The sequence below is a fragment of the Mycoplana azooxidifex genome (assembly GCF_014196765.1).
Lineage (GTDB): Bacteria > Pseudomonadota > Alphaproteobacteria > Rhizobiales > Rhizobiaceae > Mycoplana > Mycoplana azooxidifex.
The window spans coordinates 1-57671 of record NZ_JACIEE010000011.1 but is presented as its reverse complement, the minus strand read 5'-3'; the positions used below and the strand labels follow the sequence as shown (position 1 = coordinate 57671).

The window sequence follows — 57671 nt, the reverse complement described above, 5'->3', positions numbered from 1 at the left end:
GCGGCAGATACGCCTTTGAAAAGGTGATCCATGCAACTCAGCTTTCGCAGCCGAATTCGAGACCTGACGCCCCAGCGTTCAAATCTGAAGTCGGACTTCGTCGCCGGCCTTACGTTCGCAATCGTAAGCGTGCCGCAAGCGATGGCCCATGCGCTGCTGACGGCGGTCAATCCCGTGTTGGGCATTTATACCTTGATCGTTGCGGTGCCGGTGGCCGCGATCTTCACCAGCTCGGTATTCATGAACGTCTCCACCACGGCCGCGCTTTCGGTCGTCGCCGGTGACGAACTCGCGGCGGTTCCCCCCGCCAGCAGGATTGCGGCTCTGTCGTCGCTGGTGGTTCTCGTTGGGCTGTTCCAGATCGCGGCTGGACTTCTGCGACTGGGCTTTGTCCTGCGCTTCGTCTCCGATGCCGTCATGACCGGTTTCCTGAATGGTGTCGCCGTGCTCATCGTTCTCGGCCAGCTGGGTGCATTGACCGGATACCAAAGCCCTTTCTCCAATAACGTGGCCCGGGCGCTGGACCTGTTCCTCCGACTTGGCCAGATCGACCTCGCGACCACCCTGATCGGCGGGCTGACGATGGCCCTGATCGTCGTGCTGCTCAGAACGCACTTTCGCAAGTTCGCCTTCGTGCTGGCGATCGCCCTGGCTACACTGCTGTTGGCGGTTCTGTCCCTCCCGACCTTGGGCCTGGGAGCCAAATGGCACACGGTCAAGATCGTGCGCGATATCGCCGGCATTCCGAACGATCTGCCTCAACTGACGCTGCCGACCCCAGATTATCTGGTCCCATTGTTGCTGCCGGCTCTGTCGGTCGCGATCATCGGCCTGGTCCAGGGGGCAGGCGTCGGCCAGGCCTATCCCAATCCGGACGGCAAGTACCCCGATGTCTCCGGCGACTTTCTCGGCCAGGGCGTCGGTAACATCGCCACGAGCCTGGTCGGCGGCCTGCCGGCAGGCGGGTCGATCTCGGGGACCGTGCTGGTCATCGGCGCCGGCGCGCGATCGCGCTGGACAAATATCTTTGGGGGTTTCTGCGTCGTTCTCGTGGTTCTGCTTGCGGCTCCGCTGGCCGAACTCGTGCCGATGCCGGCTCTCGCCGCACTCCTCATCGTGGCGGGCTACCAGGGATTGCGGACCCAGCAGGCCCAGATGATCTGGAACACAAGCAGGATTTCGGCCGCGGCGATGGTCCTGACCTTTCTCGCGACCTTGTTCATGCCGTTGCATTACGCCGTCTTCCTGGGTGTGGTGTTCAGCCTCCTGCTTTACGTGATCGGACAGGCTAATCAGATCAAGATCGTGCATCTGGCCCTCGTTCCGGGAGGCTTCCCTGAAGAGCGCCCGGCGCCCCCCGCCTTGCCGAGCGATCGTTTCACGGTTCTGCACATCTCCGGCAGTCTGTTCTTCGCAGCCGCCAAGACCCTGGAGAAGACGCTGCCGTCGGCAGACGACACACGCAATGCAGTCGTCGCCCTGATCCTGCGCGGCCAGCCGGAGGTTGGAAGTACGTTTCTCAACGTCCTCAGTCGCTATGTCGAGGCGCTGCGCGCACACGACAGCAAGCTGATGCTGGTGGGAGTCGACCCTGCAGTGCGGGACCAGTTGGCACGTACCGGCATGCTTCAGAAGATCGGCGAGGAGAACGTCTTCCTGGCCACTCCGCAGATCGGCGCGGCCATGAACACCGCCGCGGCCGCGGCGCAGGAGTGGCTCGGCCAATCTACGGCACCCAAGTGAGATCGGCGAACCGCTGCAACCCCTTCAATCAGGAGAGACGACGATGGCAACGAAGCACAGCAGTCAGGAAGGGACAACACCCATGGCCCAAAATCCGAAGCCGGCGACGACCTTCACGGCCGACGTCAACAAGGCGGCGCTGGCGAAGTACGCGATGCAGGACCGGGCCGACTTCCACGACGTGGACCGCGGTTTCATCGCCGGTTTCGGAGATCGTCTCGTCAGCGACGACGGCACGTTGATCTACGACGGTACCCCCCTCGCGTACATCGCTGACGACGCCCCGGCCCCCGACTCGGTCAACCCGAGCCTGTGGCGCCAGTCCCAACTCATCAAGCGAGCCGGGCTGTACGAGGTCGTCCCCGGCCTCTACCAGGTGCGGCTCAGCGCCGCTCTGACCATCGTCGATGCTCCGGACGGCCTCGTGATCATCGACACCAGCACCAGCGTCCGGCTGGCCAAAGCCGGTCTCGAACTGTTCCGCCGCGAGATGAAGAACGACAAGCCCGTCGTCGCGGTGATCTACACGCACACCCACTTCGACCACTATGCCGGCGTGAAGGGGGTCGTCGAGGAAGCCGACGTCGTCGCCGGCAGGATCCCGATCATCGCGCCCGGCACCATCGAGTCGTTCGACCGGTTGGCGATCGGCGAGAACGTGGTCACCGGCCACGCCATGTCACGGCGCATGGCCTACACGTTCGGGCTCCTCCTGCCCCCCAGCGACCGCGGGCGTGTGACCATTGGCCTGAGCGGCGGCTTCGACCTGATGAACACCCAGATGAGCTACATCTCCCCCACCGACGGCATCACCAGGACCGGTGAAGTCCGCACGCTCGGTGGCTGGACATTCGAATTCCTCTACGCCCCCGACACCGAGGCGCCCGAGGAATTCCACATCTGGATCCCCGAGATCAAGGCGCTCACCTGCGCCGAGAACGCCAACCATACCATGCACAACATTCAGACCCTTCGCGGGGCCCGCACCCGCGATGCCCGCAACTTCGCCCGCTACATCGACGAGACCCTCGTTCGCTGGGGTGACGAGGCCGAGGTCCACTGGGGCTCGCACACCTGGCCGGTATGGGGCAATGCGAACGTCGTCACGTTCCTCGAGTCCCAGCGCGACATGTACAAGTACATCCACGACCAGGCCCTCCGGCAGGCCAACCAGGGCCTCACGCCGCTCGAAGCCGCGGAGATCGTCGAGCTCCCCGACGCCCTTGGAAAGAAGTGGTACAACCGCTTTTACCACGGCGGCCTTCACCACAACGTGCGCGCCGTGTTCAGCAAGGAGCTCGGATTCTGGGACGGCGACCCGGCCAGCATCCTGCCGCTCCTTCCCGAGGAGCATGCCAAACGCCACGTAGCGCTCATCGGTCGCGACAAGATCCTCGCCGAAGGCAGCAAGGCGTTCGATGCTGGCGACTACCGGTGGGCCGTGCAGATCCTGCACCACCTCGTGTTCGCCGACCCCGGCGACGTCGAAGCCAAGCAACTCCAGGCCGACGCCTACGAACAGCTCGGGTACCAACAGGAGGTCCCCCAATACCGCGCGATCTTCCTGACGGCGGCCAAGGAGCTGCGCGAAGGCGTCGCGACCAAAGGCAAGATCAGCACCGACACCCAGGACACCATCCTCGCGATGCCGATCCATCTGCTGTTCGACTTCGCCGGCGTCCACCTCATCGGCGAGCGAGCAAATGACCTCGACGTGCGCGTCAACTTCACCTTCAGCGACTTCGGCGACGAATGGACCATGTGGGTCCGCAACGGCGTGCTCAACGCTCGTAAAGGTCACGTCGACAACGCCCAGCTCACTGTCGCTGGTCCGAAGGTCGTGCTCGCGGCGTTGCTCCTGCAACCCTCGCGCGCGAACGAGATCATCGAACAAGCGCACCTCTCGACAGAGGGCGACCTCGGTGTCCTCGACACCTTCGCGTCGGTGATGGACACCTTCGAACCCGACTTCAACATCGTCACGCCGTGACCGCGGTCGTGATTGCTGGCCAACGCCGCGAGCATCCCGGCGCAGCCCCGACCTTGGCCGATTGAAGACCGGGAGCATGTTCCGCAAAATCAAAGCCCGGGCGCGAATCTGAAGGATCGCGGCGCGCCTTAGATCAATGCATCCGATGGAATCGTGATGCGACAGATAACCCCTGATGGGTCAAAATCGAACTCTGCGCCTCCACCGGAATACCGTAGGCTACGCGTGATGACCGCGTGTCCGAACCCCTTTCGTTCGGGGGGGGGTGACGCGCGGCCCACCAGACTCGCGCCATTCAAGGACGAATGCACCATTTTTTCCATCATCGCGGCCAACCGCGCGCACAGTGATGTGCCCGCCCTGTTGTGAGAGCGCGCCGTATTTCACCGCGTTGGTCGCAAGCTCATGCACGATCAGGCCAAAGGAAATCGCAGTTTGAGGCGTGATCGCAACGTTCAAACCCTCGATCGTAACCTGATCAGCGGTTGCCTCGATAAATGGTGTTAGCTCGGACATGACGATACTGCGCAGTTCAAGGGATGACCAAGATTTCTCCAGGAGCAAGGTATGGGTTGCTGCCAACGCCTCGATGCGACCGGAAAATGCCTTCTGGAAGGCCTGCAGCGTATCTGTATTGGAAGCTGTCCGGGCGCTGATAGATACGACCAAGGCAAGGATGTTCTTTACACGATGGTCGAATTCGCGCGTCAGAAGGTTCTGCTGTTTTTCGGCGGCCATGCGCTCAGAAAGATCGACCATGGTGACAACGGCACCGCTGATGCGATCCCCGGCAATCCGCAAGGGGGCGGCACTGATCAGATAGTCCTTCACCTTCGGAGCCTTCGATGCGGTGGCTTCAATTCCTCGCAAAGGGGTACCGGCGATCACCTTCGCAAGCATGTCGTCTGCCTGGAGGAACCCAGTGGAATCGCGGAACCGGAGCGGAATGATATCGGCGAAGACCTGCCCGATCGGGTTTCCGTCATAGACAATCCTGGCCGCAGCGTTGGCGTGGGTAATGACGCCGTCGCGATCGCATACCAGAACGGCCTCGTTGGCCGAGGCAATGACCGCGCGAGCGGCGTGTTCGCTCTGCTCGACGCCCTCGTTGAGAACCCGCTCGGTCACGTCGGCAAAGGTCACGGCATGCCCTGAAGTCGTGCCGAACTGCAATGGACTCGCCATTACGATGAAGTGACGATCGACCTCTTCGCCCCGAGGAAATCGAACTTCGCGACTTTGTCGGGTCGTATGTGCTTCGCCGAGCAACTGCCCGATTTCCTTCCCGGTATCGGCCGCCAAAGCGTCCGCCAGCACCTTTCCCTGCAATTGGGCCAGCGACGTGCCGAGCAGCCGTGTGAGCGTGCTGTTGGCGTAGAGCACGCGCCCGGAACCGTCGAGCGCAGCCGCGCCCGGTTCCATGACTTCCATGAATGTCCTGTAGGAATCGGGGTCGCCCCCGATCGTGAATATCTCCTCAGCCTGAGAACCACGCATGACCAGGGCGTCGACCTCGTTATCCCGGATTGCTCGCAGCGTTTCCTCGGCCTCGGCGAGCCTGTGACGAAGGTCGGCGATCAGGAGATCATTGTCCAAAGACGAAGCAGACGTCATGCGCCGTCGCCGAGCTTGAGATTCGTCAGCACCTTATGGGTGTCGGAAAGATCACCGATGAGCTTGCGCAGCGGGATCGGCAGCTCCCGCACGAGAGTCGGGATCGCCACGATGCCGTGCTCGCGCGCGAGCTTTGGATCCTGTCTCAAATCGATCACCTCCACGGCGTATTGCCCAGGGAGGTCTTCGGCGCATATCCTTTCCAGGTTGGCGATTGCGGCAAGGGATTTCGGCGTCTGTCCGGCCACATACAGGATAAGTTTTCGAGGAGGCTTTGCGAGCGTCATTGGCATTTCCTTCGGAGCAATTACCAGCCGCTAAGATTTGCGACTTTTCCCCATTTCGAGCTGGTCGTTTTCTGCCTGGCGTAAATACTCGTCTTCGTTCTGTGTCATCGCGTTGAGCTCTATCTCGTCCGCATCGAGCTCTGCCTGCAACGCTTCCATCTGGGCCTTGGCACGCCGCCGCTTTTGCTGAATCTGCAGTTGGGCTTTCGCCAATTCCGCTCGGCGCCGCATTTCCGCGCGCCGGGATTTGCCTTCTTCGCTCTTTCGCGCGGAACCGGTGAGGGCACCATGCTCGCCGAGATACGGAGGAACGAGCTTGATCCCCTCGCCGCTCATGATGAATTCGCGGACCTGATTGGAGTGCGCCAGGCCCCGCGCCTTGAGCAGATAGAGTTCGCGATTGAATTCGCCGTTGACTTCACGGTTGAGCAGGAGAATCCAGGCATCCATGATGGATGACAGGCCGGCGTCGGTCTGCACCTGCCTCTCCTGGCCGTGCATGAGATGCGTGAGGACGGCAGTCACGCCACGGCTCTTCAGAAAATCGACCACACGCAGCAGCATCGACTGGATTTCCATGCGGTCGCCGCTTTCCAGGAAGGAGGAGATCGGATCGAGGACGACAAGGCCGGGGTTGAACTTGTTCACCTCGCGCAACATCACGGCCAGGTGCATCTCGATGCTGTAAAATGTCGGCCTCGTGGCGATGAAGCGAAGCTTGTCTGATTTGATCCACCGGCCGAGATCGATCCCGAGGGAGTTCATGTTCCTGACGAATTGATCGGCCGATTCCTCGAAGGAAAAGACGAGCGCACGTTCGCCGGCGGTGCAGGCAGCGTCCGCAAAGCTTGCGGCGACCGACGATTTGCCGGAACCGGCGACGCCGGAGACGAGGATGCTGGACGCCCGGTGGAAACCGCCTCCCGTCAGCATGTCGTCGAGGTCCGCAATCCCGGACGAGACACGCTCCTCGGAAACCTTGTGATCCAGACCAAGCGAAGACACAGGCAGCACACTGAATCCGTCCTGGTCGATGAGGAACGGATACTCGTTCGTGCCATGTGCGGTGCCGCGATACTTCACGACACGGAGGCGTCGCGTCGAAATCTGGTTCTGCACGCGATGGTCAAGCAAGATCACGCAGTCGGAGACATACTCCTCCAGCCCTTGCCGCGTGAGCGAGCCATCACCCCGCTCCGCGGTGATGACCGTCGTCATCCCTTTGTCTTTCAGCCAGTCGAACAACCGGCGGATTTCGGCGCGCAGGATCGCCTCATTGGAGAAGACCGAGAACAGACTTTCGATGGTGTCCAGCACGACCCGCTTGGCACCGACTGAATCTATCGCCGCCTCCAGCCGGAGGAAGAGACCTTCCAGATCAAAGTCGCCGGCCTCCTCAAGCTCCGAACTGTCCAATGCGATGTATTCGAAAACGATCTTTTGGTCGTCGACCAACCTGTCGAGCGCGAATCCCAGAGAGGCGACATTGCTGACGATATCGCCCGGACGCTCCTCGAAGGTGACGAAAACGCCAGGCTCGTCCAGGTCGCGCGCGCCGTGGACCAGGAACGTCGTCGCAAAAAGCGTCTTGCCGCAACCGGCTGAACCGCAGACGAGCGTCGGGCGACCGGTCGGGACGCCCCCGAGCGTCAGCTCATCGAAACCGTCAACACCGGTGGAGGATTTTGAAATGGCTTGGGAAAAGGACATTGCGCACTCACAGAAGTTGAGATTGCCACCGATACCTCAAATTGGGACGCGGCGCGACTCGGCATAGGTAACGGCTGTATCGAACCTCCATTAACGTCGCCTCAAGCCCTCGCGGCCAACTATGACCCAAGCATGCAAAAAGTCATCTATCTGAATCGACTTGAGATCGGCTATCCCCGTCGTTCAAATCAACCGCTTACCAGCGCGAGCCTTGCGGTTGTTTTCCGAATGCGTCGATCGCACGATCGACAATCCAGGCGCCCATCGCGTGTTTTGCAGGTCCCTGGGCGTTCCCCGATGGAACTTCTGCCCGGCCCGGAAATTACTCCCTATTCCGACAATGGGAGGCGGGCCATGCCACGCAAGAACTCCAAGCAGGCGAACGACCTTGCAACGATCCACGACCAGAAGCTTCATCGGGGAAAGGGGGGCGAACTTCACCAGTTTGCCGAGGACGGACACGACGTCCTGACGACCGCACAGGGCGCGCCGGTCGACGATGACCAGAACACGCTGCGCGTCGGTGCGCGCGGGCCGGCGCTGATCGAAGACTTCCACTTCCGCGAGAAGATCTTTCATTTCGATCATGAGCGCATTCCCGAGCGGGTCGTGCACGCGCGCGGCTACGGCGCCCACGGCTTCTTCGAAACCTATGAACCGCTTGCGCGCTACACGAAGGCCGATTTCCTTCAGCGGGCCGGCGAGAAGACCCCGGCGTTCGTGCGCTTTTCCACGGTCGCCGGCAGCAAGGGATCCGTCGACCTTGCCCGCGACGTCCGCGGCTTCGCCGTCAAGCTCTACACCAGGGAGGGCAACTGGGATCTCGTGGGAAACAATATCCCGGTCTTCTTCATTCAGGACGCAATCAAGTTTCCGGACGTCATCCATGCGGTGAAACCGGAGCCCGACCGCGGCTTCCCGCAGGCCCAGTCGGCGCACGACAACTTCTGGGACTTCATCAGCCTGACGCCCGAAAGCATGCACATGGTCATGTGGGTGATGTCGGACGGCGCCATTCCGCGATCCTTCCGTTTCATGGAGGGCTTCGGCGTCCATACGTTCCGCTTCGTCAACGCAAAGGACGAATCCACCTTCGTCAAGTTTCACTGGAAGCCGAAGCTCGGCCTTCAGTCGGTCGTCTGGAACGAGGCCGTGAAGATCAACGGGGCGGACCCCGACTTTCACCGACGCGACCTCTGGCAGGCGATCCAGTCAGGCAACTTCCCGGAATGGGAGCTGTGTGTGCAACTGTTCGATGAGGATTTCGCCGACAGCTTCGATTTCGACGTCCTCGATCCCACCAAGATCGTCCCGGAAGAGATCCTGCCCGTGCAGCCGATCGGCCGGCTCGTCCTGGACCGCATGCCGGAAAACTTCTTCGCCGAAACCGAACAGGTAGCGTTCATGACGCAGAACGTTCCTCCCGGCATCGGCTTCAGCAACGATCCGCTGCTGCAGGGCCGTAACTTCTCCTATCTCGACACGCAGTTGAAACGCCTCGGCAGCACCAATTTCACCCACTTGCCCATCAATGCCCCGAAGTGTCCCTTCCACACCTTCCAGCAGGACGGGCACATGGCGATGAGGAACCCGGCCGGCCGGGTCAACTATCAGCCGAACTCCTGGGGCGAAGGACCACGCGAATCGCCGGTGTCGGGATATCGTCACTTCCCGTCGGACGAAGCCGGCCAGAAGGTGCGGCTGCGCCCCGAAAGTTTCGCCGATCACTACAGCCAGGCCCGGCAGTTCTTCATCAGCCAGACCCCTCCCGAGCAGCGCCACATCGCCATGGCGCTGACGTTCGAGCTGAGCAAGGTCGAGACGCCGGCAATCCGCGAACGGATGGTGTCGCATCTCTTGAATATCGACGAAACCCTTGCAGACAAGGTCGCCTCAGCCCTCGGCCTTGCGAAGATGCCGAAACCTGCGGACGCCGCTGTCGGCCCGCGGCAGGATCTCAAGCCCTCGCCGGCGCTCAGCATCATGGAAAATGGCCCGAAGCGCTTCGAAGGCAGGAAGCTCGGCATCCTTGTCACCGATGGAAGCGATGCAGCCCTGGTGCAGGCCGTCGCATCGGCGATCGAAGGCGAGAAGGGTGCCGTCGAATTGATCGCACCCAAGGTCGGCGGCGTCACGCTTTCGGACGGGACGTTGCTGCCGGCCCAGCAGATGATCGACGGCGCCCCGTCGGTGCTCTACGACGCGGTTGCCTTGCTGCCCGGCACGGATTTCGTGCCCGCCCTGCTGAAGGAAGCTACGGTGCGGGACTTCGTCGCCGACGCCTTCGCCCACTGCAAGTTCATCGGATATGTCGCCGCCGCCCTGCCATTGTTTGAGAAGGCCGGCGTCGAGGACATGGACGAAGGCATGGTCGAACTCGATGGCAGCAAGGCCGTCAACGCTTTCGTGGGCAAACTCGGCAAGCTTCGGTTCTGGGCCAGGGAGCCGGCGACGAAGCTGCAGTAGGCACGGATCGCAAGAGTTCGGCGGCCGCGACTGGCTATCGTCGCGGCCACGGAAGGCGCTGCGCGTCCTCGGCCTCAGCAGGCAATTGCAGGGACGGTATCGTAGCTGTAACCATTCCGTCCGAATGATTTCGGAGGAGGCGAACATGGACCGGTTCACCGGCGGCTGCCTGTGCGGCAATGTCCGATTTGTGGCGTCGGGCACCCCGTATCGGGTCGGCCTTTGCCACTGCCTCGACTGCCGCAAGCATCACGGCGCGCTCTTTCACGCCTCGGCGATCTTCCCGCAGGAGGCGGTGACGATCGAGGGCGAAACGCGCGACTACGCCGGGCGGTTCTTCTGTCCCCGCTGCGGGTCGCCCGTTTTCGGGCATACCGCGGACGAGATCGAGGTGAACCTCGGATCACTCGATGCCCCCGACCAACTGCGGCCGACCTACGAACTCTGGACCGTCCGCCGCGAAGCCTGGCTGCCACCGTTTCCGGTCGCCCGACAATACGACCGCGATCGCGACAGCACGGGTCGCTCCGAAGAATAGGTCGCCCGAACGCTGCGAAAATGCCCGGACGAACTGGCGCGCGCGCCTGACTGAAGCCGTATGCGACATGTCGCAGATCTTGCGACCCATCCAAGCGTTGTGCACAGTACCAATTTATACTGGAGGATACATGGGCGGCTTCGGTACACCAATGTCACGGGAAATATTAAACCTCTACGTGAAAATATTCTAACGATCGGTGTTCCGCAAAAGGTCACAACTGCGTGGCTAAACGATCGGATACACTTCCAGTAACGACAAATTCTTGATCGAGGTATTAAATTCGTCGGCCTGATCGAAAGCGCTGGGACACTTACTCCCGTCTGGAGTGTTTTTCGGGGCGCTCGCCATAAAGCAGTTCTTGGAAAGACGATCATAAATGGCTATGCCGAGTTGTATGCTATCTATCCTGACGCCCACTCGCGATTAAACACCGATATCGGGCACGTCTTCAGCACGAATTCGACCGCCGGTCAGCAAGTAGTCTCCAAGACCGTGGCTACGTTCAAGGCGTTGGTGGCAGAGGCCGAATTTTCTTCAGAAGCAACGAGCACCGATACATCGATCCACACGGGCCCGCTCCATACTGCGCCGCGAAGACCATTCTCGTTCGGCATCGAGAAGCTTGCACGGTTCTTGCCGACGAACTCGCTTCTCGACGTGCCCTGTCCGCACAGGAAATCTTGGATGCGCTCGGTCACTATGGCCAAATCGGCCCCAAGACGTTTCGCTTAGATTAGAGATGGCGGGAGATCAACACCTGCTTTGGTCGGCTTGGCGGTCCCTGCTTCGGTTCGCGACAGGACACTCAGGTCGGCAGGTCGATCTCCCGAAGCTCATTGAGTCGCTGATCGTAGACGGCGTTCAAGCATCTCGCGTCGCCACCGCAATCGTTGCGGTCCTTGAGCCACCTGCGCTGCACTTCGAGAAGGCGCACATTGTTACCTCTGTGGGCGTTGAGCCGGATATACACGAGAAGCTCGGTCCATCAACTCCCGTCTCCTGTCCGTGCCCTCGGAGGTGCGCTTCCGTTCCGATGCAGAGCAGGAGCGCACCCTTCTTGTTCAGCTCGGCCTTCACCTCATCGAGAAGCGGTGTCCAAAGATCGATCCACTTGTCGGCGCCCACGAGTTTGTTGCCCTCCGCGAAAGCAGCTTCGTGAGCGCGTTTGACCGCCGCCCTGTCTGGTTGCAGGAAGGGGGCGCACCGGGACTGAAGCAGCGAATACGAGGCGAACCTATCCGCATAGACGTCGACCGTGGGATTTGCTGAAGGCGTTGTGATGTTTCCGCCGTCCACCTTGTAGGTTTCGATACCCAGCATTCTCGCGCGCTCGGGGGTGAGGAGCAGGAAGTCGTTCGGCCCGGCAGTCGTGAAATATCGTATGGCCTCGATGCGGAGACCTAGATGGGTGAGATAGGAGCCGATCTCGGCATTCGCGACACCGCTCTCGCGATACTCGCCGTTCTCCTCCCGATAGGCCGCATGAAATCCGATGAGGGAGGTGTCGGACATGTACCGCCGGACACCGGAGACCCATATCAGCCCGCAGGCGGAGAAACATTCCTGATCGGCGGCGACCATAGTCGAGAAGTCCGACATCCGGATTGTCGCTCCTATCTGCAATGCTTCCTTCACAAGCCCAACGGGGCCTTTCAGGATGACGGACGCACGGTTCAGCCCCTCGGCCAGCTTTGAGAATTTCTCGCCGTCACCTTGCTCTATCGGCCCACGCAAGCTGATGAGCGCAACGTCGATCCCCGGACAATCGATCTTCTCGATTTCTGCGGCTTGCGCGACAGTACCGGCAGCACAGCGCCATCCCGACCGGCAAGCCCAGCCACTTCATAGCAAACATCCCAGCCCCCTGGCGAGCTTGATAACCCCGATAACAGTATACCGATCCTCGTGCGAACCGCTACTTTCCAGCGCTCTTAGTGCCTGGAATCCTCACAAAAAAGGAATTCGAGCGGGCTACCAGCGCGCAGACACAGGTGCCCCGAAACTAGACATTGAGGGGATTTGGTCCTGCGTCACCGTACCTTAAGCTCCCAGGCTCATCGCTACGGCGGAGAAGCAGCAAGATCTTCGGAGTCAGGCGCAAATCAAGGCGGCCTTATTAGCGTGGAATCGGCGGCGACTGGCGTTCGCAGTTCTGTACTGAAATGGCGCACCCGACAGGATTCGAACCTGTGACCTTTGGAATCGGAATCCAACACTCTATCCAGCTGAGCTACGGGTGCTAACCGTTTTCGGCGAGGAATCGCCGGGCCGATGGCTGGTTCTTAACCCAGGATGCCTGCCGCTTCAATCGGCAATTTCAGTTCGACAGGGCGAAACCGGACCGGGGGCCCGGTTTCGTTGGTTGCCGGGCTCCGGCCATGGGGGCGCCGCGCCCGTGGAACGGGCGCGGCGCTGGTCCTAGAGCATGTCGCGCAAAAGTGTGCTGCGGTTTTGCGGCCACGACATGCGCAGAACCAAGGCCCTAAAGCGCGGGAGCAAACCTGAAAGACCGCGAGGCGCTTTAGAGCAGGAAGTCGCCGGCCTTCAGGGCGATGGCGTCGTCGAGATGCAGGATGAAGTCCGACTTGCCGTCGCCGTTCGTGTCGCCATGGACATAGGTGTCCGGGCCGGCCTTCTCGAAGCGCAGTTCCCCGGCCTTCTTGTGCCAGGCGTCGCTGCCGATGAAGGTGAAGGCCTGGTTTCCGGCCGCCTTGGTGCTGGCGTCGATGCCGGAAAGGTCGATCTTGTCGCCGTCCTTGCGGTCGAAGTCGAAGATGGTATCGGTTGCAGACTTCTTCGTACCCAGATCCTTGGCGGACCTGAAGACAAAGGTGTCCTTGCCGGCGCCGCCATAGAGATCGTCGTGCCCCGCACCGCCTTCGAGCTTGTCGTTGCCGCCTGCGCCCGAGAGCCTGTCGTTGCCCGCCTGTCCGCTCAGGCTGTTGGCAGCGCCGTTGCCGTACAGCTTGTCGGCATAGCGCGAGCCCGAGAGGTTCTCCATCGAGACGAAAGTGTCGCCCCTGGCGTCGTTGGTGTTGAGCGACGCCTTGGCCAGGCTTGCGGTCACGCCCGTCTTCGCGTCGGCATAGGAGGCGGTATCCTTCCCCGTCCCGCCGTCCAGCCGGTCGGCGCCAGCGCCGCCCACGAGCGTGTCGTTGCCAGTGCCGCCGAGCAGGGTGTCCCCGCCGGCCAGGCCGTGGAGCACGTCGTTGCCGCCGGCGCCGTCGATCCTGTCGACGCCCACGCCACCCTTCAACGTTTGCGAGGCGGACGAACCCTTGATCGTATCGACCACGTCGGTGACGCTGATGCCGAAGGTCTTGACGATCTTGCTGGTGCCGTCGGAGACCTGGACGGTGACCGTCTCCTTCTGCACCTTCTCATAGTCCACGGCCTTTGCCGTCACCAGCTTGTTGCCGGAGATCTTGAACAGGCCGCCGGCGCTGTCGGTCAGCTTGTAGGTCAGGGCCTTGCCTTCCGGGTCCTTGGCCGAAAGCGTGCCGACGGTGGTGCCGATTGCCACGTTCTCCTTGATCTTCGTCGAAGACAGCGAAAGCGAGGTGGGTGCTTCGTTGACGTCGGTGACGCTGATGGTGAAGGTCTTCGTGGTCTTCAGTCCCGCGTTGTCGGTCACCGCGACGGTCACCTTGTCGGACTTGAGGGCCTCGTAGTTGATCGCCTTCGCGGTCACCAGCTTGTTGCCGGAGAGTTTGAACAGGCCGCCGGCGCTGTCGGTCAGCTTGTAGGTCAGGGCCTTGCCTTCCGGGTCGGTGGCAGAAAGCGTGCCGACGGTGGTGCCGACCGCCACGTTCTCCCTGACCTTCGTGGCCGACAGCGAAAGCGACGCAGGCGCCTCGTTGACGTCGGTGACCTTGACGGTGATCTCGCTGGAGGTGGACTTGCCGTCCTCGTCCGTCGCGGTGAAGGTCAGCACGTGGGAGGCCTTGGCCTCATGATCGAGGGCCTTGGCGACCTGGAGCTTGTTGCCGACGATCTTGAAATAGCCGCCGGGGTTGGAACTGAGGCTGTAGGTCAGGGCCGAGCCTTCCGGGTCGGTTGCCGAGAGCGTGCCGACCGTGGTGCCGGTGGCGACGTTCTCCTTCACCGAGGTGGCGGAGATGCCGAGGTCGGTGGGCGCCGCGTTCTCGATCGGGGCATATTCCTGCGTCGCGACGTTGAAGAGCGCATCCTTGAACTTGATGAACTCGACGTTCTTGAGCCGATCCATCTCGCCCGTGGTGTTGTCGGTGAGATAGGTCGTGGTCAGGACGAGCGCGTTGTAGTCGGCAGCCTTGCCGGAGACGATGAAGGTATCGGTACCCTCGCCGCCGTCGACGACGTCGTTGCCTGCGCCGCCGGTGATCGTGTCGCCGCCGGCACCGCCATTCAGGGTGTCGTCGCCGCCGCCGCCCTTGATCGTGTCGGCGAAGACCGTGCCGGTATAGACGTCGGCGCCGGACGAGCCGATGTAGTTCTGGGCGTAGGCATCTAGCGAATCCGCATAGACCGCCAGTCGCGTCGGCGAGCCGGCGGCGCCATACATGTGCGAAAGCGCGAAGTTGTGGACCGGGCCGTTCGCCTCGATGTCGGCTTCTTCCAGAGCACTGGCTGGCTTGCCGTTTTCGAGGGTGAGGCCGGTGATGCGCAGTTCCGCCGATCCGCCCTTGAACGAACCCGAGCCGTCGTAGGAGCCTGACCCGCGGATGCCGTATTCGATCGTGTTGATCTCGCCCCAGACCGTGTGGGTGTTGAAGTAGTATTCCAGCGATCCGCCCGCTACCACGTATTTCGAGGTCGGCTCCGTGCCGTAGCCCAACATCATCTCGTGGCCGGAGAAGGCTGCGCTGTTGTCGAAGACCGGCATGCCGCCGCCTTCGGTGCCGGCGACGAAACCGCCGCGAATATAGGCCTCGAAGTCCATGCTGGCGGCGTTGGAAGCATCGATGGTGATGGTGCCGGCCGACCCCAGCGGGTTGCCATCATCGTCGGTCGTGGTGATGCGGAAGGTCTTTTCGACGGTCAGGCCGCCGGAATCGGTGGCCAGGACCTTCACGTCGTAGGTGAGGGCATCGCCCAGGTCCTTGACGACCAGCTTGTTGTCGACGATCTCGAATGCGTCGCTGCCGCCGGGGATGCTGTAGGTGAAGGTGTCGCCGCTGTCGGGGTCGGTCGCGGCAAGCGTTCCGACGACCGTTCCCGCCTCAGCGCTCTGGGGGACGAGCACCTTCGACAGGGTAACCGCCGTCGGGGCCTCGTTGGCGTTGGTCACGCCGATCGTAAAGGTCTTGTCGGTGACGTTTCCGCCTGCGTCCTTCGCGCGAACGATGATCTCGTAGCTGCTTTCGGATTCGAAATCGAGCGTGCCGTTGAGCTTGAGCTGGTTGCCCTCGATCGAAAACATCGAGCCGGCGCTGGAGTACAGGCTGTAGGTGACGGCTCCGCCTTCCGGGTCCAGGCCGGAGAGCGTGCCGATCACCGTGCCGACATCGGCGGCCTCGGATATTTCGTGGCCGTCGAGCGTGAGATCGGTCGGGGCCTCGTCATGGGCCGGCGTCACGGCAAGTGCGATGGTCTTGGTCGTGGTCGAAGCGCCGCCGGCGTCCTGGTCGTCGATCGAAATCGACAGCTTGGCCGTGGTCTCGTCGTTGTTGGCGGTCGTGAACGTCGCGCCGCCGGCTGCGATGAAGGCGTTGATGTCGGCGATCGAGCCGACCAGCGTGATCGTGCCGCCGCCGCCGGTGACCGTGACGCCGGCAAAGGTGGCGTCGCCCTCGAGTGTCCCGCGATCGACAGTGAGCGTCACGCTGACCGGGCCGGCCTGGTCGTCGCTGAAGGCGATGCCGGTGATGGCCGTTGCCTCGTTCTCGTTGACCTCGAGCGCCTGCATGCCGAAGGCGACGCGTACGTCGCTGCGCACGCCGTCCTTGACCGCCGGACCCGCCGTGATCAGGTCGGCCACGCCGTCGCCGTTGAGGTCACCGTAGGATACGCCGAAGAAATCGGCATTGTCGGGATAGAGGGCGGCGGTCATGTGCTCCTTGAAGGAGCCGTCCGCCAGCTGTTCGAACCAGGACAGGTACGATTGCTGCGTATTGGCCGTATCGCCCACCGTCTGCCGGGATCCGGCCACGATGTCCTTCAACCCGTCGCCGTTGATGTCGACGACCTGGAAGCTGCTGACATAGCCGCTGTTATAGGTGCCGGCGGAGATGATCTGCTTGTCGCCGAACGTGCCGTCGCCGCCGCCCTTGTACCACGTGAGCTCCTTGCGGTTCGAGTTCGCGGCGACGATGTCGAGACTGCCGTCGCCGTCGAGGTCGACGAGCGTGACCTTCTCCACGCTGTAGACATTGTCCGCCTCGATGACCTGGCCGCTGGTGGTCGTTCCGTCGGCGTTGACGGTGAAGACGGAGATGTCGCCTGCAGCGTTGGAAGCAATGAGATCGAGCCTGCCGTCCCCGTTCAGGTCGCCGGTGGCGACCGAATAGGCCGACGGCACTTCGGCGACGATCGAGTTCGTGAAAGTTCCGTCGCCGTTGTTCTTCGTCAGAACGATGCCGGCCCCGTTGCTGGCGGCAGCCAGCATGTCGAGGTCCCCGTCGCCGTCGAAATCGACGCTCGCAATGTCGAGGACGTTGTTGAAGCCCGAGGAAAGCTCCTGGAACTCGCCGAAGGTGCCGTCGCCGTTGTTCTTCAGATAGCCGAGCGTCTGGGACGAATAGTCCTCGTTCCACTTGGCCACGAGAATGTCCTGTCGGCCATCGCCTTCGATGTCGGCCTCGAACATGTGCCAGTAGTAGCCGTTCTCGATGGTCGTGGGCGTGCCGAAGGTGCCGTCGCCCTGGTTCAAGAGCACGGTGATCGTCTCGGCATTGCGGCCGTTCAGCACGAGGTCGAGATGACCGTCGCCGTTCGCGTCGATGACGAGGGTCTCCTGGGCCTGCGTGCTGCCTCCGACGGCTTCCACCGTGTCGTAGGAGATGGTGGTCGGGGTTATGCTGATCGTTGGGGCACTCATAAGGAATTTCTCCAGTATCCGGCGGGTCGGCCGTCAGGCTGACTGACGCAAAGGTTCGTTCCCGGGTCGCGAAGCGATCCGGGTCAGGCAGTGATCAAATGAACTGAATTTACAAGCGCAGGACCCCCGCCCCACGAATGCAGCCGCCCCCTCACGGCCGGCAGAATCGTCATATTTTATCATGACATTTAGAGTCAAGTAATAAGCTTGGAGAAATGCGACCCATGATTGCAAATGGCGCTGCGCGGAGCGGGCCCGCGGGCCTCGTGCGCCGGCACATGTCCGGCGAGGGCGGCAAAGTGTCGCGATGCCGCCGGAGCGGGGAGGGGATCGGGCGGGCAGAAAAAATCCGCCGTCCCCGAAGGGCCGACGGAGCTTTGCTGGTCTCAGCTAGATTATGGTCTCAGCCAGGTTCAGGCCGTCTGCATGGCGCCGGGGCCGGGGATGGCCTTGGGCGGGCACTTGCCGAGGATGATCATGCCGAGCACCTCGTCCTTGGTCACGTCCTCTGTGCGGGCGTGGCCGACCACCTGGCCGTTCTTCATCACCGACACGCGGTCGGCGAGGTCGAAGACGTCGTGGATGTCGTGGCTGATCAGGAAGATGCCGATGCCTTCCTTCTTCAACTGCTTGATCAACTCGCCGACCTGCGCGGTCTCCTGCGGCCCAAGCGCTGCCGTCGGCTCGTCCATGATCAGGATGCGGGCGTCGAACAGGATGGCGCGGGCGATCGCCACCGACTGGCGCTGGCCGCCGGAGAGCGCCTTCACCGGTTCCTTGAAGCGCTGGAAGTTGGGGTTCAGGCGCCCCATGACTTCGCGGGCCTTGGCCTCCATCGCCACGTCGTCCAGCGTGCCCCAGGGGGTGCGCAGTTCGCGGCCGAGATAGAGGTTGGCGGCGGCATCGACGTTGTCGGCGACGGCGAGCGTCTGGTAGATCGTTTCGATCCCGTATTTCTTGGCGTCGCGCGGGTTGTTGATCTCGGCCGGCTCGCCGTTGATCAGGATCTCGCCGGCGTCGCGCCGGTAGGCACCGGAAAGGATCTTGATCAGCGTCGACTTGCCGGCGCCGTTGTGGCCGAGCAGGGCCACGACTTCACCCGGATGAAGATCGATCGAGGCGTTGTCGACGGCGTGGATGCCGCCGAAGGAGATGGAGATGTTCTTCATTTCCACGAGCGGAGTGCGTTGGTCTGACATGGGCGTACTCCTTCTTACTTGGCTCGGGCGCGGTAAACGGTGTCGAGCCAGACGGCGACGACGAGAACCACACCGACGACGATGCGCTGGAACGGGCTGTCGATGCCCAGAAGCACCATGCCGGACTGCAGCGACTGCATGACGAGAGCGCCGATCATCGCACCGGCGATGGTGCCGACGCCGCCGGCGAGCGAGGTGCCGCCAATGACGGCGGCGGCGATCGTGTAGAGCTCGTCGAGCTCCCCTTGCGCGTTTGTCGCCGCATTGAGGCGCGCGGTGGAGATTGCAGCCGCAATGGCGCAAAGCACGCCCATCAGCATGAAGATCTTCACGGTCACCCAGCGTGTCTTGATGCCGGCCAGTTCGGCGGCCTCCGGGTTGCCGCCGAGCGCGAAGACGTAGCGGCCGAAGCGCAGGCGGGTGGCGATGAAGGTCATGACGATGCCGACGGCGATCGCGATGAGGACCGGTATGGCAATCCCGTGCGAGATTTGCAGGCCCCCCTCGGGCCAGGCGATGCCGTTGGCGTCGGCATAGCGGCGGGCGATGTTGATCGGCCAGAAGTAGGCGTTGGCGATCGCGACGGCGCCGAGAACCAGCACGCAGCCCAGCACCGACAAGAAGTATTCTGCCCAGACCGGTCGCAGCGGAAAGCCGAAGCGCTTGCGCTGCTTGCGGGAATTGAGGATCGCGCCGACGATGGCGACGCAGGCGACGATGCCGACGATCCAGCTGGCGGTCGCGCCGATCGAACCCTCGGTGCCGCCGCCCATCAGGCGGAAGGTGGAATTCATCGGGGCGACCGTCTGGCCGCTGGTGACGAACCAGGTCGCGCCGCGCCAGACGAGCAGGCCGCCGAGCGTGACGATGAAGGCGGGCACGTTGAGGAAGGCGATGATCGAGCCCTGCAGCGCGCCGATGGCGGCACCGACGAGAACGCCGCTTGTGAGCGTGATGATCCAGATCGCCGGGTGCTCGAGGCCGAGATATTGCGGCAGGATCTTCGCCTGCATGACGCCCATGATCATGCCGCAGAAGCCGAGCACGGAGCCGACCGAGAGATCGATGTTGCGGGTGACGATGATCAGCACCATGCCGGTCGCCATCACGGCGACGGACGACGTCTGCACCGTCAGGTTCCACAGGTTGCGCGGCGTCAGGAACAGCCCGCCGGTCAGAAACTGGAAGCCGAGCCATATGATGACCAGGGCCCCGACCATTCCGAGCAGGCGGGTGTCGATCTCGGTCGCCCTGAAAAAGCGCCTGATCGGATTTTCGTCCGCGTTCCGGGCGCGGTTTGCCTGGTTCGCGTGTGTGATGTCGGCCATGGACGTGCCTTCCCCCACTGAAGCTTGTTGATGATGCCGCACCACCTGCCCTGGCGGGGAGGGGGAGGCGGCAGGTCTTGCGATGACGGGAGCTGCCGGGCATCTCGCCGGCGGGCTCTTTTGACGTCACGGCGGAGACGATGGCTTTTCCATTGTCCGCCGCGGTCCCACCTTGCGCAAGCGCCGCAACGGGGTGCGTTGCGGCGCTCGGGAAGGATCGAGGTCAGGTTTCCCCTTGGCCCCCGTCGGGATCGGTTACTTGCAGGCGGCGACGTCGCCCTTGACGCCCTGGCAGGCTTCGTCCTTGGAGATCCAGCCCGCGTCGATGACGACGTTCAGGTTGTCCTTGGTGATCGGCAGCGGTGCCAGAAAGACCGACTGCATGGCAACGCCCTTCGGTCCGCCGTCGAAGGTCGTGACGCCTGCGATCTCTTCCATCTTCTTGCCGCCGGCGAGTTCGACGGCGATTTCAGCCGCACGCTTGCCGAGTTCACGCGAGTCCTTCCAGACCGAGACCGTCTGCGTGCCGAGCGCGATGCGGTTCAGCGCCGCCTTGTCGGCATCCTGGCCGGAAACCGGAACGGAGCCGGCAAGGCCCTGGGCGTCGAGGGCTGCGATCGCGCCGCCGCCGGTGCCGTCGTTGGAGGCGACGACCGCGTCGACCTTGTTGTCGTTGGCGGTCAGGAACTGTTCCATGTTCTTCTGGGCGATCTCGGGCTTCCAGCCGTCGGTATAGGCTTCGCCGACGTTCTTGACCTTGCCTGCGTCGATCGCTTCCTTCAGCACTTCGATCTGCCCGGAGAAGAGGAAATCCGCATTCGGGTCGGCGGAGTTGCCCTTGATGAACACGTAGTTGCCTTCCGGCTTCACCTTGAACACTTCGCGGGCCTGCATGCGGCCCACTTCCTTGTTGTCGAAGGTGATGTAGAAGGCGGCCGGGTTCTCAATCAGGCGGTCGTAGCCGACGACCGGGATGCCTTCGGCCGCGGCCTTTTCGATCGCCGGGGCGATTGCATCGGAATCCTGCGCGAGCACGATCAGGGCATTGGCGCCCTGGGCGATCAGCGATTCGACATCGGTCAGCTGCTTGGCGGCGGACGACTGGGCGTCGGCCGAGATGTACTTGTCGCCGGAGGCCTCGAGTGCAGCCTTGATCGCGGCTTCGTCGGTCTTCCAGCGCTCTTCCTGGAAGTTCGACCAGGAAACGCCGACCACGAGGTCCTTTGCCTGCGCTACGGAATGCAGCGACACGATGACGGCAACCCCTGCCATCAGCTTCAGAACTGATTTCATTTCATCCTCCCAAATGAATGCCGGCCGCCCGGACGAACCTCCCGTCACCGTCGACGACCAACCAAGACGCTGCCGCAAATCCTCTCCCTCAAGCTCTCGGGGAATTTTCTCGACAGTCGAGAAAATAGATGTCAGAAGTTCTAACGGCTGTCAACAAGGGGTGTGGAGGACTTGCAGGCAGCGGCGGCAGATGCTTTGGGAGGAGCATTGGTTGGAGATACGCATCGAGATCGGAGTTCCTGAATGCTGACGCGATCGAGCACCGAGCTGGTGCGTCAGCAAAACAGCGCGCTCGTCCTGGCGACGCTGCGCCGCCTGGGCGCGCTGTCGCACACCGAACTCTCTGCCCGCACCGGCCTTGCGTCGGCCACCGTTTCGGCCATCACGGCCGAGCTGGAGCGCGCCCGGATCATCGAGAAGCTGGAGCAGCAGAGCGCCGGAGCCCGCGGCCGCCCGCGGGTGCTCTTCAGCCCGCGGCGGGACTGCGGCTATCTCGTTGCCGTGCGCATCTCCTCCGATGTGGTGCAGTATTCGCTCGCCGACTATGCGGGCACGCTGATCGACCGCTTCGATGAGCCGCGCCAGCATGCCGACCCCTCGACGGAAAGGTTCGTTCTTACGCTGCAGGAGGGGCTCGCCAAGGTGTTGCAGCGTTCGGCGCTCGGCCGCGAGCGCGTGCTGGCCGTCTCCATCAGCAGCAAAGGGATCGTCGATCCGACCGGAACGCGGCTTGTCTGGTCGCCGGTCTTCGGCCTTGCGCAGATCGACTTCGCATCGGTGCTTTCCGAATGGTCTTCGGTCACGCTCAGCAACGAGACGCTGCTCGTCGCCCATGCGCTCGGCCGGCGGGCGGAGAAGGCGGGCGAGGGCGGGCGGTCGCTTGCGGCGCTGTCGCTCGGCCACAGCGTCGGGCTCGGGATCGTCAGCGGCGATGCCGACGGCGACCTCAAGGTGTCCGCTCCCAACTTCGGCCACATGCTGCACGCCACCGACGGCAAGGTCTGTCGCTGCGGCGCGCAAGGCTGCATCGAGGCTTCGGCCGGCTTCTACGGCATCCTGCGCACGGCCTTCGAGGTGCCGCCGGACACGATACCGGCCAAGTTCGTCCCGCTTGCGGAGATGGAAAAGATCGCGCTCCGCGCGCGCCAGGGGCATCGCATGTCGGAGTATGCCTTCCGCCAGGCCGGACTTGCGCTCGGCCAGGGCCTGTCGCGCGTCTTCAGCCTCCACGAGAGCATGCCGGTCACCATCACCGGACTGGGCGTGCGCTTCATGGACCTGTTGGCGCGCGGGATCGAGGAGGGGCTGATGCAGACGCAGCAGGGCCGCCTGCAGGGCATGCCTGCGATCACGATCGCGCAGGACGAGGCGACGCTCGTGTTCGAGGGCCATCTCGACCGGGCGCTGACGCAGGTGGACCGGGCGCTCGCCGGGGAGCGGGCGACAAGCGGCGGGTGAGGGGTTACCGGCGGCGCATCCCGCCCTGTCGCCGCCTAAGGGACCGGTCGCAACAAAAAAGGCCGGGCGCAGGGCCCGGCCAGTTGCTGGGAGGAGCCTTTGGTCAGCCGATCGAGACCTGCCGCTTTTCCTTGACCGATTTCAGCGCCGCATCGGCGATGACGAGCGCTGCGAGCCCGTCTGCGCCGGAAGGCGCAAGCGGCGCTCCCTTCTCCAGGGAGCCGATGAAGCCTGCGATCTCGTTGGCATAGGCCTCGGTGTAGCGGGTCATGAAGAAATCGTGCAGCGGCGGGCGGGTATAGCCGTCGCCGGTGGCGACCTCGATGGAGACCGGGCGCTGGTTTTCCGCAGAGACCATGCCTTTCGAGCCGTGGACCTCGATGCGCTGGTCGTAGCCGTAGGTGGCGCGGCGCGAATTGGAGATGATCGCCTGCCGGCCCGAGGCCGTCTGCAGGATCACCGAAACGCTGTCATAGTCGCCGGCCTTGCCGATCGCCTCGTCGACGAGCACGGCGGCCGTCGCCGTGACAGTGACCGGCTCCTCTCCGAGCAGGAAGCGGGCCATGTCGAAATCGTGGATGGTCATGTCGCGGAAGATGCCGCCGGAGCGCTTGATGTAGTCCACCGGCGGCGCGCCGGGGTCGCGCGAGGTGATCGTGACCATCTCCACGTCGCCGATCTTTCCGGCATCGATCGCTGCGCGCACCGCCATGAAATGCGGATCGAAACGGCGGTTGAAGCCGACCATCAGCTTGCCATTCGTCTCTTTCACGACCTTCATGCAGGTGCGCACGCGCTCCACGTCGAGGTCGACCGGCTTTTCGCAGAACACGGCCTTGCCGGCCCGGCAGAAGCGCTCGATCAGGTCGGCATGCGTATCGGTCGGGGTGCAGATGACGACGGCGTCGATGTCGCCTGCCGCCTCGATCTGCTCGATCGTGCGCACGGCGCATCCATATTGCGCGGCAATCGCCTCGGCGGCCGAAGGAAAAGCGTCGGCAACGGCGACAAGGGTGGCGTCGGGGTTGCCGGATACCGCCTTGGCGTGAACTTTGCCGATGCGGCCGGCGCCGAGGAGACCAAATCTGACGGTCATCTGTCCTGCTCTCATGTAGCCGGACCGTTCCGTCCGGCGAAAGGCGGGGCTCTGCGCTTCCCCGGATCGCGCCCGCCGCAGGGGCGGGGTTCGGGGGAGGATCGGGTCGACATAGCCGATTTGGAATATGTAGTCTGAATTCTCTCTCCCGTGGAATATTCATTCCATTTCATGCCTATGCCGTCAAGGGGCAGTTTGGCGTTTGCGACGCGAATGTCCACCCGCATGCTTCCTCCCACGGGTCACGCGCGCATGCCGGCCGATCGAGCGCCGGGGCCGGTTCGGGCGGGCAGAACCGATTTCCTTTGGCAGCGATTGGTTCTAAGAGGGCCTGTGAAGAAAAACGGAGCCAGCCTCATGAAATTCATCGATCCCACCCACCCGGTCTATCGTCCGCTTTGGGTGCGCCTTCTGATCGTGGGGAGTTGTGCGGCCTGGACGGCGGTCGAGTATTACAACGGCCAGGAGACCTGGGGGCTGATCTTCCTCATCGTCAGCGCCTATGCTTTCGCCCAGCTGATCCTGTTCTACAAGCCGGACGAGGCGCGCACGCCGGACAAGAAGCCGCCCGAAGAGGGCGGCGAGAAGTAGCGGCGGGCTCGCGCCGACATCCTAGCGGCGAAGGCCCAGGGCCGCCTCCGCCTGCATCCGCCGCAGCGTCTCGTCGATCAGCATGTTGGCGATCATCATGCGCCGCGTGGCGTTTTCCCGTAGATCCCAAGGTGCTGTGTCGGGGTGATTGTCGCGGGCAAAGGCACGGCGGATCCCTGCGAGTTGCGCTTGGGTCTCGTTTCCGGTGAGGCCGAGGTCGGCCGCGATCTCCTCCGGGGCGGTCCGCAACAGATGCGGCGGCGGCGCGGGTGCTACTGGCATGGCCGGCGCTGCTTCGGCCGAAGCACCGGCCTCCCCGAACGGGTCGGCTCGCTCCGACGCGTCGAAGTCGTCCATGTCGCGGTAGGCGGCTGCGGCGGAATGGGACGGGACCGATGGCCGGCCCGTGGGCAGCACGGTGAAGACGGGATGGGCGCTGCGGACAGTTTCGCCCGCGTCCTCGACGCGCGCGGCCGGTCCGGCATCCTCCTCCTCTTCCCGCAGGCGCTCCAGCACGCTCTCGAACACGCTCTTGCCGAACATCCGTCTTCCTCAGCCTTCCGAGCGGTCCGGAAAGAGCATCCGACTGCGCTGGAGAATCAGATCATAGAACAGCTTGGCGCTCGGCGGCAGTTCCCGGCCTTTAACGGCGATGAGGCTGTAGGGCTTGATGTCGATGTCGAAGTCGGTCTTCAGGATGCGCACCTCGCTCGGTCCCCCGCCGTTCTCGATGACGAACTCGGCCATGTCGAGGGCGACCGGCGCGATCGCGTTGGAGGAACAGACGAGCGCCACCGTCAGAAGCAGCGAGGCGGTGTTGACCACCGTCGCCGGCAGGGGAACGTCGCCGGCGATGAAGAGCTCCTCGACCCGCCGGCGCAGCAGCGTTCCCGGCGGCTGGAACACCCAGTCGTAGGAGGGTAGGTCCGTCAGCGACACGGTGTCCTTTTCGGTCAACGGGTGCCCCTTGCGTACGATCAGGCAGGCCTTCTCCACTCCGATCTCCTGGACGTGGAAGAGGCGCGGGTCGAGATCGTCGGGCACGCGGGCGATGATGAAGTCGTGCTTCGACGAGATCAGCTCGCGGGCAAGGACATTGCTTGTCTCGATGCGGACGTTGACCTCGATGCCGGGATAGGCGGCGCTGACCTGCTGGATCGCAGGGACGGCGAGGCTGATCGCCGGTGCGGTCACCGTGCCGAGGAAGACCGTGCCGCCGGCGCCGGACTTGAGTGCGGTGATTTCCCGGTCGACTTCGTCCAGCTCCAGCAGGATCGTGCGGGCGCGGCGGGCGAATGCCCGGCCGAACTGGGTGAGCTCGACCCCGCGCGAAACCCGTTCACAGAGCGGTACCTTTATTATACTCTCCATCTCCGTCAGCATGCGCGATGCCGCCGGCTGGGAGATGTTGAGGGCCGCTGCGGCCGCGCTGACCTGCTTGTGTTGGTCGATTGCGACGATCATGCGCAGATGGTTGAGCTTGAGCCCCGAGCGCAGCAGGCCGAGGCCAAGCTGGTCATCGGCGGGGCGATCGGGCGGCGGCTGGCCGACGGATATGGCTTCATGCATATGTTAACCGCGTTCCTTCACTCAAAAATCATATCATTAACGATCATTATATCGCTTTTGGTATGAGAATAGAAGCTTATTGTATTTGACAGTTATAGCATTTCGGTAGAGTTTGCCGCGAGGTGCGCTCGCGCCCAAGGGAGTTGAGGCCGGGAGGGGTAATCATCCTTTTCCTCCGTTGGAGACCGTCGTCTGCGACAGCGGGCAGCGAAGCACTGAATTCGGTCTGGACGTGGAGTCAGGCCTGTACAAGGGAGAGACTAAATAATGAAATTGATCACTTCGCTTCTCGCCGCGGCTGCCATCAGCGTGGCGTCGTTTGCCGTGCCTGCCTTTGCGCAGGACAAGGGCACCGTTGGCATTTCCATGCCGACCAAGACCTCGACCCGCTGGATTTCCGACGGCGAGACCATGGAGAAGCTGTTCACGGACGCCGGCTACACGGCGGACCTGCAGTTTGCTGACGACGACATTCCGAACCAGCTGGCCCAGATCGAAAACATGGTCACCAAGGGTGCCAAGGTTCTCGTCATCGGCGCCATCGACGGCACCACGCTGTCTGACATCCTGGCCAAGGCACACGACGCCGGCGTCAAGGTCATCGCCTATGACCGCCTCATCCGCGATTCGGGCAATGTCGACTACTACGCCACCTTCGACAACTTCCAGGTCGGCGTCCTGCAGGCGAGCAGCCTCGTTGACGGTCTGAAGGCAAAGTTCCCGGACGTGAAGCCGTGGAACGTCGAGCTGTTCGGCGGTTCGCCGGATGATAACAACGCCTTCTTCTTCTACGACGGCGCGCTGTCGGTGCTGCAGCCGCTCATCGACAGCGGTGACATCGTGATCAAGTCCGGCCAGCAGGGCATGGACCAGGTCGGCACGCTGCGCTGGGACGGTGCGGTCGCCCAGGCCCGCATGGAAAACCTGCTGTCGTCGAACTACACCGATGCGCAGGTCCACGGCGTCCTGTCGCCCTATGACGGCCTCTCCATCGGTATCCTGTCGGCCCTGAAGGGCGTCGGCTACGGCTCGGGCGACCAGAAGATGCCGGTCGTCACCGGCCAGGACGCGGAGCTGCCGTCGGTCAAGTCGATCCTCGCCGATGAGCAGGGCTCGACGGTCTTCAAGGACACCCGCGAGCTCGCCAAGGTTGCCGTCAGCATGACGGACGCCATCCTCGGCGGCAAGGAGCCGGAAGTGAACGACACCAAGACCTACGACAACGGCGTCAAGGTCATTCCGTCCTACCTGCTGAAGCCGGTTGCGGTCGACAAGTCCAACGCCAAGGAAATCCTGGTCGGCGCCGGCTACTACACCGAAGATCAGATCGACAACTGATAGCGGTTTGAAATCGGGGGGTCCGCGATCGGTTGCGGACCCTTTTATCTTGGCGGGGGAGCCTGTAGAGTTTGCGCCCCACCCGTCGCACGCAGAATACTGCCGGAATGCCTGAACATGGACAACATCATCCTCGAAATGCGGAGCATCACCAAGACGTTTCCAGGCGTCAAGGCGCTCGACGACGTCAGCTTCAAGGTCCGCGAAGGTGAGATCCACGCGCTCGTCGGTGAGAACGGTGCCGGCAAGTCGACCCTGATGAAGGTGCTGAGCGGCGTCTATCCCGCCGGCACCTATGAAGGCGAGATCCACTATGACGGCGAGCTCCGCCGGTTTTCCACAATCGCCGACAGCGAGCATCTCGGCATCATCATCATCCACCAGGAGCTGGCACTCGTGCCGCTGCTGTCGATCGCCGAGAACATCTTCCTCGGCAACGAGATCGCCACCAACGGCGTGATCCACTGGCCGCAGACGTTTGCCCGCACGCAGGAACTCCTGAAGAAGGTCGGCCTGACGGAATCGCCCGCCACCCTCATCACCGATATCGGCGTCGGCAAGCAGCAGCTGGTCGAGATCGCCAAGGCGCTGTCGAAGAAGGTGCGCCTGCTGATCCTCGACGAGCCCACGGCGTCGCTGAACGAAAAGGATTCCGAGGCGCTGCTGAAGCTCCTGATGGAGTTCCGCGCCCAGGGCATGACCTCGATCATCATTTCGCACAAGCTGAACGAGATCAAGAAGGTCGCCGACAAGATTACGATCCTGCGCGACGGCGGCACTGTCGAGACCCTGGACTGTCACAAGGAAGACATCAGCGAGGACCGGATCATCAAGGGCATGGTCGGTCGCGACATGGAAGACCGCTATCCGCCGCGCGAGCCGAAGATCGGCGAGAACCTGCTGGAAGTGAAGAACTGGAACGTCTTCCACCAGCACCACCGCGACCGGCAGTTCCTGCACGACATTCATTTCAACGTCCGCGCCGGCGAAGTCGTCGGCATCGCCGGGCTGATGGGCGCGGGCCGCACCGAGACCGCGATGAGCATCTTCGGCAAGTCCTGGGGGCACAAGATCACCGGCGAAGTCAGCATGCGCGGCAAGCCGGTCGACGTCAGTACCATCCCGAAGGCCATCGACGCGGGCCTCGCCTATGTCACCGAGGACCGCAAGCATCTCGGCCTCGTGCTGATGAACAACATCAAGCAGAACACCACGCTTTCCAACCTCGAGGACGTCTCGAAGAACGGCATCATCGACGACCACAAGGAAACGAAGGTCGCGACCGACTATCGCTCGAAGCTGCGCATCCGCTCGCATTCGATCTATCAGGAGACGGTGAACCTCTCCGGCGGCAACCAGCAGAAGGTGGTGTTGTCGAAGTGGCTGTTCACCAATCCGGAAGTGCTGATCCTCGACGAGCCGACGCGCGGCATCGACGTCGGCGCCAAGTTTGAAATCTACACCATCATCAACCAGCTTGCAGCCGAGGGCAAAGGCATTCTGATGATCTCTTCGGAGATGCCCGAGCTGCTTGGAACCTGCGATCGCATCTATGTCATGAATGAAGGACGTATCGTCGCGGAGCTTTCCAAGGAGGAGGCAAGCCAAGAATCCATCATGCGCGCCATCATGCGCTCCGGGGAGAAACACTAATGGTCGCCGATACCAGCGCTCCAACTTCGAAACCGTCCATCGGGGACTATCTCAAGAACAATATCCGTGAGTACGGCTTGCTCGTCGCGCTCGTGGTCATCATGGTGTTCTTCCAGATCCTGACGAACGGCGTCCTGTTCCGGCCCGTCAACATCACCAACCTGGTGCTGCAGAACTCGTTCATCGTCATCATGGCGCTGGGCATGCTGCTGATCATCGTGGCGGGACACATCGACCTCTCGGTCGGCTCGATCGTGGCCTTCATCGGCGCGATCTCGGCGATCATGCTGGTGAAATGGGGCCTGCCCGCCATCATCGTGGTTCCGGCCTGTCTCATCGTCGGCGGTATCCTGGGGGCTGCGCAAGGCTACTGGGTGGCCTACCAGAAGATCCCCGCGTTCATCGTCACGCTGGCCGGCATGCTGGTCTTCCGCGGCATGACCTATGTCGTGCTCGGCGGCCGCCCGATCGGTCCGTTCCCGAAGGAATTCCAGGTTCTCTCCACCGGCTTCGTGCCCGATTTCTTGTCTTTCCTGAACCCGGCGCCCGAGACGATCAAGAACATGGTCGCGCTCGTCGCCGTCATCCTGCTCGTGGCGCTGGCGATCTGGTCCGGCTTCCGCAGCCGCAGGATCAACGAGATGCACGGTACGGAAAACGAGCCGTTCGTGTTCTTCGCCGGCCAGATGGCCGTCATCGCCATCGTTGCGCTGTTCATCGGCTTCCAGCTGTCCACCTATCGCGGCCTGCCGAACGTGCTGGTCGTCATGGGTGTCCTGATCGCCCTCTATTCCTTCGTCACCACACGCTCGACGGTCGGCCGGCGGATCTATGCCATGGGCGGCAACGAGAAGGCGGCGAAGCTTTCGGGCATCAACACCGAACGGCTGACCTTCTACACCTTCGCCAACATGGGCGTGCTTGCAGCGCTTGCCGGCATGATCATCACGGCGCGTCTCAACTCGGCGACGCCGAAGGCGGGCGTCGGCTTCGAGCTGGACGTGATCGCGGCCTGCTTCATCGGCGGCGCTTCGGCTTCCGGCGGCGTCGGCAAGATCACCGGTGCCGTGATCGGCGCCTTCATCATGGGCGTGATGAACAACGGCATGTCGATCATGGGCATCGGCATCGACTACCAGCAGCTGATCAAGGGCCTGGTGCTGCTCGCTGCCGTGTTCTTCGACGTCTACAACAAGAACAAGGGCTGACCGGCTCGACGCCGGACAGCCGCACAGTCGTCAACCTATCGGGCCGCGGGGCGGTCGGGCGGTGCGGTAACGGCCGCGCCGGTTGCGAAGCCTTGCCGAGGCGGGCTGTCGCGAACGAACAAGGATTTGGACCATGCTGGTATCACAGTTGAAGAATGCCGACGGCTCGATCACGGTTGCCGCACGCGAGGACGGGCAGGGCGCCCGGGCCGTCAAGAACGCGGCGAGCCTGCATGCGCTGGCGATGGAGGCTGCCGACGGCGGCAAGAGCCTGAAGGCGGTGATCGAGGCACACGGCTATGGCGAGGCGGTGGACCTGGAGAAGGCCTATGCCGAAGGCCGGCTGGTCTCGCCCATCACCCATCCCGATCCCGCCCACCTGCACCTGACCGGCACCGGCCTGACGCATCTGGGGTCGGCTGCGACCCGCGACGCGATGCACAAGAAGACAACCGAGGCGGCCGCCGAGACGCTGACCGATTCCATGAAGATGTTCAGGATGGGCCTGGAGGGCGGCAAGCCGAAGCCGGGTGAGAAGGGCGTACAGCCCGAGTGGTTCTACAAGGGCAACGGCACCCAGGCCGTTGCCCCCGGTGGTGCCTTGACCTCGCCCTCCTTTGCCGAGGATGGCGGCGAGGAGCCGGAAATGGCCGGCATCTACATCATCTCGTCCAGGGGCGTGCCCTTCCGCCTCGGCTTTGCCGTCGCCAACGAGTTCTCCGACCACGTCACCGAACGGGTGAACTACCTGTGGCTGGCGCATTCCAAGCTGCGCCAGGCGAGCTTCGGCCCGGAGATCCGCATCGGTGCTGCGCCCGAGGACATTCGCGGCTTCTCGCGCATCGTCCGCGACGGCAAGGTCTTGTGGGAAAAGCCGTTCCTGTCGGGCGAGGCGAACATGTCGCACACCTTCGCCAACCTCGAGTACCATCATTTCAAGTACGGCCTGTTCCGCCAGCCGGGCGAGGTGCACGTGCACATGTTCGGCACGGCGACGCTGTCGTTCGGTGACGGCATCCGCACGCAGGAAGGCGACGTCTTCGAGATCGGCGCCGACGGATTCGGCCTGCCGCTGCGCAATCCCTTGGCAATTGCCAAGGAAGAAAAGTTCGAAATCCAGCAACTCTAGTAACAGATCCCGGCGCGGCGTCCGCGCCGGGTCGCGATGAGACAGGAGGGCCTTGCCCATGACCATGCACAAGAACCTGATTGCCGGCGAATGGGTCGGCAGCGAAGCGATCAAGAACATCAACCCGTCGAACACCAACGACGTGGTCGGCGAATACGCCCGCGCGTCTGCCGACGATGCCAAGGCTGCGATCGCCGCTGCCAAGGCCGCCTTCCCGGCCTGGTCGCGCTCGGGCATCCTCGAGCGCCATGCGATCCTGAAGAAGACCGCCGACGAGATCCTGGCGCGCAAGGACGAACTCGGCACGCTGCTCGCCCGTGAAGAGGGCAAGACGCTGCCCGAGGCGATCGGCGAGACGATCCGCGCGGCGCAGATCTTCGAATTCTTCGCCGGCGAGACGCTGCGGCTGGCCGGCGAGGTGCTGCCGTCCGTTCGTCCGAACATCGGCGTCGAGATCACCCGCGAGCCGGTCGGCGTCGTCGGCATCATCACACCGTGGAACTTCCCGATCGCCATTCCCGCCTGGAAGATCGCGCCGGCGCTCGCCTTCGGCAACACGGTGGTGTTCAAGCCGGCCGAGCTGGTGCCCGGCTGCGCCTGGGCGATCGTCGACATCCTGCATCGCGCGGGCCTGCCGAAGGGCGTGCTGAACCTCGTCATGGGCAAGGGCTCGGTCGTCGGCCAGGCGATGCTGGAAAGCCCGGACGTCGCCGCCATAACCTTTACCGGCTCGACCGGCACGGGAAAGCGCGTGGCGGCCGCCTCGATCGAGCATAACCGCAAGTTCCAGCTGGAGATGGGCGGCAAGAACCCGTTCGTCGTCCTCGACGATGCCGACCTCACCGTGGCCGTCGAGGCCGCCGCCAATTCCGGCTTCTTCTCCACCGGCCAGCGCTGCACGGCGTCGTCGCGGCTGATCGTCACCGAAGGCATCCACGACAAGTTCGTCACAGCGCTGACGGAGAAGCTGAAGGGCCTGGTCGTCGACGACGCCTTGAAGGCCGGCACCCATATCGGCCCGGTGGTCGATGCCGGCCAGTTGAAGCAGGACACCGACTATATCGAGATCGGCAGGAAAGAGGGCGCCAAGCTCGCCTTCGGCGGCGATCTCGTCAAGCGCGACAATCCCGGCTTCTTCCTGCAGCCGACACTGTTCACCGAGGCGACGAACGCGATGCGGATCAGCCGCGAGGAGATCTTCGGCCCGGTCGTCTCCGTGATCCGGGTGAAGGACTACGAGGAAGCACTCGCGACCGCCAACGACACGCCGTTCGGGCTGTCGTCGGGCATCGCCACGACGAGCCTGAAGCATGCGACGCACTTCAAGCGCAACGCCGAGGCCGGCATGGTGATGGTCAACCTGCCGACCGCGGGCGTCGACTTCCACGTGCCCTTCGGCGGCCGCAAGGGATCCTCCTACGGTCCGCGCGAACAGGGCAAGTACGCCAACGAGTTCTACACGACGGTCAAGACTGCCTACACGCTGGCGTAACCCGCCGGCCTGACACATTGCCCCGGCACTGGCGCCGGGGCGGCTCTCTCAAGGACTACGACAGATGACGAAGAAAGCGGAATGGCCGCGCAGGCTGAGGTCACAGGAATGGTACGGCGGCACGAGCCGCGACGTGATCTATCATCGCGGCTGGATGAAGAACCAGGGATATCCACACGACCTGTTCGACGGGCGTCCGGTGATCGGCATCCTCAACACCTGGTCGGATCTGACGCCCTGCAACGGCCATCTGCGCGAGCTTGCCGAGAAGGTGAAGGCGGGCGTGTGGGAAGCCGGCGGCTTCCCGGTCGAGGTGCCGGTGTTCTCGGCGTCCGAAAACACCTTCCGCCCGACCGCGATGATGTACCGCAACCTCGCCGCACTCGCGGTCGAAGAGGCGATCCGCGGCCAGCCGATGGACGGCTGCGTGCTGATGGTCGGCTGCGACAAGACCACGCCGTCGCTGCTGATGGGTGCCGCCTCCGTCGACCTGCCCTCGATCGTGGTCACCGGCGGGCCGATGCTGAACGGCTATTTCCGCGGTGAACGCGTCGGCTCGGGCACGCATCTGTGGAAGTTCTCCGAGATGGTGAAGGCCGGCGAGATGACCCAGGCCGAGTTCCTCGAGGCCGAGGCCTCGATGAGCCGCTCGACGGGCACCTGCAACACCATGGGCACCGCCTCCACCATGGCTTCCATGGCCGAGGCGCTCGGCATGGCGCTGTCCGGCAACGCCGCGATTCCCGCGGTCGATTCCCGCCGCAAGGTGATGGCGCAGATGACCGGCCGGCGCATCGTCCAGATGGTCAAGGACGACCTCAAGCCCTCCGACATCCTGACCAAGCAGGCCTTCGAGAACGCCATCCGCACCAATGCGGCCATCGGCGGCTCGACCAATGCCGTGATCCACCTGCTCGCCATCGCCGGCCGCGTCGGCATCGACCTGACGCTGGACGACTGGGACCGCTGCGGCCGCGACGTGCCGACGATCGTCAACCTGATGCCGTCCGGCAAGTACCTGATGGAAGAGTTCTTCTACGCCGGCGGCCTGCCGGTGGTGCTGAAACGCCTCGGCGAGGCCGGCCTCCTGCACAAGGACGCGCTGACGGTCTCCGGCGAAACCATGTGGGACGAGGTCAAGGGCGTCGTCAACTGGAACGAGGATGTCATCCTGCCGGCCGAACAGGCTCTGACGCAGTCGGGCGGCATCGTCGTCGTACGCGGCAACCTCGCGCCGAAGGGCGCGGTGCTGAAGCCGTCGGCCGCCTCCGAGCATCTGCTCGTCCACCGGGGCAGGGCGGTCGTGTTCGAGGACATCGACGACTACAAGGCCAAGATCAACGACGACGATCTCGACATCGACGAGACCTGCGTCATGGTCATGAAGAACTGCGGGCCGAAGGGGTATCCCGGCATGGCCGAGGTCGGCAACATGGGCCTTCCGCCGAAAGTTCTGAAGAAGGGCATCACCGACATGGTGCGCATCTCCGATGCCCGCATGTCCGGCACCGCCTACGGCACCGTCGTCCTGCACACCTCGCCGGAAGCCGCCGTCGGCGGGCCGCTCGCGGTCGTGAAGAACGGCGACATGATCGAGCTGGACGTGCCGAACCGGCGCCTGCATCTCGACATTTCCGACGAAGAGCTGGCGAAGCGGCTTTCCGAATGGCAGCCGAACCACGAACTGCCGACGTCCGGCTACGCCTGGCTGCACCAGCAGCACGTCCAGGGCGCCGACACCGGCGCCGACCTCGACTTCCTCAAGGGATGTCGCGGAAGCGCAGTCGGCAAGGACAGCCACTGAGGCGTTCGCGCAGGAACCGAAACGGTAAAGAGGCGGGGTATGGCCCCGCCTTTTTTCGTTTACCGCCCGTTGACCGTTGGACACCACCTTCCGATCTCCGCCCCATGTCGCCGAGATGGAAACCGTGGCGCGCCCGGACGCCGCGTGCTCCTGTGCGGCCGCAGCGGACCTCAGTTCTGCAGGGCCCAGTCCGCCACCTGCCAGCGCAACTGCCCGCGGTCGGTGACGACACGGCCGAGCCCCGGGAAGGGCATGTGCGTGGCAGCGATGAGCGCGCCTTCCGAAGCGGCGCGAGGAAAAAAGCGGTCGCGCATCGCTTTGGCCGCTGCAGGGTCCTGCTCGAACAGGAAGAACACATCGGTCGCCCCAGGATGCACGACCGGAAAGATCATATCCGAAACCATGATGAGGCTCTGCCCGCCATCTTCGACCCGCACGCCGATATGGCCGGGCGTGTGGCCGGTAAGGTCGACAATGGAGACGCCCGGCACAATCTCACGCTCGCCGTCAATCGCCTGGAGTTTCGGGTAGAGGCGCACGACCTCGCCGGCCATTTGGAAGCTGGTCTGTAGATAGTCGGGCGCGCCGCTGCGCTTGGCCGGGTCGGTCCAATGGGTAACGTCGCGACGATCGATGTAGAGATCCGCGTTGGGGTAGTTGTTCTTGCCCCCGACGATCAGGCCGCCCATGTGGTCCTGATGCATGTGCGTCACGATCACCGCGTCGATCTGGTCGCGCTGCAGGCCGAGCGCGGCGAGCGCCAGCGGCAGTGAGCCCGTCTCCCCGATCGAGCCCGCTGGACCGGCGTCGATCAGGATGCGGCGCTCGCCATCCTCGACGAGATACTGGTTGAAGAGGAACCGCACGCCGCTTTTCCGGGCGGTGAATTGCGCGATTGCCGCCTGCTCGACCTCGGCCGCGGTGCGTCCCGGAAAATAGTCGTAGGGCATGTCGGCATACCCGTCCGTCAGGGCCGTCACCGTGAAGCGGCCGATGCGGATCTGCGCCAGCGGCGTAACGCTGACCGGCGTCCTGGCGGCAGCCTGGGTCGCGGCAAGGGCGGACGCAGGAGCGCCACCGATCAGGCCTCCCCCGAGGAGGCTCCCCCCGATAAGGCCCATGGGAAGGGCACCGACAAAGGCGCGACGCAATAGTTGAGGCATGACGCCTTCCTCCGGATCGTTGAGAATAGGGTGGGGCCGGCCTGCGTCCCCAGGACGGCGTGAAAGCTATGATATCCACAACCAATAGGGTACCCTGCCATTCAGGGAGCTTTCCTCCCAAATTCCGGAAGGATCCGATGGATCGGTTCGAATCAATGTCGGTGCTGCTGGCGGTGGTCGAGGCAGGCAGCCTCTCGGCCGCGGCGCGGCGACTGCATGCACCGCTCGCCACGGTCAGCCGCAAGGTCGCCGATCTCGAAAAGCACCTCGGTGTGCGCCTGGTCCTGCGCACCCGCAGCGGCCTCGCCATGACGGAGGAGGGGCGCGCCTTCATCGCCGCGTCACGTCGCATCCTGGAGGACTTGGATGCGGCGGAGCGGCAGGCCAGCGGCGATCATGGCGCGCTGCGTGGAAGTCTGCACGTGACCGCACCGATAGCCTTCGGCGAGCGCCACCTGCTGCCAATGGCGATGGAATTCCTGAAGGAGCACCCCGATATCAACCTGCGCCTGACCTTGGCCGATCGGCAGCTAAGCCTGGCGGATGACCACGTCGATGTGGCCCTGCGGATCGGGCATCTGCCGGACAGCGCGCTGATCGCAACGCGCGTGGGCGCCGTCCGCCGGGTGATCTGCGCGAGCCCGGACTATCTCGCCCGTCGAGGCGTGCCGCGTCAGCCGGATGACCTCGCGCAGCATGACGGCATAAGCTTCCAGGGCTTCGCGACCGCCCCGGAATGGCGCTACCGCCGGGACGGCGCGGGCTTTACCATCGAGCCGCGTTCCAAGCTCGCGGTAAACACGACGGAGGCTGCCATTCAGGCTGCACTGGCCGGTATCGGCATTATCCGCGTGCTGTCTTACCAGATCTCCGATCAGTTGCGCTCCGGCGCGCTGCAGGAAGTGCTGACCGAGTTCGCACCGGAACCGCTGCCGGTGAACGTTGTCCATGGACCAGCCGATCCCCTGCCGCTGAGGGTGCGGTGCTTCCTCGACTGGATTGGGCCCCGCCTACGCGCGCAGATGGCTCACTAGCGTCCACGCTATCCAGCCTGCAAGGTAGACGGCTCCACATCAGGGGCCATGCGGATGGCGGGCCTGGCTCAGCTCTGGCTCTGCGACTGGCTTTGCCCCGCGGGCTCGACCCTGATGGAGACGCTCATCGTCTCGGCCGCCCTGCCGAGCACAAGGCCGGAGACGGGGGCGGCGTCGCTGTAGCAGAGGCCGGTTGCCAGCCGCACGTAGCGATCGTCGGGGCAGATGTCGTTGGCCGCATCGAAGCCGATCCATCCGATACCCTGGATGTGGACGTCGGCCCAGGCGTGGCTGGCGGTCTGGTCGGCCTGGCCGTCCATCAGCAGGTAGCCTGAGACGTAGCGGGCCGGCAGGCCGAGCACGCGGGCGGCTGCGATCATCACATGGGCGTGGTCCTGGCAGACGCCGGAACCCTTCTCCAGCGCGCGCTCGGCGGTGGTGTCGGCTGCGGTCTCGCCGGCCTTGTAGTCGATCGCCTCGTGGATTAGCCCCATCATCGCATGCATGCGGGCGAGCTCGTTTTCGCCGTCGGTGGCGCGGGCGAGTTCGCGCACCAGCCGGCCGGGCCTCGTCAGCGGTGTTTCGCGCAGGTAGAGCCAGAGCGGAACGAAGCCCTGGTGGGGACCGAAGACGCCGGCGCGGTCCTCCGTGTCGACCTCGCCTTCGGCGACGATGCGGATTGTCGTCTGGTCCGCATTCATGCTGACGAGATCGACATGATTGCCGAAATGGTCGGCGTAGCCCACCTCCACATGCGCGCCGTGGACAGTCGTTCGCCAGTCGTGCACGGTCTGCCCGGGCTGGGTCTTCGGGGTCAGCCGCAGGCGCTGCAGAGAGTACTGTACCGGCTCGTCATAGGTATAGACGGACGTATGGTTGATCTTCAGCCGCATCTTCAAGTCCCCTGCTGCGCAACGCTACTGATAGAAGCGGTAGCCGTCGGCGATCTCCTGCCCCAGCCTGTTGTTCTGGACGATGAATTCCTCGATGAACTCGTGCAGCCCCTGGTCCATGACGTCTTCCATCGTCCGGTTCTGCAAAAGCGTCAGTGTCGTGGAGGCGGTCTCGTGGGCGGCGTGGGTCTCGCCGTAGGTCTGGCCGAGGAAGCAGAGGTTGCTGACGATCTTCTCGTAGCTGAAGGCGAGCGAACGTGGCATGCGCGCATTCAGGATGAGGAAATGGGCGATGTTGGACGGCGTGTACTCGCCGTCATAGACCCAGCCGTAGGAGCGGTGGGCGGAGACCGATCGCAGGATCGATTCCCACTGCATGTTGTCCAGCGACGAACCGACCTGCGAGATCGCCGGCAGGAGCACGTAGTACTTCACGTCGAGGATGCGCGCGGTGTTGTCGGCGCGCTCGATGAAGGTGCCGATGCGGGCAAAGTTGTAGATGTCGTCGCGCAGCATCGTGCCGTGGAAGGCGCCGCGGATGAGGCCGGCCCGCCGCTTGATCGTCTCGATGATCTCGGGCAGGTCGGTGGAGCGTGCCTTGCGGGCGAACACATGCTTCAGATCGATCCAGCATTCGTTGACCGCTTCCCAGGTCTCCCGCGTCAGCGCGGTGCGCACCATCCGGGCATTGTTGCGGGCCGCCTCGATGCAGGACAGCACGCTCGAGCCGTTGGCCTTGTCGCGCAGCAGGTAGTCGACCGCGTCCATGCTCGAAAGGGCCGGGTGGACCTTGTCGTAGTCCTCGCGCACGCCTGCGCTCTGCAGGACGCCGTCCCAGTCTTCGTCGCGACTGTCGGTGCGGGTGAGCGACATGCGCAGGCCGGCATCGATCAGGCGGGCGGTATTTTCCGCCCGCTCGATGTAGCGGAACATCCAGTATAGTCCGTTTGCGGTTCTGCCCAGCATGGTGCTCAGTCCTCCAGAACCCAGGTGTCCTTGGTGCCGCCGCCCTGGCTCGAATTGACAACGAGCGATCCGGCCTTCAGCGCGACGCGCGTCAGGCCACCGGGGATGATCTGCACCTTGTCGGAGACGAGCACATAGGGGCGCAGGTCGACGTGGCGGGGCGCCACGCCCTTGTTGACCAGGATGGGGACGGTGGAGAGCGACAGCGTCGGCTGGGCGATGTAGCTGCCCGGCCTGGCCTTCAGCTTGTCGGCGAAGAGCGCACGCTCCCGCTTCGTTGCCGTCGGTCCGACCAGCATGCCATAGCCGCCCGAGCCGTGCACCTCCTTCACCACGAGCTCTTCCAGATGTTCGAGCACGTATTTCAGGCTGTCCGGCTCCGAACAGCGCCAGGTCGGCACGTTCTCCAGTATCGCCTTGCGGCCGGTATAGAACTCGACGATCTCCGGCATGTAGGAATAGATCGCCTTGTCGTCGCAGATGCCGGTGCCGGGCGCGTTGGCGATGGTGATGTTGCCGGAGCGATAGACGTCCATGATGCCGGGAATGCCCAGCGCAGATTCGGGACGGAAGGTGAGGGGATCGAGGAAGTCGTCGTCGACGCGGCGGTAGAGCACGTCGATCGCCTCGTAGCCGCGGGTGGTGCGCATCTTCACCTTGCCGTCGATGACGCGCAGGTCCGATCCCTCCACCAGCTCCACGCCCATCTGGTCGGCGAGGAAGGCATGCTCATAGTAGGCGGAGTTGTAGATGCCGGGCGTGAGGACTGCGACGCGCGGCCGGCCGCTGCAGCCGGGCGGGGCCAGCGATGCGAGGCTCTGGCGCAAGAGGTTCGGATAGTTCTGGACCGGGCGGACCTTGTTCTGGTGGAACAGCTCCGGAAACATTTGCATCATGGTTTCGCGGTTTTCCAGCATGTAGCTGACGCCCGACGGCGTGCGCGCATTGTCCTCCAGCACGTAGAACTGGTCCTCGCCGGTGCGGACGATATCGGTGCCGACGATATGGGTGTAGACGCCGCCCGGCGGCTTGAAGCCGATCATCTGCGGCAGGAAGGTCTCGTTCTTCTCGATCAGCTGGCGCGGGATGCGCCCGGCGCGGATGATCTCCTGCTTGTGGTAGATGTCGTCCAGGAAGGCGTTCAGCGCGATCACCCGCTGCTCGATGCCCTGGGCCAGCTTACGCCACTCGCGGCCGGAAATGATGCGGGGGATGAGATCGAAGGGGATGAGTTTTTCGGAGCTATCGGCGTGGCCGTAGACGGCGAAGGTGATACCGGTCTTGCGAAAGATGTTCTCGGCGTCCCTGGACTTGGTGATCAGGCGGGCCCGATCCTGACTGGAGTACCATTCATGGTAGTCTTTGTACGGCCGGCGCGGACTGGAGTCCGCGTTCATCATTTCATCAAATGCCAACGGCGTGTTCCCCAATTTTCTCGCCATTTGAGTACAACGTCCTGGGCAATGCAAGAACCGTGCTCAATCGGCATGCAAAAATCTGCCGGGCGCAAACAAACGGCAATTGCATGCGTTCGGTTCCGCCGGGGCAGCTTGTCGTTGTCCTACCGTGCGGCCCTGGCTGCTCAATAAAAATGCAAATGCCGCCGGCGCAGCATGGCTGAACCTAACGATCAAGAATATTGCTTTGACCATCGGGTGGCAGCGCCCTAACGCTGGCGCCTTCGATCCCGCAAGGCAGTCCGCAGCCCTCATGACCCTCGACCGCATCGCTCCGGCCCTTTTCGTGCTGCTCTGGTCCTCCGGCTGGGTGGCGGCGAAGTATGGCGGCATCTATTCCGATCCGCTGACCTTCCTCGTCGTGCGCTATATCACCGCAGCACTCCTCTTTGCCGCCGTCTGTTGGGTCGCCGGCGTGCGGTGGCCGAAGGGGCGGTCGGCGATCGTGCACGCGATGATCTCGGGCGCCTTCCTGCACGGCTTCTATCTGGGCACGGTCTGGTGGGCGATCGCGCACGGGGTGCCGGCAGCGCTTTCGGGCATCATCGCCGCGCTGCAGCCGCTGATGACGGCGCTGGCCGCGCCGTATTTCATCGGCGAGAGGCTGTCGCCGCTGCAGAAGAGCGGTATCTGCCTCGGCTTTGCCGGCGTCGCCATCGCCGTCGTGCCCAAGCTCCTGGGCACGGGGCAATCGGAGATCCCGGTGTTCCCGGTGATCATGAACGTGATCGGCATGGTCTCGGTGACCTACGGCACGATCTACCAGAAGCAGCACCTGCAGACCGGCGACCTCAGGGCGATCGCAACGCTGCAATATGTCGGTGCGGCCGCCGTCACGCTGCCCTTCGCACTCGCCCTGGAGCCGTTCCGGGTGGAGCTTTCCTTCGGGTTCATAGCGCTCCTCCTGTGGTCGGTCGTCGGCATCTCGATGGGGGCGATCCTGCTGCTGCTCTACCTGCTGCGCCGCGGCCAGGTGTCGCGTGCCGCCGCACTGATCTACCTCGTGCCGCCGCTCGCATCCGTCCAGGCAGCCATCATCTTCGGCGAGGAACTGACGCTGCCGATGATCCTCGGCACGCTCGTCGTCATCGCCGGCGTCTACCTCGCCAACCGCAAGCAACGGCAGGCGGCGCCGGCGGAGTAGGGCGGCTCAGGCGGGCCGCCACCGGCAGTTGCAGTCACGGCAAAATTCCGTACTCTGCGGCGGCCGGATGCCGCATCCGGGCGACCGCGGTGTCCGGACGGCGGCGGGAGTGGAGCATATCCGGACGGGGGAGCCGACATGGTTGGAACGACCGTATTTGCGTTTGCACTCGTTGCCTTCATCGGGATCACGACGCCGGGACCAACGGTGCTGCTCGCGCTTTCGAACGGATCGCGCTTCGGGGTGCGACGTGCCTGCCTCGGCATGGTCGGTGCGGTGTTGTCGGACTTCGTGCTGATCGGCGCGGTCGCGCTCGGCCTCGGGGCTCTGCTTGCCGCGTCCGAATTCTGGTTTTCGGTCGTCAAGTGGCTCGGCGCAGGCTATCTCGCCTTCCTCGGCGTGATGCTCCTTCGTTCGAAGGGCACGCTCGACGCCGCGCTGCAGCCGGTGGGCGGCACAGACATCGGGACGACCCGGCCGATCTTCCTCAAGAGCTTCCTCGTCGCGGTAACGAACCCGAAGGGCTATCTGTTCTTCTCGGCCTTCCTGCCGCAATTCATCGATCCGGCGGCGCCGCAGGCTCAGCAATACCTGGTGCTTGCGCTCGTCTTTGCCGGCATCGATTTCATCGTCATGTTCGGCTATGCGCTGTTGGGTGCGCAGGCGGTCCGGATGCTGCGCAGGTCGGGCGCCATCTGGCTCGACCGGATCTGCGGCGGCGCGCTGCTGGCGCTTGCCGGATCGCTGGCCCTCTATCGGCGGGCAGGGGCGTAGAGGCAAGGCCCGACCAAATGAAAACGGCGGACCGAAGCCCGCCGCAATTCAGTTCACTTCACAGCGTGTGCCGCGCTCAGGCCTGTTCGCGCTTGCCGTTCTGGCGGCGCGACTGGCCGTTGCGGTTGCCGTTGTTGCCGGGGCGGCCGCCGGCGTGGTTGCGGTTGCGGCCTTCGGCGTGCTTCTGGTCGGGGCGGCCCGGTGCGTGGCGGTTCTGTCCCGTGCCGTCGCCGCGTTCGCCTGACTGGCTGCCTGACTGCGCGCGATGCTCGGTGCGCTGCTGGCCGCCGCGGGCGCCCTGGCCCTGCGGGCGGGCCGGACGGCCCTGGCCGCCGCGCTGGCCGCCGCGACCCTTGACGGACTTGCCGCCGGGGCCGGGCATGCCGACCGGGGGTTCGCCGCTGGCAACGGCGATCGAAATGCCCATCAGCCGCTCGATGTCGCGCAGCAGGCGGATGTCTTCCGGTGCGCAGAAGGCGATCGCAATGCCGTCACGGCCGTTGCGGGCGGTGCGGCCGATGCGGTGGACATAGGCGTCCGGCACTTCCGGCAGGTCGTAGTTGTAGACGTGGGTGACGCCCGGAATGTCGATGCCGCGTGCGGCGACGTCGGTCGCCACGAGAACGCGGATCTCGCCGTCACGGAACGCCTTGAGCGCCCGCTCGCGCTGGCCCTGGCTCTTGTTGCCGTGGATCGAGGCAGCCTTGAAGCCGATGTGGTCGAGATGCTTCATCAGTTTCTCGGCGCCATGCTTGGTGCGCGAGAAGATCAGCGCGAGACCGTCCGGATTGTCGTTGAGCGTCTGGCGGAGGATCTGCGTCTTGTGGTCCTTGCCGGGGACGAAGTGGACGTACTGCTCGACCTTGTCGGCAGCCTTGCCCGGAGGGCTCACTTCGACCTTCAGCGGGTTCGTCAGGTATTCGCCGGCAAGCTCGGCGATCAGCTTCGGCATGGTCGCGGAGAATAGCAGCGTCTGCCGGTTCTTCGGCACGAGCTTGGAGATCTTGCGCAGGTCGTGGATAAAGCCGAGGTCGAGCATCTGGTCGGCTTCGTCGAGGACGAGGTAGCGGCCCTGCGTCAGGGTGACCGACTTGCGGGAGACGAGGTCGAGCAGGCGGCCGGGCGTTGCGACGAGAATGTCGGTGCCGCGTTCCAGCATCTGCGACTGCTTGTGGATCGAGGCGCCGCCGACGACGGTGACGACGCGCAGGTGTGTCTTCTTGACGAAATCGCGCAGGTTGTCGGCGATCTGGTTCACCAGTTCGCGGGTCGGGGCTAGAACGAGCGCGCGGATGTTGCGCGGGTCGGGGCGGCGGTCTTCGGCGAGCAGCCGCTCGATCATCGGCAGGCCGAAGGCGGCCGTCTTGCCGGTGCCGGTCTGGGCAAGACCGATCAGGTCGTTGCCGGCGAGAACCATCGGAATCGCCTTCTCCTGGATCGGGGTTGGCTTGTCGAAGCCGAGCGCTTCCAGCGCAGACAGAACGTTCTTCGACAGACCGAGGTCATGAAAAGTGGTCAAAGCAATAGCCTTTCGGGGCGCCAAACGCATCGACCGGAGCGGCTCCATTGCCGATCCGGTATCGTTTGGCGTCAAGAACCCCGCGTGAATTGGGAACTTGTGGGTTGATAGAGGCGTCTGGCGCAGTTTCCCGCCGGGTGGCGGCACAATTTCTCTTGCGCTCTTCCTTCTTCCGCAGTCCAATCAGGAACTGTGCGGGGCTCGCTCACGCGGCGGCCGGAAGGATTACACAGGCCCCATGTCGTGCTTTTCAACCTGAAAGTCAAGCGCGAGTTTTCGCGGGTGCAGCATGACTGCCGTTCCGGACGAAGCAAGGAACCTCGACCCAGGCCTCGCGTTGCCCTCATGGGATGCACCCGCTGGTGGCATCCCGAGGCCGCAGCATCAGGTGCTGCCGCCGGCAACTGCCAAAGGAGTGAAAAGCATGACGACCACTTGGATCCTCGCCGCCGACGGTAACCAGGCCCGCCTGTTGAAGGGCGTGAATTTCCTCAAGGACAACAGGCGCAGCCCCGAGCAGGAGGTCTTCAAGAGTGAACCGAAGAGGGTACAGGACATCATGACCGACAGGCCGGGGCGCAGCTATTCCTCGCACGGGCCGGGGCGTTCGGCGATGGAATACACGAGCGATCCCGTGCGCGACGAGCAGCAGCGCTTCACCGCGGAAGTGGCCCACAAGCTGGAAGGCTATGCCGATGCCGGCGCCTTCGACCGCCTGATCGTCTGCGCTGCGCCGCAAACGCTCGGCGACCTGCGCAGCATGCTCGGCGCCAAATGCCGGGAAAAGACCACGGCGGAGATCGACAAGGACTTCACCAACCTGCCGACGGACAAGCTCGTCTCGTCGGTGCGCTCGATCATGTTCGATTGATTGGCGACAGGGGGGGGCAGCTGGCGGCGTTCCGGCCGCCCTCCTTTCGTTTTGACAAACCTACGTCCATTGCACGAATTGCCGGCTCCCGGACGCGCTTGTTATAGTTCGCGCATTCTTGATGGAGCATCATCCCATGCGAACGCAGAGCGCCTTCGCCGCGACAGTGCTTCTGTGCTGTCCGGCGATCTTTTCGGTCGGGATTGCCCGCGCGGAAACGCCGGTCGAGCGCGGACAGTATCTGGCCCAGTTCGGCGGCTGCAACGACTGTCACACGCCCGGATATTTCTTCGGCAAGACGACCCCGGAAACCTATCTCTCCGGCTCCGATGTCGGCTTCCAGATGCCGCAGGGCACCTTTGTAGGTCCGAACCTGACGCCGGACAAGACCGGGCTTGCCGACTGGACCGAGGCGCAGATCGTCACTGCGTTGCAGACGGGCGTGCGGCCGGACGGGCGGATGCTGGCGCCGATCATGCCCTGGCACGCCTTTGCCAAGCTGACGAAGGAGGATGCGGCGGCGATCGCCTCCTTCCTCAAATCGTTGAAGCCGGTCGAAAACAAGGTGCCGGGGCCGCTGGGGCCGGGCGAGAAGCCGACCTTTCCGGTGCTGACGATCATCTTTCCGGAAGGCACGCCGCCGCCCGCCAAGTGAAGGGCGAACGGACGGTCACGGCGCGGTTTAGAAATCCGTCGGCACGCCGCCTTCCTCCTTGCGCCTTGCCACGAAGGCGTCGAGTTCTTCCTCGACCGCCGGATCGATCGCGGGACGCTCGTAGGTGTTCAGCTTCTCCTTGAACACGCGGTTGGCATGGTCGTAGGTGGTAGGCCGGCCGGCCTCCGACCAGGTCTCGAAGTTACGCCAGTCCGACAGGATCGGGGAATAGAAGGCGGTCTCGTAACGTGCGAGCGTATGGGGCGTGCCGAAGAAGTGCCCGCCCGGTCCGACGTCGCGCACCGCATCGAGCCCCAGCGCATCGGGGCTGGTGTCGAGGGGCGTGAGCAACTCCGCCACCATCTGCAGCATGTCGACGTCGAGGATGAACTTCTCGAACGACGCCGTAAGCCCGCCCTCGCTCCAGCCGGCGGAATGCATGATGAAGTTGCCGCCGCCCTGCGTCAGTGCCCAGAGCGAAAACGCCGATTCGTAGGCGGCCTGCGCGTCCAGCGTGTTGGAGGCGTTGGTGTTGGAGGTGCGATAGGGAATGTTGTAGCGGCGCGCCAACTGGCCGCCGGCGATCACGGCCTTCATGTATTCCGGGGTCCCGAAGGCGGGCGCGCCCGATTTCATGTCGACGTTCGAGGTAAAGCCGCCATACATCACCGGTGCGCCCTTGCGCACCATCTGGGTGAAGGCGATGCCGGCCAGCGCCTCGGCGTTCTGCTGGGTGAGCGCGCCTGCGACCGTGACCGGCGCCATCGCGCCGGCGAGCGTGAACGGTGTTATGACGACGACCTGGTTGCGCGAGGACATCTCGATGATGCCCTGCAGCATCGGGCCGTCGAGCCTGAGCGGCGACGACGTGTTGATGATGGTGAAGAGCGAGGGTTCGCGCTCCATCTGTTCCATGGAGATGCCGCGGCCGATACGGGCGATCTCTATGCCGTCGAGATTGCGCTGGCGGCCGAGCGAATAGACGTGGAACACCTTGTCGGTGAGCTTCACGAGGTCCGACAGGCAGTCGAGGTGGCGGACCGAGGCATGCAGGTCGACGGGCTCGACGGGATAGCCGCCGGTGGTGTGGATCACATCGTAGGACTGGGCGAGCTTGACGAGCTTGCGGAAATCCTCCTGGTTGCCGGTGCGCCGGCCGCCCTCGCGGTCGGCGACGAAGGGAGCCGAGGCAATCTGTGCGAACACGAGATTGTCACCGCCGATCTCGACGTTGCGCATCGGGTTGCGGGCATGCATCGTAAAGCCCGACGGCGCCTGTGCCACCATGTCCATGATGAGCCCGCGGTCGAAGCGCACGCGATCGGTGCCGGGGGTGACGTCGGCGCCCGCCGCCTTCATCCGCTCGCGCGCTTCGGGCAGGATGACGTCCATGCCGATCTCTTCAAGGATCGTCAGCGAGGCCTGGTGGATGGCCTCCACGGCGTCGTCCGAAAGGACGCTCGACGAGGCCATCGTGTTTCGCAGGTTGAGATACCGCGATCCGGCCGATGCGGTTCTTTGCCTCTCGGCTCCGCGTCCCCCCGAGCGCCGGCGGCGTTCGACGGGCCCTTCTGCGGCCTGATGTGCGTGGTTCAAGCCCAGGTTTACGACGTCGCCCATGATCCGTCCCGATTGCCGTTCTCTATGCTGCTGATCCTGCCACAGAAACGGCCCGGACGACGGGCGATTTGCGACATGCCGCGCCTTGCGGGCAGGTGCACAAAGTTTCGGCAATTTGCGGCTGTGGCGATGCAACCCCACGGCGCAAGCAACCGATTCTTAACCATCTGTTCAAATCCTTCGTGCTACTCGCTGGAGGGAGAGTTCCTTCTGCCCACACTTGGAAAGCGCCGGCGTGGCTGACATACGAGACGATCTTTTGCTTGCCGCCCGCGACGCGATTCGGGCGCAGAAATCGCCGGCCTACATCAAGGGCAGCGAGATGCGCTATCTCGCCGTCAACGACGCCTTCTGCGAGCTCTTCGGCTTGTCGAAGAACGAGGTCGTCGGCCGCAGCGGCGAGGAGATCGACGAGTGCGACGGCCACGAGGACAGGCACGAGCACGAGCGCCGCTGCCTTGTTTTCGGAAGCGACGAGACGGCCCGCTATCATCACGGGGCCAGCGCCTCCTCATTCGTCATATCGATGCGGCGACAGAAGCTGTCGCCGGAGCTGTCGATCGTGGTCGGCACTTTCCTGCCGGCGACGGAATCGCTTGCCAACCGGCTCGACGTGCTGGCGCAGGGAGCGGGCATCGCCTTTTCCGGTGTGCCCGAGACGGCTGGTGTCGCCGCGCTCCCGAAGGTCTCAGTCGAGCCGCCGAGGGAAGACGCAGGCACCGCCTCGGCGGAGGACCTGCTGGATGCGATCGGGACGGGGGTTGCGATCTACGATCGGTCCGGCCAGCTGACCCACGCCAACCAGGTGATGCGCGCCTTCTACACGGCGCTTCTGGGCGAGGTTGGCGACGCGGACGTCACCGTGCGCGCGCTGCTGGAGGCGCTGTACGAGGTCGAGGCGCCGGACGGGGAAGATGACGAGGGGGACGGTGCCAGGGAAGACTGGATCCGGCAGCGGCTCGATGAATACGAACTGCCTTTGTTCGAGCGCGTCAGCCGCACGGTTGCGGGCGGCTGGATGCGGCTCGTCACCCAGCGTCGCCCCGACGGCACGCTCGTGGCGCTGCGCTCTGACGTCACCGCCATGAAGGAGAACGAGGGCCGGCTGCGCCAGCAGGGGCAGGAGATCGGGCTCTACCGTGCGCTGCTCGACGAATTGCCGGTGGCGACCTTCGTGCGCGACGAGAAGCAGCGGCTGGTGTTCGCCAACCGGGCCTTCCTCGAACTGACCGGGCTTGCGGCCGCCGATGTCATTGGCAAGACCACGCATGAAATGTTCCCCGACCAGGGCAAGGAGTTCCACGCCCAGAACCAGAGCGTGCTGGACGACGGCGCACTGGTGGAGGTGGAAGCCGAGTTCCACCGGGAGGGTGGCCAGGTCATCCCGACGATCGCGCGCAGCTACCGGGTAATCTCTGCCGACAACCACAAATATCTGATCGGCTCCATCACAGACACCTCGATGCTGAAGCGGCGCGAGGAACAACTGATCGAGGCGCGCCGGCAGGCAGAGGAGATCAAGTCTGACCTGGAGAGCATCGTCGCCTCGCTCCATGTCGGCATCGTCGTGGTCGACGAGAGCTCGACGATCGAGCTGGTCAACAGCGCCTTCGAAAGCCTGTGGGACGGCGCGCTGCCGGCGCTGACCGGCAAGCCCTTCGGCGCGCTGCTGCGGTTCAAGAAGGAGCAGGGCGAGACGATCGGGACCAAGGCCGGCGTCTGCGACACCGATCACCAGGCTTGGCTCTGCCGGGTGCGGGACGGCGGGTTTCCGACGCGCGAGGTCGGCTATGCGAACGGCCGCACGCTGATCGAATCCGGGCAGCCGATATCGGGCGGGCGCAGCCTGCTGACCTACATCGACATCACCGAGCGGCGCGAACACGAGCGCGAGGTGCTGGAGACGCGTAGCGCGCTCGAAGAGGTCGGAAGCCTCGTCAAGGACGCCATGGCGGCGATGGGCCAGGGCCTGCTGATCATCGACAAGGACCGCGTCGAACTCGCCAACGAGGCACTGCTGTCGATGGTCGACATTTCTCCCGATCTCCTCCGGCCCGGCGCACTCGTGGCCGACATCGTCGCCGATTGCCGCGAACGCGGAATCTTCGGGTTTTCCGGCGACCAGCGCGTCTCGGTCGAGGACTTCCGTGATACGCTGCTGCGCGACCAGAGGGCCTCGATCACGCTTGTGAGCGGCAGGGGCAGCTGGCTGCAGATGGAGGCGCGGCCCACCGAGCACGGCCGCATCGTCTTCGTCTTCTCCGACATCACCCAGCTGAAGGAGCGCGAGGAGGAACTGCGCCGTCTCGTGGTCAGGGCGGAGACGGCTGACAAGGCGAAGTCCGAGTTCCTGGCCAATATGAGCCACGAGATCCGCACGCCGATGAACGGAGTGCTCGGCATGGCCGAGTTGCTGGCGAAATCGCACCTCGACACGCGCCAGAAGACCTTCATCGACATCATGGTGAAGTCGGGCAACGCGCTTCTAACGATCATCAACGACGTGCTCGACTTCTCCAGGATCGATGCGGGCCAGATGAGCCTGCGCAAGGCGCCGTTCAACCCGCTGGAGGCGGTGGAGGACGTGGCGACGCTGCTGGCGGCGAAGGCGGCCGAAAAGGATATCGAGCTCGTGGTCCGGGGTGCGGCGGAAATGCCTGCGGCCTTGCTCGGCGACGCCGGGCGCTTCCGCCAGATCGTGACGAACCTCGTCGGCAATGCGGTGAAGTTCACCGATCGCGGGCACGTCCGCATCGACATGGCCGCGCAGGAGGCCGAAGGCGGCAGGATCGACATCACCCTGACGGTGGAAGATACCGGCACGGGCATTCCGGAAGACAAGCTCGCCTCGGTGTTCGAGAAGTTCTCGCAGGTCGATTCTTCGTCCACCCGCCGCCACGAGGGCACCGGCCTGGGCCTGGCGATCACTCATGGCCTGGTGACGCTTTTCGGCGGCTCGCTGTCGGTGGCTAGCACGGTCGGCCAGGGGTCAGTCTTCACCGTGACCCTGCCGTTCGAGATCGACCAGCTCTCGGCATCGAACACGGCCGTGCCCGTCAACCTGCGCGGGGCGAGGATCCTCGTCGCCGACCGCAGCGACGCCACGCGCTCCGTCGCGCGCGAACTCCTGTCGGAGTGGGGCTTCGACGTCACCGCGGTGGCCAATGCCGAGGAAGCGCTCGCGCTGCTTTCGGCAGCCAGCGCGATCGACATCATGGTGGAGGCGGTGATCGTCGACCGCAACATCCGCGACGGCAACGGCCGGACCCTGATCGAGGCCATCCGCAAGGAATTCCCCGAGACGGCGCTGATCGCCGTTTCCACGTTTAGCGGCGCCTCGCCGCAGGGCGTGCTGGACGCGTTCGAGGCCGAGGCGCACCTGATGAAGCCGGTGCGGGCCGGGCTGTTGCGCGAGGCGGTGTGCGAGGTGGTGCGCACAGCACGGCGCCGCGCATCCGGGCAAGCTGGGCCAGAGACCGACGGCGGCATCGTCGTCAGCATCCGGCAGCCATCGCCTGCGGCTGCGGCCGCCGGAGAAGGGAATGTCGACGTGCTCGTCGCAGAGGACAACGAGGTCAACCAGCTGGTCTTCCGGCAGTTGCTGGAGGGATTGGGGATCGGCTACGAGGTGGTGGCCAACGGCGAGGAAGCCGTGCAGGCCTACCAGCGGCTGAAGCCGCGGGTGATCCTGATGGACGTGTCGATGCCGGTGATGAACGGCCACCAGGCGGCGCGGGCGATCCGCGATCTGGAGGCGGGGACGCAGGACCGCGTGCCCATCGTCGCGGTGACCGCGCATGTGCTCGACGGCGACCGGGAGAGCTGCCTGGCATCGGGGATGGACGACTATCTGACGAAACCGATCAGCACGGATCGGCTGGAGGAAATGCTCGGGCGCTGGATGGACATGGCCGCGTTTTCCGCTGGCCGCCGCTCCACGCTTCATTGACCGCGCGCGTTTGCGCCGGATCGGGCCGGTTTCAGGGGCGCCGGCCGCACAACATCTCGCGCTTTCCGGCAAAGCCGGGGCGCCGCTCCACGGCAAAGCCGGCACTGGCGAGATTGCGCCGCACGAACCCCGCAGCCGCATAGGTCGCAAACGTACCGCCGGGGCTGGTGTGGTCGAAAACCTGCCGGATGAGTTCCGCCGACCACATGTCGGGGTTGCGCGAAGGGGCGAAGCCATCGAGATACCAGGCGTCGAAGGAGAGGCCACAACCCTGAAGTCCTTCGAGCGCGGGGCCGCAGACGACGGTGAGACGGGTCTGTTCGTCCAGGTCCAGCCCGATCGCGTCATGGCCTTCCGGCGCCTCCGGCCAGCAGCCCGACAGCGCTTCGCGCTCGCGAGCGATCTGTGGCCAATGGGAGAGTGCGCGGTCGATCGCCGCCCGCGGCAACGGGAAGCGCTCGAAAGAGACGAAGTGCAGCGTGCCGCCATCGGTGCGGGCGGAGCGCCATTGACGCCAGGTTTCGCAGAGATTGAGGCCGGTGCCGAAGCCGAGTTCGCCGATGGCGAAGTCGATGCCGTCCGACCATCGAGAAGGCAGGCCGTTGCCGTCGAGGAAGACGTGACCGCATTCCAGCCGGCCGTCAGTGCGACAATAAAAGTGATCGCCATAGGCCTGCGAATAGGGCATATCGCCCTCGTGCCAGTCCAGGGCGAGATCAGGGGCCAGATCGGGGGGCAATCCGTTCGCCGCTGTGGCGTTTTCAGGAGCATTGTCAGCCATGCCGCCAGTCGATAGTCGCCTCAGCGGTGCCGGTCAACCGCGCCCCGACGTGCTGGTCACCGGGGCGGGCGTCATGGGGCTGTGGGCGGCCTTGATGGCTGCGCGCGCCGGGCTCTCGGTCCTGGTCGTCGAACGGCAAAGGGTCGGCGCCGGCGCCAGCGGCGGCCTGCTGGGCGCGCTGATGCCGCATCTGCCGGACCGCTGGAACACCAAGAAGCAGTTTCAGCTCGAAGCGCTGGTTTCGCTCGAAGGCGAGATTGCGGAGCTCGAAGCCACGACCGGCCTTTCGGCCGGGTATCGTCGCTGCGGGCGCGTCATCCCCCTGGCCGAGCCCCACCATCGCGAGCGCGCGCTGAAGCATTCGCGCGATGCCGCGGCGGCCTGGGATGTTTCGGGAAGGGCGTTTTCCTACGAGGTTTCCGATCGTTCTCCGGCGGCAGGCTGGCCGGCAGGGGAGGCTACGGCAAACGGGGTCGTGCTCGACAGCCTTGCAGCACGGGTGTCGCCGCGCGGCCTGCTGGCCCTTCTGCGTGCCGCGCTCGAGGCGATGCCGCAGGTGCGGGTCGCAGAGGGTGTCGATATCGTCCGCCTCGACCCGGTCGCAGGGGTTGCGCGCTGCGCTGACGGCGCAGACATCGCGTTCGGTCATGTGATGGTTTGCGCAGGCGTCGCAGGCTTCGACCTGCTGACGGCACTGGAACCGCGCGAGCTGCCACGGCCGCTCGGCGTGGCAGTCAAGGGGCAGGCGGCGCTGTTCAGGACCACACTCGATCCCGATCTGCCGATCCTGTTCGACAACGGCATCTATGTCGTGCCGCACGACGGCGGATATTGTGCGGTCGGCAGCACGAGCGAAGATGCGTTCGAGGACGCCGATTCCACCGACGGATTGCTGGAAGATGTGATCGAAAGGGCGTTGCGCCTTGCGCCGGTGCTGCGCGAGGCGTCGCTGGTGGAGCGTTGGGCGGGGTTGCGGCCCAAGGCCATCGGGCGGGATCCGGTGGCCGGTCTGCATCCGGACTTTCCGTCCGTCGCGGTTCTCGGTGGGGGCTTCAAGATCAGCTTCGGGATCGCGCACGAACTTGCGCGCGCGGTCATGAGACAGATCGACGGCGGTAGCGCAGGGGAGCTACCGCCGTCGTTTTCCATCGGCGCGCATCTGGAGGCTGCGCGCCGGGATCTCACCTAGGCGTTACATCCAGTAGGGCGGAACGCCGTAGTAGTCGTGGATCACCTTGCCGTTGCGGCGATCCCATTCGTATTCCGCCTCGCTCTCGTAATGCGGCGCGGCCTCGACCTGTTCCTTGGTCACGTCGATGCGATAGCCGTTCAGGCTTTCGTCATAGTTCAGCTTGCCCCAGGGCAGTGGATAGTGGTCGTTACCGATGCCAAGGAAACCGCCGAAGCTGAGCACGGCATACGAAACGTGGCCGTTGCGCTTGTCGAGAATCAGCCGTTCGATCGAGCCGATGTGCTTGCCGTCAGCGCCGTAGACCGCGGTGCCTTCGACCTTGTCGCTGGCGATCAGGGCTTCGGTTTCCTTGATGTTTGCATCCTGTGGAATCATCGTGTCTTCTCCCTTTCTTGTTTCCGGAAAATCAACGCGCCGGTCACGCTCTTGTTCCATCGCCGGCATCGTGGAAATGCCGCTTTCCGCCTCGACTTTCCTGCCGCGGATGCTACCGTCGCCCAAAAGTCTCAAGGTGGAACCATGACTGAAAAGCCCTATCCGCGCGATCTCGTCGGCTACGGCCGCACGCCGCCCGACCCGCAGTGGCCGGGGGATGCGCGCATCGCCGTGCAGTTCGTCGTCAACTACGAGGAGGGCGGCGAGAGCTGCGTGCTCGACGGCGATCCGGCCTCCGAAAACCTGCTGTCGGAGATCGTCGGCGCACAGTCCTGGCCGGGCCAGCGTAACCTCAACATGGAATCGATCTACGAATACGGCTCGCGCGCCGGCTTCTGGCGGCTGTGGCGGCTGTTCACCAGCCGTAACGTGCCGGTCACCGTCTACGGCGTGACGCTGGCGATGGCGCGAAACCCGGAAGCGGTCGCGGCCATGAAGGAAGCGAACTGGGAGATCGCCAGCCATGGCTACCGCTGGCTGGAGTACAAGGATTTTTCCGAAGAGGTCGAACGCCAGCACATCCGCGATGCCGTGCGGCTGCATACCGAACTGACGGGCTCGCATCCGCTCGGCATGTACCAGGGCAAGCCGTCGATGAACACGCTGCGGCTGGTGATGGAGGAAGGCGGCTTCGTCTACTCGTCCGACAGCTATGCCGACGACCTGCCGTTCTGGGTGAGAGGGGTGAAGGACGAGCCGTTCCTGATCATCCCCTATACGCTGGAGACCAACGACATGCGCTTTGCCACGCCGCAGGGCTTCAATTCCGGCGACCAGTTCTTCACCTACCTGAAGGACGCCTTCGACGTGCTCTACGAGGAGGGCAGGCAGGGGAGCGCGAAGATGCTGAACGTCGGGCTGCACTGCCGCCTCGTCGGCCGTCCGGGCCGGGCGGCAGCCCTTGCCCGCTTCGTCGACTACGTGATGTCGCACGACAAGGTCTGGGTGCCGCGCCGCATCGACATCGCCCGCCACTGGCACGAATATCACAAACCGAAGGCGGGCCAGCCTTGACGCGCGCGGATTTCATCGCCCGCTTCGGCGGGGTCTTCGAGCACTCGCCCTTCATCGCCGAGCGTGCCTACGACGCCGCCGAGATCGAAGTGCCGCTGACGGCGGCCGGCCTGCACGAGGCCATGGCGGCACAGTTCCGCGCGGCGTCCGCCGACGAGCAACTCGGCGTGCTGCGGGCCCATCCGGATCTCGCCGGCAGATTGGCGATCGCCGGCGAACTGACCGAGGACAGCCGCAAGGAGCAGGCCGGCGCGGGGCTCGACCGGCTGAGCGCGGAGGAACATGCGCGCTTTACCGCGCTGAATGCGGCTTACGTGGAAAAATTCGGCTTTCCCTTCATCATCGCCGTGAAGGGGCTGACGAAGGACGACATCCTCAGGGCCTTCGAGACGCGCATCGAAAACAACCGGATACAGGAGTTGGAGACGGCTAAGGCGCAGGTGGAGCGGATCGCGCTGCTGCGGCTCGGCGCGCTCCTGCCGGGAGACGGCAATGCCTGAGCCTCGCCAGACCGGCGGCGGGCCGGCTGTCCTTTGGGTCCGGCCGCTGACGACGGCGGCGTTCGCCCCCTTCGGCAGCGTCATCGAGGCCGACCCCGCGGCCATGCGCCTGATCAACGGCGGCAATACCGAGCGCTATCATGCGCTCGCAGAGGCCGAGGCGACGGGCCTGGAGGCGCGCGTCGTCATCAACATCTTTCGCGGCAGCCCGCGCGCCTTTCCCTATGCCGTCACCATGATGGAACGCCATCCCTTCGGCAGCCAGAGCTTCTCGCCGATCGACGACCGGCCCTGGCTGGTGATCGTCGCGGACGACGAGGGTGGCCGTCCGGGCCTGCCGCAGGTCTTCCTCGCGGGCGGCCGGCAGGGCGTCAACTATCGCCGCAACGTCTGGCATCACCCGCTGATGACGGTCGGCGCGACCAGCGACTTCCTCGTCGTCGATAGGAGCGGCGCCGGCAACAATCTCGAGGAATTCTTCTACGACGAACCCTTCATCATCGAACAGGCGGAACTGCGCGCATGACCAAGCCCGGACGACTGACGACGCATGTGCTTGACACCGCCCTCGGCAAGCCGGCCGCGGGCCTGACGATCGATCTCTTCTGGCTGGAGCATGGCGATCGGCAGTGGATCACCACGGTGAAGACCAATGCCGACGGACGGGTCGATGCCCCGCTGGTCGAGGGCGTGGGCTTCATGGCCGGGACCTACGAACTGGTATTCCATGCCGGCGACTACCTGAGGGAAACCGGGGCGGACCTGCCCGATCCCGCCTTCCTCGACGTCATCCCCCTGCGCTTCGGCATCGCCGATCCGTCGAGCCACTACCATGTGCCGCTGCTGCTCTCGGCCTATGGGTACTCGACTTATCGGGGAAGTTAGGAGCGAATCTGAAGGATCGCGGCGTGTTTTAGTCCGGGGTGACCACCAGCTTGCCGACGAAGTTCTTTGCCATGAAATCGGTCTGGGCGCGATGGAAGTCGGAGAGCGGGTAGACGCCGCCGACGAGGGGGCGGATCTTCCTGTCCTCGATATAGCCGACGAGCCGGCGGAAGTCTGCGCGGCTGCCCTGGCTGGAGCCGTGCAGTTCGAGCTGCTTCAGGTACATGGTTCTCAGGTCGAGCCGAACGACCGGGCCGCCGATCGCGCCCGCCGTCGTGTAGCGTCCCTCGGGGCGCAGGATCTTCAGCAGATCGTTGAACATCGGGCCTGCCACCAGGTCGGCGACCACGTCGATCGGCTCTCCGCCGGCCGCCCTGGCGACCGCCTCGACGAAATCGCCTTCGCCACGGGTCACGACGGCCTGCGCGCCGATCTCGAGCAGGGCGGCTTCCTTGCCCGGCGCGGTGACGGCGATCGGGACGGCGCCGCGAGCGCGGGCAAGCTGGATGATGGCCGAGCCGACGCCGCCGGAGGCGCCGGTGACGAGAACGCGCTCGCCGGCGGCAAGCCTTGCCCTTTCGAGCATGCGTTCGCCGGTCAGGTAGGCGCAGCAGAAGGTGGCGAGCTCGATGTCGGTAAGATCGGTCGCGACGACATGGGCGTTTTCGGCCGGCAGCGCCATGTATTCGGCATAGCCGCCGTCACGGCCGTGGCCCATGTAGTCGATGTCGGCAAGGCTGTCGTCGTCGCGATTGTAGATCGAGAAATCGACCATGACGCGCTCGCCGATGCGGGACGGGTCGACGCCGTCTCCGACTGCCACGACGTGGCCGACGGTATCGGTGCCCTGGATGCGCGGGAAGGTCAGCGTGTTGTCCTGACGGCGCCAGGTGGAGACCGCCTGCGGGTCGTCCTCGGTGCCGTAGGCGCCCTCGCGGACCCAGACGTCGGTGTTGTTCATGCCTGATCCCCCTGTCGCAGTTTTGTAGCCACCGACGGATCAACAGAGAGGCCGCTCGACTGCCTCCAGTGGGAATTGCTGAGGAGTAGCGTCGAGCGCCTGGCTATAACCCTTCTGCAAATATCCTCGGGGGTCTGGGGGCAGAAAGCCCCCAGAATCAAAGCGCGGAAACGAATGCGCGAAGAGGTAGTTTCAAATAGAGGTAGATTGATGCGTGCATCAATCGTGCACGCGCTGTCGCCCATAACCCTTCACGGTCATCGGCATCCCTGCCTGTACCGTAATCTGACTATCGCACATTTCTCGATTCTTCTCAAGAAATAATGACGCAAGTTTATGAAAATAAATGATATTTTGACGCTGTTTGCTCATTGCGTTAGTGCCAAAATCGCTCTTTAACACCGAAGCTTTGCCTTTGCTACACATCTACAGTGATCGGATTCAACCTATGGAACGGCACCTCCAGTTCTGGCGGTTACGGCGTCCGCAACAATTGTGCCTGCAGCGCCGGCGGCGGTTCTGTCGATGCAGTTCGACAACCTAGCCGAACGTGCCAGAGCACTGCAAGCCGCCGGAGGCCGCTAGGTTCCGGCCTACTTCCGATGTGATCGGCAAGCCGGGCACGACTTCCAGAAGCGTTTCTCAACAGTCGGAACATCCGGTCCGGCTCCGAGCCGTTGCGCTCAGTCGAAAATGAAACGGAGGTCCTCATTGACTGCGGGATCGTCAGTGATGATTTCGGAGGTGGCGCGCCCGTGCGATCTCCCTGGGACAGAAGTATCACGAGCTATACTGCTGCCAGCAGCATCATTCGTTCTATGCGCTCGTATTGTCTAACACGCCCCAGCCCTTGCCGTTGGCTGGACGCACGAACTCGATGCCCTTGGTCTCGTAGAAGGTCTGCAGTGTAATCGAGGTGCCTGTATTGAATCGTTCACCGGACTCTAGCCGCTGAATCGTGCGCCTTGAAATACCGGCCGCGTCGGCTGCCTCGGCCTGTTTCAAACCGACCAATTCTCGTGCTGCCCGGAGGACATTCGGCGGAGCTATCATGCCCTGTGATTTCGCATGTAGTGCGCCTACCGGCAATGCGGTGGCGAGCGGATGACCCGAGAATATAAGGGTTTCAAGGATTCAAAAATTTGCCGGACGCCCAAGGCGTCCATAGTGACGCCGTAGGAGACCGATGCTATAGCGTTCAAATCTGAGTTCTTCCCGGAAGGATTGCTGCCTTGCTTGTTGGTTTCCGCGCAGAACTGAGCCGGTTTTTCCACCGAGAAGTGAGCCACCTCTGAGTATGGTTTTCTGATCAGAGTTTAGTCAAGAGATTG

At 64.0% G+C, this 57671-nt stretch carries 45 protein-coding genes, 1 tRNA gene and 1 pseudogene (1 of these 47 running past the window's edge); 25 read left to right on the top strand and 22 right to left on the bottom strand.

Annotated features, from left to right (window positions below):
* The 3 genes in view from GGQ64_RS22845 to GGQ64_RS22835 are tightly spaced (at most 43 nt apart) and all read left to right on the top strand, a layout consistent with a single transcriptional unit that may run on beyond the window.
* Nucleotides 1–27, top strand: the end of a protein-coding gene (locus GGQ64_RS22845; protein WP_210300389.1) for a hypothetical protein. The gene continues 828 nt to the left of window position 1, outside the view; the window shows 27 of its 855 coding nt (coding positions 829–855); its start codon lies beyond the left edge, outside the window; the stop codon is at nt 25–27.
* Between the two features lie 3 nt (nt 28–30).
* The gene (locus GGQ64_RS22840; protein WP_183807651.1) at nt 31–1743 is read left to right on the top strand and encodes a SulP family inorganic anion transporter; all 1713 of its coding nucleotides are present in this window, start codon (nt 31–33) and stop codon (nt 1741–1743) included.
* Nucleotides 1744–1786: 43 nt separating this feature from the next.
* The gene (locus GGQ64_RS22835) at nt 1787–3733 is read left to right on the top strand and encodes an alkyl/aryl-sulfatase (RefSeq protein ID WP_210300387.1); all 1947 of its coding nucleotides are present in this window, start codon (nt 1787–1789) and stop codon (nt 3731–3733) included.
* A gap of 219 nt (nt 3734–3952) precedes the next feature.
* On the opposite strand, the gene GGQ64_RS22830 is transcribed toward GGQ64_RS22835, so the two are convergent.
* From GGQ64_RS22830 to kaiC, 3 genes are read right to left on the bottom strand one after another with little or no spacing between them, the layout of a single operon-like run.
* Complete coding sequence (locus GGQ64_RS22830) at nt 3953–5347, bottom strand: sensor histidine kinase (protein ID WP_210300385.1); 1395 nt, start codon at nt 5345–5347, stop codon at nt 3953–3955.
* A complete protein-coding gene (locus GGQ64_RS22825) occupies nt 5344–5634 on the bottom strand; it encodes a circadian clock KaiB family protein (RefSeq protein ID WP_246422865.1) in 291 nt (96 codons plus the stop codon). Before GGQ64_RS22825 ends, GGQ64_RS22830 begins: the two co-directional genes overlap by 4 nt.
* A 30-nt stretch (nt 5635–5664) precedes the next feature.
* Nucleotides 5665–7344: a circadian clock protein KaiC gene (gene kaiC, locus GGQ64_RS22820; protein WP_183807649.1), complete on the bottom strand. Its 1680-nt coding sequence runs from the start codon at nt 7342–7344 to the stop codon at nt 5665–5667.
* 354 nt (nt 7345–7698) lie between these two features.
* On the opposite strand from kaiC, the gene katE reads away from it, so the two are divergent.
* From katE to GGQ64_RS28330, 3 genes are all read left to right on the top strand, one after another.
* Nucleotides 7699–9810 (top strand): catalase, encoded by a 2112-nt coding sequence (katE, locus tag GGQ64_RS22815; protein WP_183807648.1) that lies wholly within the window; start codon nt 7699–7701, stop codon nt 9808–9810.
* Nucleotides 9811–9955: 145 nt separating this feature from the next.
* Nucleotides 9956–10348, top strand: a complete 393-nt coding sequence (locus GGQ64_RS22810) for a GFA family protein (RefSeq protein ID WP_183807647.1) — start codon at nt 9956–9958, stop codon at nt 10346–10348.
* Nucleotides 10349–10609: 261 nt separating this feature from the next.
* Nucleotides 10610–11083, top strand: coding sequence for a DUF5343 domain-containing protein (locus GGQ64_RS28330; RefSeq protein WP_183807751.1), 474 nt, complete (start codon nt 10610–10612; stop codon nt 11081–11083).
* Nucleotides 11084–11212: 129 nt separating this feature from the next.
* Here the strand turns inward: GGQ64_RS28330 and GGQ64_RS22800 are convergent, their stop codons facing one another.
* From GGQ64_RS22800 to xylF, 6 genes are all read right to left on the bottom strand, one after another.
* On the bottom strand, nt 11213–11950 hold the full coding sequence (locus tag GGQ64_RS22800) for a hypothetical protein (RefSeq protein ID WP_183807646.1): 738 nt from the start codon (nt 11948–11950) through the stop codon (nt 11213–11215).
* A 564-nt stretch (nt 11951–12514) separates the two neighbouring features.
* Nucleotides 12515–12591: transfer RNA gene (locus GGQ64_RS22795), tRNA-Arg, on the bottom strand.
* 281 nt (nt 12592–12872) lie between these two features.
* A complete protein-coding gene (locus GGQ64_RS22790) occupies nt 12873–17369 on the bottom strand; it encodes an FG-GAP-like repeat-containing protein (protein ID WP_183807645.1) in 4497 nt (1498 codons plus the stop codon).
* A gap of 413 nt (nt 17370–17782) precedes the next feature.
* Nucleotides 17783–18568 carry an ATP-binding cassette domain-containing protein gene (locus tag GGQ64_RS22785; protein WP_183807644.1) on the bottom strand — a complete coding sequence of 262 codons (786 nt, stop codon included), beginning with the start codon at nt 18566–18568 and terminating at the stop codon, nt 17783–17785.
* A gap of 14 nt (nt 18569–18582) precedes the next feature.
* On the bottom strand, nt 18583–19896 hold the full coding sequence (locus GGQ64_RS22780) for a sugar ABC transporter permease (protein WP_183807643.1): 1314 nt from the start codon (nt 19894–19896) through the stop codon (nt 18583–18585).
* A 255-nt stretch (nt 19897–20151) separates the two neighbouring features.
* On the bottom strand, nt 20152–21189 hold the full coding sequence (gene xylF / locus GGQ64_RS22775; RefSeq protein ID WP_183807642.1) for a D-xylose ABC transporter substrate-binding protein: 1038 nt from the start codon (nt 21187–21189) through the stop codon (nt 20152–20154).
* 243 nt (nt 21190–21432) lie between these two features.
* Here xylF and GGQ64_RS22770 point away from each other — a divergent pair, with 243 nt between their 5' ends.
* Nucleotides 21433–22647 (top strand): ROK family protein, encoded by a 1215-nt coding sequence (locus tag GGQ64_RS22770; RefSeq protein ID WP_183807641.1) that lies wholly within the window; start codon nt 21433–21435, stop codon nt 22645–22647.
* 103 nt (nt 22648–22750) lie between these two features.
* On the opposite strand, the gene iolG is transcribed toward GGQ64_RS22770, so the two are convergent.
* The gene (iolG, locus tag GGQ64_RS22765) at nt 22751–23743 is read right to left on the bottom strand and encodes an inositol 2-dehydrogenase (protein WP_183807640.1); all 993 of its coding nucleotides are present in this window, start codon (nt 23741–23743) and stop codon (nt 22751–22753) included.
* Between the two features lie 357 nt (nt 23744–24100).
* Between iolG and GGQ64_RS22760 the strand changes: the two genes are divergently transcribed.
* Nucleotides 24101–24334 (top strand): hypothetical protein, encoded by a 234-nt coding sequence (locus GGQ64_RS22760; protein WP_183807639.1) that lies wholly within the window; start codon nt 24101–24103, stop codon nt 24332–24334.
* Between the two features lie 21 nt (nt 24335–24355).
* Here GGQ64_RS22760 and GGQ64_RS22755 read toward each other — a convergent pair whose 3' ends face one another.
* Together GGQ64_RS22755 and GGQ64_RS22750 are read right to left on the bottom strand one after the other, a co-directional pair.
* Nucleotides 24356–24877, bottom strand: a complete 522-nt coding sequence (locus GGQ64_RS22755) for a hypothetical protein (RefSeq protein WP_183807638.1) — start codon at nt 24875–24877, stop codon at nt 24356–24358.
* Nucleotides 24878–24886: 9 nt separating this feature from the next.
* Nucleotides 24887–25903, bottom strand: a complete 1017-nt coding sequence (locus GGQ64_RS22750) for a LysR family transcriptional regulator (RefSeq protein WP_183807637.1) — start codon at nt 25901–25903, stop codon at nt 24887–24889.
* Nucleotides 25904–26170: 267 nt separating this feature from the next.
* Here GGQ64_RS22750 and chvE point away from each other — a divergent pair, with 267 nt between their 5' ends.
* From chvE to araD, 6 genes are all read left to right on the top strand, one after another.
* Entirely contained in the window at nt 26171–27241 is a 1071-nt protein-coding gene (gene chvE / locus GGQ64_RS22745; protein ID WP_183807636.1) for a multiple monosaccharide ABC transporter substrate-binding protein, read from the top strand.
* Between the two features lie 117 nt (nt 27242–27358).
* A complete protein-coding gene (gene mmsA / locus GGQ64_RS22740) occupies nt 27359–28894 on the top strand; it encodes a multiple monosaccharide ABC transporter ATP-binding protein (protein ID WP_183807635.1) in 1536 nt (511 codons plus the stop codon).
* Nucleotides 28894–30102, top strand: coding sequence for a multiple monosaccharide ABC transporter permease (gene mmsB / locus GGQ64_RS22735; RefSeq protein ID WP_183807634.1), 1209 nt, complete (start codon nt 28894–28896; stop codon nt 30100–30102). The genes mmsA and mmsB overlap by 1 nt, the downstream gene beginning before the upstream one ends.
* Before the next feature lie 133 nt (nt 30103–30235).
* Entirely contained in the window at nt 30236–31231 is a 996-nt protein-coding gene (gene araD1, locus GGQ64_RS22730; protein ID WP_183807633.1) for an AraD1 family protein, read from the top strand.
* Nucleotides 31232–31289: 58 nt separating this feature from the next.
* A complete protein-coding gene (locus GGQ64_RS22725; RefSeq protein ID WP_183807632.1) occupies nt 31290–32723 on the top strand; it encodes an aldehyde dehydrogenase family protein in 1434 nt (477 codons plus the stop codon).
* Nucleotides 32724–32787: 64 nt separating this feature from the next.
* On the top strand, nt 32788–34527 hold the full coding sequence (araD, locus tag GGQ64_RS22720) for an L-arabinonate dehydratase (protein ID WP_183807631.1): 1740 nt from the start codon (nt 32788–32790) through the stop codon (nt 34525–34527).
* Between the two features lie 170 nt (nt 34528–34697).
* On the opposite strand, the gene GGQ64_RS22715 is transcribed toward araD, so the two are convergent.
* Entirely contained in the window at nt 34698–35690 is a 993-nt protein-coding gene (locus GGQ64_RS22715) for an MBL fold metallo-hydrolase (protein WP_183807630.1), read from the bottom strand.
* A 137-nt stretch (nt 35691–35827) separates the two neighbouring features.
* Between GGQ64_RS22715 and GGQ64_RS22710 the strand changes: the two genes are divergently transcribed.
* Nucleotides 35828–36724, top strand: a complete 897-nt coding sequence (locus GGQ64_RS22710) for a LysR family transcriptional regulator (protein WP_183807629.1) — start codon at nt 35828–35830, stop codon at nt 36722–36724.
* A 68-nt stretch (nt 36725–36792) separates the two neighbouring features.
* Here GGQ64_RS22710 and GGQ64_RS22705 read toward each other — a convergent pair whose 3' ends face one another.
* Genes GGQ64_RS22705 through GGQ64_RS22695 form a run of 3 tightly spaced genes read right to left on the bottom strand, consistent with a single transcriptional unit; the run spans nt 36793 to nt 39998 of the window.
* Nucleotides 36793–37617: a transglutaminase family protein gene (locus GGQ64_RS22705; protein WP_183807628.1), complete on the bottom strand. Its 825-nt coding sequence runs from the start codon at nt 37615–37617 to the stop codon at nt 36793–36795.
* A gap of 24 nt (nt 37618–37641) precedes the next feature.
* Entirely contained in the window at nt 37642–38583 is a 942-nt protein-coding gene (locus GGQ64_RS22700; RefSeq protein ID WP_183807627.1) for an alpha-E domain-containing protein, read from the bottom strand.
* Between the two features lie 5 nt (nt 38584–38588).
* On the bottom strand, nt 38589–39998 hold the full coding sequence (locus GGQ64_RS22695) for a circularly permuted type 2 ATP-grasp protein (RefSeq protein WP_183807626.1): 1410 nt from the start codon (nt 39996–39998) through the stop codon (nt 38589–38591).
* 295 nt (nt 39999–40293) lie between these two features.
* Between GGQ64_RS22695 and GGQ64_RS22690 the strand changes: the two genes are divergently transcribed.
* Nucleotides 40294–41184 carry a DMT family transporter gene (locus tag GGQ64_RS22690; protein ID WP_183807750.1) on the top strand — a complete coding sequence of 297 codons (891 nt, stop codon included), beginning with the start codon at nt 40294–40296 and terminating at the stop codon, nt 41182–41184.
* 138 nt (nt 41185–41322) lie between these two features.
* Nucleotides 41323–41958 carry a LysE family translocator gene (locus tag GGQ64_RS22685; protein WP_183807625.1) on the top strand — a complete coding sequence of 212 codons (636 nt, stop codon included), beginning with the start codon at nt 41323–41325 and terminating at the stop codon, nt 41956–41958.
* A 76-nt stretch (nt 41959–42034) separates the two neighbouring features.
* On the opposite strand, the gene GGQ64_RS22680 is transcribed toward GGQ64_RS22685, so the two are convergent.
* Nucleotides 42035–43477 (bottom strand): DEAD/DEAH box helicase, encoded by a 1443-nt coding sequence (locus tag GGQ64_RS22680; protein ID WP_183807624.1) that lies wholly within the window; start codon nt 43475–43477, stop codon nt 42035–42037.
* Nucleotides 43478–43901: 424 nt separating this feature from the next.
* Between GGQ64_RS22680 and GGQ64_RS22675 the strand changes: the two genes are divergently transcribed.
* Together GGQ64_RS22675 and GGQ64_RS22670 are read left to right on the top strand one after the other, a co-directional pair.
* Nucleotides 43902–44348 (top strand): host attachment protein, encoded by a 447-nt coding sequence (locus GGQ64_RS22675; RefSeq protein WP_183807623.1) that lies wholly within the window; start codon nt 43902–43904, stop codon nt 44346–44348.
* Between the two features lie 136 nt (nt 44349–44484).
* On the top strand, nt 44485–45003 hold the full coding sequence (locus GGQ64_RS22670; protein ID WP_183807622.1) for a c-type cytochrome: 519 nt from the start codon (nt 44485–44487) through the stop codon (nt 45001–45003).
* A gap of 27 nt (nt 45004–45030) precedes the next feature.
* Here the strand turns inward: GGQ64_RS22670 and GGQ64_RS22665 are convergent, their stop codons facing one another.
* The gene (locus GGQ64_RS22665; RefSeq protein ID WP_183807621.1) at nt 45031–46623 is read right to left on the bottom strand and encodes a trimethylamine methyltransferase family protein; all 1593 of its coding nucleotides are present in this window, start codon (nt 46621–46623) and stop codon (nt 45031–45033) included.
* Nucleotides 46624–46858: 235 nt separating this feature from the next.
* Between GGQ64_RS22665 and GGQ64_RS22660 the strand changes: the two genes are divergently transcribed.
* Entirely contained in the window at nt 46859–50572 is a 3714-nt protein-coding gene (locus tag GGQ64_RS22660) for a PAS-domain containing protein (RefSeq protein ID WP_183807620.1), read from the top strand.
* A gap of 31 nt (nt 50573–50603) precedes the next feature.
* Here the strand turns inward: GGQ64_RS22660 and mnmC2 are convergent, their stop codons facing one another.
* Nucleotides 50604–51353, bottom strand: a complete 750-nt coding sequence (gene mnmC2, locus GGQ64_RS22655; protein ID WP_183807619.1) for a tRNA (5-methylaminomethyl-2-thiouridine)(34)-methyltransferase MnmC2 — start codon at nt 51351–51353, stop codon at nt 50604–50606.
* On the opposite strand from mnmC2, the gene GGQ64_RS22650 reads away from it, so the two are divergent.
* Complete coding sequence (locus GGQ64_RS22650) at nt 51352–52542, top strand: NAD(P)/FAD-dependent oxidoreductase (RefSeq protein WP_183807749.1); 1191 nt, start codon at nt 51352–51354, stop codon at nt 52540–52542. The genes mnmC2 and GGQ64_RS22650 overlap by 2 nt on opposite strands.
* A gap of 3 nt (nt 52543–52545) precedes the next feature.
* On the opposite strand, the gene GGQ64_RS22645 is transcribed toward GGQ64_RS22650, so the two are convergent.
* Nucleotides 52546–52920 carry a PRC-barrel domain-containing protein gene (locus GGQ64_RS22645; RefSeq protein WP_183807618.1) on the bottom strand — a complete coding sequence of 125 codons (375 nt, stop codon included), beginning with the start codon at nt 52918–52920 and terminating at the stop codon, nt 52546–52548.
* Nucleotides 52921–53064: 144 nt separating this feature from the next.
* Here GGQ64_RS22645 and puuE point away from each other — a divergent pair, with 144 nt between their 5' ends.
* The 4 genes from puuE to uraH are packed head-to-tail and all read left to right on the top strand — an operon-like array spanning nt 53065 to nt 55379.
* A complete protein-coding gene (gene puuE, locus GGQ64_RS22640) occupies nt 53065–53994 on the top strand; it encodes an allantoinase PuuE (protein ID WP_183807617.1) in 930 nt (309 codons plus the stop codon).
* On the top strand, nt 53991–54494 hold the full coding sequence (gene uraD / locus GGQ64_RS22635; RefSeq protein WP_183807616.1) for a 2-oxo-4-hydroxy-4-carboxy-5-ureidoimidazoline decarboxylase: 504 nt from the start codon (nt 53991–53993) through the stop codon (nt 54492–54494). The genes puuE and uraD overlap by 4 nt, the downstream gene beginning before the upstream one ends.
* Nucleotides 54487–55020: an ureidoglycolate lyase gene (locus GGQ64_RS22630; RefSeq protein WP_183807615.1), complete on the top strand. Its 534-nt coding sequence runs from the start codon at nt 54487–54489 to the stop codon at nt 55018–55020. The genes uraD and GGQ64_RS22630 overlap by 8 nt, the downstream gene beginning before the upstream one ends.
* On the top strand, nt 55017–55379 hold the full coding sequence (uraH, locus tag GGQ64_RS22625; RefSeq protein ID WP_183807614.1) for a hydroxyisourate hydrolase: 363 nt from the start codon (nt 55017–55019) through the stop codon (nt 55377–55379). The genes GGQ64_RS22630 and uraH overlap by 4 nt, the downstream gene beginning before the upstream one ends.
* Before the next feature lie 28 nt (nt 55380–55407).
* Here uraH and GGQ64_RS22620 read toward each other — a convergent pair.
* Nucleotides 55408–56343 (bottom strand): annotated as a pseudogene (locus tag GGQ64_RS22620) (alcohol dehydrogenase family protein); the annotation flags it as partial.
* 813 nt (nt 56344–57156) lie between these two features.
* A complete protein-coding gene (locus GGQ64_RS22615) occupies nt 57157–57393 on the bottom strand; it encodes a helix-turn-helix transcriptional regulator (RefSeq protein WP_281380579.1) in 237 nt (78 codons plus the stop codon).
* Between the last annotated feature and the right edge of the window lie 278 nt (nt 57394–57671).

Coding starts and splice junctions, on each gene's coding strand:
- GGQ64_RS22840 (WP_183807651.1), top strand. CDS start 31: ATGCAACTCAGCTTTCGCAGCCGAATTCGAGACCTGACGCCCCAGCGT.
- GGQ64_RS22835 (WP_210300387.1), top strand. CDS start 1,787: ATGGCAACGAAGCACAGCAGTCAGGAAGGGACAACACCCATGGCCCAA.
- GGQ64_RS22830 (WP_210300385.1), bottom strand. CDS start 5,347: ATGACGTCTGCTTCGTCTTTGGACAATGATCTCCTGATCGCCGACCTT.
- GGQ64_RS22825 (WP_246422865.1), bottom strand. CDS start 5,634: ATGACGCTCGCAAAGCCTCCTCGAAAACTTATCCTGTATGTGGCCGGA.
- kaiC (WP_183807649.1), bottom strand. CDS start 7,344: ATGTCCTTTTCCCAAGCCATTTCAAAATCCTCCACCGGTGTTGACGGT.
- katE (WP_183807648.1), top strand. CDS start 7,699: ATGCCACGCAAGAACTCCAAGCAGGCGAACGACCTTGCAACGATCCAC.
- GGQ64_RS22810 (WP_183807647.1), top strand. CDS start 9,956: ATGGACCGGTTCACCGGCGGCTGCCTGTGCGGCAATGTCCGATTTGTG.
- GGQ64_RS22800 (WP_183807646.1), bottom strand. CDS start 11,950: ATGTCGGACTTCTCGACTATGGTCGCCGCCGATCAGGAATGTTTCTCC.
- GGQ64_RS22790 (WP_183807645.1), bottom strand. CDS start 17,369: ATGAGTGCCCCAACGATCAGCATAACCCCGACCACCATCTCCTACGAC.
- GGQ64_RS22785 (WP_183807644.1), bottom strand. CDS start 18,568: ATGTCAGACCAACGCACTCCGCTCGTGGAAATGAAGAACATCTCCATC.
- GGQ64_RS22780 (WP_183807643.1), bottom strand. CDS start 19,896: ATGGCCGACATCACACACGCGAACCAGGCAAACCGCGCCCGGAACGCG.
- xylF (WP_183807642.1), bottom strand. CDS start 21,189: ATGAAATCAGTTCTGAAGCTGATGGCAGGGGTTGCCGTCATCGTGTCG.
- GGQ64_RS22770 (WP_183807641.1), top strand. CDS start 21,433: ATGCTGACGCGATCGAGCACCGAGCTGGTGCGTCAGCAAAACAGCGCG.
- iolG (WP_183807640.1), bottom strand. CDS start 23,743: ATGACCGTCAGATTTGGTCTCCTCGGCGCCGGCCGCATCGGCAAAGTT.
- GGQ64_RS22760 (WP_183807639.1), top strand. CDS start 24,101: ATGAAATTCATCGATCCCACCCACCCGGTCTATCGTCCGCTTTGGGTG.
- GGQ64_RS22755 (WP_183807638.1), bottom strand. CDS start 24,877: ATGTTCGGCAAGAGCGTGTTCGAGAGCGTGCTGGAGCGCCTGCGGGAA.
- GGQ64_RS22750 (WP_183807637.1), bottom strand. CDS start 25,903: ATGCATGAAGCCATATCCGTCGGCCAGCCGCCGCCCGATCGCCCCGCC.
- chvE (WP_183807636.1), top strand. CDS start 26,171: ATGAAATTGATCACTTCGCTTCTCGCCGCGGCTGCCATCAGCGTGGCG.
- mmsA (WP_183807635.1), top strand. CDS start 27,359: ATGGACAACATCATCCTCGAAATGCGGAGCATCACCAAGACGTTTCCA.
- mmsB (WP_183807634.1), top strand. CDS start 28,894: ATGGTCGCCGATACCAGCGCTCCAACTTCGAAACCGTCCATCGGGGAC.
- araD1 (WP_183807633.1), top strand. CDS start 30,236: ATGCTGGTATCACAGTTGAAGAATGCCGACGGCTCGATCACGGTTGCC.
- GGQ64_RS22725 (WP_183807632.1), top strand. CDS start 31,290: ATGACCATGCACAAGAACCTGATTGCCGGCGAATGGGTCGGCAGCGAA.
- araD (WP_183807631.1), top strand. CDS start 32,788: ATGACGAAGAAAGCGGAATGGCCGCGCAGGCTGAGGTCACAGGAATGG.
- GGQ64_RS22715 (WP_183807630.1), bottom strand. CDS start 35,690: ATGCCTCAACTATTGCGTCGCGCCTTTGTCGGTGCCCTTCCCATGGGC.
- GGQ64_RS22710 (WP_183807629.1), top strand. CDS start 35,828: ATGGATCGGTTCGAATCAATGTCGGTGCTGCTGGCGGTGGTCGAGGCA.
- GGQ64_RS22705 (WP_183807628.1), bottom strand. CDS start 37,617: ATGCGGCTGAAGATCAACCATACGTCCGTCTATACCTATGACGAGCCG.
- GGQ64_RS22700 (WP_183807627.1), bottom strand. CDS start 38,583: ATGCTGGGCAGAACCGCAAACGGACTATACTGGATGTTCCGCTACATC.
- GGQ64_RS22690 (WP_183807750.1), top strand. CDS start 40,294: ATGACCCTCGACCGCATCGCTCCGGCCCTTTTCGTGCTGCTCTGGTCC.
- GGQ64_RS22685 (WP_183807625.1), top strand. CDS start 41,323: ATGGTTGGAACGACCGTATTTGCGTTTGCACTCGTTGCCTTCATCGGG.
- GGQ64_RS22675 (WP_183807623.1), top strand. CDS start 43,902: ATGACGACCACTTGGATCCTCGCCGCCGACGGTAACCAGGCCCGCCTG.
- GGQ64_RS22670 (WP_183807622.1), top strand. CDS start 44,485: ATGCGAACGCAGAGCGCCTTCGCCGCGACAGTGCTTCTGTGCTGTCCG.
- GGQ64_RS22665 (WP_183807621.1), bottom strand. CDS start 46,623: ATGGGCGACGTCGTAAACCTGGGCTTGAACCACGCACATCAGGCCGCA.
- GGQ64_RS22650 (WP_183807749.1), top strand. CDS start 51,352: ATGCCGCCAGTCGATAGTCGCCTCAGCGGTGCCGGTCAACCGCGCCCC.
- mnmC2 (WP_183807619.1), bottom strand. CDS start 51,353: ATGGCTGACAATGCTCCTGAAAACGCCACAGCGGCGAACGGATTGCCC.
- GGQ64_RS22645 (WP_183807618.1), bottom strand. CDS start 52,920: ATGATTCCACAGGATGCAAACATCAAGGAAACCGAAGCCCTGATCGCC.
- puuE (WP_183807617.1), top strand. CDS start 53,065: ATGACTGAAAAGCCCTATCCGCGCGATCTCGTCGGCTACGGCCGCACG.
- GGQ64_RS22630 (WP_183807615.1), top strand. CDS start 54,487: ATGCCTGAGCCTCGCCAGACCGGCGGCGGGCCGGCTGTCCTTTGGGTC.
- uraH (WP_183807614.1), top strand. CDS start 55,017: ATGACCAAGCCCGGACGACTGACGACGCATGTGCTTGACACCGCCCTC.
- GGQ64_RS22615 (WP_281380579.1), bottom strand. CDS start 57,393: ATGATAGCTCCGCCGAATGTCCTCCGGGCAGCACGAGAATTGGTCGGT.